The sequence below is a fragment of the Ruegeria arenilitoris genome, from assembly GCF_013030265.1.
Taxonomy (GTDB): domain Bacteria; phylum Pseudomonadota; class Alphaproteobacteria; order Rhodobacterales; family Rhodobacteraceae; genus Ruegeria; species Ruegeria arenilitoris_E.
This window is the reverse complement of record NZ_WPZQ01000015.1, coordinates 1-56159: the sequence shown is the minus strand read 5'-3', so window position 1 is coordinate 56159 and position 56159 is coordinate 1. Positions and strand designations below refer to the sequence as shown.

The window sequence follows — 56159 nt, the reverse complement described above, 5'->3', positions numbered from 1 at the left end:
ATCGGTCTTGAGCCCGTGAACTACTCTCAGCGCTTTACCTTTGGGCAGAGCTGGCTGAGCTCAGGCATGAACGTCATCGTTGTGGTTCTAGGGCTCTTCGCTCTCAGCCAGGCGTTCCTGTTGTTGCTTGAACGTGACCACGCACCCGATGCCGCCAAGGTTGAGGGCAATCTGTTTGGCGGTGTGAAAGAGCTGTTGGGGCACAAACGTGTGGCCTCTGTCTCGGCTAGCTTTGGGGTGCTGATGGGCATGATCCCCGGCGTGGGCGAATTCACCGCTCAGTTCCTGTCCTATACCTACGCGCAGAAAACCTCGAAAAAACCCGAACTGTTTGGAAAAGGCTCTCCGGAAGGTCTGGTGGCTTCGGAAACAGCAAACAACGCCGTGCCTGCCGCTGCGATGATCCCGCTGCTGGCGCTTGGTATTCCCGGCGAGGCGCTGACGGCGATGATGTTGTCGGTGTTCTATGTGCACAACGTTCTACCGGGTCCGCAGCTATTCGAGCAGCAGATGGACTTTGTTGTCGCGATCTATATCGCACTTCTGGTGCTGAACGTATTGGTGCTGGGCTTCTTGATGGTGTCGACCAACAAGCTGCTCAAGGTGGTGCAGATCCCGACACGGTTCCTGGGCGTGTTGATTCTGACGCTTAGCTTTGTCGGCGTGTACTCCCTGCGTAACTCGTTCACCGACTGTGTGATTGCCTCGGCGTTTGGGGTTCTGGGCCTGATCCTCAAGCGTCTGAACCTGCCGATTGTGCCGATCATTCTGGGTATGGTTCTGGGTGGCATCATGGAGACCAAGCTGCGTACCGCGATGCCACGGCTGAAAACGCCACTCGACATGATCGACCGACCGATCTCATTCATCATCTTCAGCATTATCGTGGCGGTTCTGATTATCCACGTCCGGGTGCTGGTTATCGAACACCGAAAAAGGAACCAGTCTGATGGCGATGACGCAGACCGACTTGAACGCACTACGCGCTGAGGTCATCCCCCCCAAAGGCCATTTCATCGACGGCCAGATGACCGATGCCGCAAACGGCGCTCGCCTTGATGTCATCTCGCCCATTGACGGGCAGGTGATCACGACGCTGGCCGCCGGTGGTGCAGAAGATGTCAATCGTGCAGTCACTGCCGCCCGCCGCGCTTTCGACAGGCGCGTCTGGGCCGGCCAGCCACCTGCTGCCCGGAAAAAGGTGCTGCTGCGTCTGGCCGAACTGATCGAACGCGAAGCGTTGGCGCTTGCTGTACAGGGTGTGCGTGACAATGGCACCGAGATCGGCATGGCCTTCAAGGCGGAAAGCGGCTCGGCTGCAGGAACCTTCCGCTATTATGCCGAGGCGATCGATAAGGTTTATGGCGAGGTCGCACCAACGGCAGAGAATGTTCTGGGCCTAGTCCATCACGAACCGGTGGGCGTTGTGGGCGCGATCCTGCCGTGGAACTTTCCGCTGATGATCGGCGCGTGGAAGATCGCGCCAGCGCTGGCTACCGGTAATTCTATTGTTGTGAAACCCGCCGAAAGCGCCTCGCTCTCTATTCTGAGACTGGCAGAACTGGCCATTGAGGCTGGCGTCCCCGAGGGTGTGTTCAACGTCGTAACTGGCAAAGGTTCGGTGGTTGGCGAAGCCATTGGCCTGTCGATGGAAGTGGATGTTTTGGTCTTTACCGGATCGGGTGGCGTGGGTCGCCGTCTGTTGGAGTATTCGGCCCGCTCGAACCTTAAGCGGTGCTATCTGGAACTGGGCGGAAAATCCCCAAACATCGTGTTTGCCGACGTCAAAGATTTGGATCACGCTGCTAAAGTGTCGGCGAACGGTATATTCCGCAACTCGGGGCAGGTGTGTGTAGCCGGGTCACGGCTGGTGGTTGAGCGTTCGATCCATGATCAATTTGTCGATGCGCTGATCCGTCATGCGCGTAAGCTGACAGTTGGTGATCCTCTGGATCTGTCATCGGATGTGGGCGCAGTACACTCCAAGGTGCAGCTGGAGCAGGATCTTGGATTCGTTGATAAAGCACTGGCCGAGGGCGCTGATCTGGCGCTTGGCGGTAAACGCATTCTCGAAGAGACCGGCGGGTTTTATATGGAGCCGACGGTGATGACGAATGTCGGCCGAAACGACACCCTGAACCAGCAAGAAGTATTCGGCCCCGTGCTGGCGGTGACCCCGTTTGATACCGAGGAACAGGCCGCCGATCTGGCGAACTCCACTGTCTACGGGTTGGCGTCGGGGCTCTGGACCTCGGACCTGAGCCGGGCGCATCGCATGATCCGGTCCATTCGCGCTGGTGTTGTGCATGTGAACACCTATGGCGGCTCGGATGGCACGGTACCTCTGGGTGGTGTGGGGCAGTCCGGCAATGGTCACGACAAGAGCCTTCACGCATTGCATAAATACGTCGATCTGAAATCGGCGTGGATACAGCTCTGACAAAGATCGGGCAGGGAGGAACACATGAGCGACAAGACAATCCTGATTGTCGGTACATATGACACCAAGGATGATGAGCTGAACTATCTTGCAGATTGCATCCGGGGGCAGGGCGGGCAGGTTTTGTCCATGGATGTGAGCGTGTTGGGTGATCCGTCTGCGCCCACCGACTATTCCAAACATGATGTCGCCGAAGAAGGTGGATCATCGATTGCCGAAGCAATTGCTTCGGGTGACGAAAACACTGCAATGCAGATCATGGCGCGCGGATGCGCTGCATTGGTTGCGCGTCTGTATGATGAGGGTCGGTTTCACGGGATCATCATACTGGGTGGCTCCATGGGTACCGACCTTGCGCTTGATGCTACTGCAGCGCTGCCGTTGGGAGTGCCGAAATTCATTGTCTCCACCGTCTCGTTCTCCCCGTTGATGCCACCCGCACGTCTGGTGGCTGACGTGCAAATGATCCTGTGGGCCGGGGGGCTCTACGGGTTGAACTCGGTGTGTAAATCTTCGCTGTCTCAAGCGGCTGGTGCGGTGTTGGGTGCGGCGCGAGCTGTAGAAAGACCGCAAAGTAACAAACCGCTTATCGGCATGACATCGCTGGGCAAATCTGCCCTGAAATACATGGTGCCACTGAAGCCTGCTCTTGAGGCGCGGGGTTTTGAAGTAGCGGTGTTTCATGCCACAGGCATGGGCGGTCGCGCGTTTGAGAGCCTAGCGGCCCAGGGTGCATTCGCCTGTGTGATGGATTTCTGTACGCAAGAACTGGGCAATCATATACACAGATCCCGTATTTCAGCCGGGGCGGATCGTTTGACGAATGCGGGACTGGCAGGCACCCCGCAGATCGTGGCACCCGGCTGTTATGATCTGGTTGATATCGTCGGCTGGGACGATCTGCCCGAGAAATGGGTCAATCACCCACGTCATGATCACAACCGGTTGATCCGATCGATCGTTCTGAACAACGAAGAACGCCGTGCCGTGGCGCAGGCACATTCCGTGCAGATGGCGAAATCACAGGCTCCAACGACTCTGATAATGCCTTTGGGTGGATGCGGTGAGTGGGACCGCCCCGGTGAAGATCTGAACGACCCCGAAGGTCTGGAGGTGTTCATGCAAGAGCTTCGGAAGACCTGTCCGGAAAATGTCTCAAGGGTCGAGCTGGATTGTCACATCAATGATGCGGCATTTGCTGAACAGGCACTGGCAATTTTTGATCAATGGATTGCTGATGGGGTCGTGCGCACTTCCCCGTGAGCAGGTTTGCCCTATCGGACGCGCGCGGTCAGCGATTAATATCGTTGAAAGGGCAGACATCATTTTCGAATGGTACGTGCCGACGGCGAAATGACCGCTCTTCATTGACTATGGGTTCGCTGATGCGGTCCATACGAAAATGGCGGAAGTCGTTTCGGGCAGGATCCCATGCCACGAGATACCACAGAGGCGGCAGGATCAGCATCGCCTGCGGTTCCACCTCGCGCTGTGAAATCACGCCTTTGGCGTCACAATAGCTAAATCGCAAATGACGCCGTTGCAGGAACGTCGTCTCAAATGCGGGCAACAATGCGGGGTCGATCGAACCCAGATCCCCGATGTCCTGTTTGGGAGATAGCTGTCCGACATGCAGGCAATCCAGAATACTGCGCAGATCCTTGACTTTATCAGCAGGCAGGGCCTTTTCGATCTTTGCTAGCCCGGCATCGGCGAGGTCGGAAAAGGGCAGGGTGCGCGCCGCTCGCATTGCCGCGACGCTGATGAGAAGTGCGAAGACTTCGGTGACTGACAGACGTGCCGTGGTCTGAACGGATTGCGGGTCAAGCTGCAGGCCACCGCCCCGGCCGCATTCGGAATGAATGACAAATCCCTGATCCCGGAGAGAACTGATATCGCGCAGAACCGTGCGTCTGGATGCGCCGACCGCGTTGGTCAGCTCGTCTACAGTCGACGTTCCCTGACGCCGCAGGGTGCGAACAATCTCTTCTTGGCGTGACCGAATATCCATTTTCAGCAATCCAGATATATGGTGACAGATTGTGACACCGTTTCTTTCTATATGCGAGGTCATCGATTACTCAGCAAGGAGAAACAGCATGACACATCAGGATCGGATTACAGCTAAAACATCTGAGCACACGCCGGTCATCGTCAATCCATCGCATCTCCATGATCCGACGCCCAACGGCTACAGCACCGCGGTGATCACCCCGATTTCCGGTCGTTTGGCTTTTATCTCGGGGCAGGGCGGGCAGGACGAAACCGGTGCGCTGTCTCCGGATTTCGATGTTCAGGTCGCGCAGGCCTATACCAACCTGAGGGCGGTGATTGAAGCGCTCGGTTCGGACGTCACACGGGTGGTTAAGCTTACGGTGTATGTGGTTGACCATGACATGTCGAAGTTGGCGACGCTGACCAAGCATGTCGTGGGGATGTTTGAAGACACACTTCCCGCACAGACGCTGGTCCCGGTGCCGAAACTCGCAATTGATCCCATGCTGTTCGAGGTCGAGGCCGTTGTCGCCTTGGACTGATTGCACGATGGTGGCCTGGGGGGTGTCCTTGGTGACGCCCCATAGTTTGCACAAATTGAAAGACGCCCTAGATATCATGCAATGTATTGTAATCACTAAGATGTAGAGGCCAATCGGGTGCGGGCGGGTCGATCAGGCAAGAAATTGCGCAATCATCAAATCACAATGCCTATAGCAGCCCTTTTACCAACCAGCTGTCTCCGATATGAGGGAACAAGCGCCTGCGGAGCATCGCCGGCCTTCAAATTTCGCGTAAGCAATTGGGAGCCAGTAATGTTGTTTCGTCGCTTCGCTTTTGCGGCACTGCTCGCCACTGCGACCCCGGCCGTTGCCTTGGCGCAGTCCGCAGATCAGCCTTCGCCTGATCTTTCGGTCGAGCTAAACACGGTTGAGGATATCGACAGGGGTTGCCTGTTGACGTTTTTGGTATCGAATAAAACCGAAGTGACGATCGAAGACGTCATATTTGAGATTGTGGTGTTCGATGCCTTGGGAAGTGTCCAGAAATTGGTGACCTATAATATGGGTGAACTACCGGTTGACCGGCATCGTGTACGTCAGTTTGTTCAACCAGATACGACTTGCGACAACGTGGGTCGTTTGCTGATCAACGATACCGGTACCTGTCTTGTGGATGGCGCAGAAAGCGAAATTTGCAGTGATGCGCTGTCGCTGAGCAGCCGGGTAGATGTGGAGCTCTTCAGATGAACCCACTTGTTTCACTTCGGGAGATCCTTGCGCTGGGCGGGCCGGTCGTTGCAATTCTGATCGTTATGTCAGTGCTGACACTTGCAGTCGCTATCTACAAGCTCTGGCAGTTTGCGGCCTGTGGTGTCGGTCGGCACCGCGTGCTTTCCGATGCACTGGCAGCCTGGGATGCGGGTGACCGAGGCGCGGCGCGTGCACGCCTTGAACAAAGCAGCAGCTATCTTGCTCCCATCGTGGGGGCAGCGATGGATGCGTATGATAAGCCCGGCATTGATGATCGGTTGGATGCCGAGGCAGGACTGGCGCTTGCGGGGCTAGAACGCGGTTTTCGTCTGCTCGACACCATTGCGCAGCTTGCACCACTGCTTGGTTTGTTCGGCACGGTTATCGGGATGATCAATGCATTCCAGAGCCTTCAGTCAGCGGGCTCTTCGGTTGATCCATCCCTGTTGGCAGGCGGTATCTGGGTTGCTCTGGTTACCACTGCTGTGGGGCTTGCGGTTGCCATGCCGACCTCGATGGTTCTGTCGTGGTTCGAAAGCCGAACGGCGCGCGAAAGGGTGTTCGCGGATAAAGCACTGCGCACCATTCTGGTGCCAGGCCAGTCACTTAACAAAGCGGCGGGCGCTGAAGGCCACTCAGCCGCGCCTGAGCATGCGTAACAAAGCGCCCTTTGTCCGGCGTCCGATGTCGATGACACCTCTCATCGACGTAATCTTTTTGCTTTTGCTCTTCTTCATGCTGTCGTCGACGTTTTCAAAGTTCGGCGAAATCGAGCTGGGAAGCGCAACATCCGGGGCGGCGTCATCTGACACGCCTGCTGAGCGTGCCTTTGTGCAACTGGGCGCGGATCGACTGATGCTGAACGGCACCCCAATAACGCTGGAGGAGTTAGAGGCGCAGGTCGAGACTGGTCAGGTTATTGTCAGCCTCGACGAGGGGACATCGGCACAGCGATTGGTGGATCTTTTGGTTCGGTTGCGTGGGCGCGACGGGCTGACGGTCACGGTGCTGGAGTGAGCAGATGATCCGCTATCTTCGTCCACGCCGTAAACGCGATTCAACAATCCCTCTGATCAACGTCGTATTTCTGATGCTGATCTTCTTTCTGATCGCGGGTACGGTTGCGCCACCCCTCGATCCCGATCTGGATCTTGTCGATACCTCGGAGCTTGCGGGTCGTGAGCCGCCGGACGCTTTGGTTCTGCATCAGGACGGGACCTTGAGCTTTCGGGGCGTGCCGACTGATCCCGATACATACATGATTGGTCACGGTACGGGCCCGGTGCGGATCGTTCCCGACCGGAACGCGTCCGGCCCACTTTTGGTTGAAATCACAAGCGCGCTCCGCCGACTGGGTGCTTCTTCGGTGTTTCTTGTGACCCGGCAGGCTCTGGAATGATCCGGAAGTCCGCCTTTGTTGCGATTTTAGCCATCGTGCTGTCGCTGGTTGTGCATCTTTTTGCTCTTAGTACCACTTCGTCGGGTCTGGCCGAGAGGTCTTCTCAACAGCCCAAGCCGAACACAGTCGAATTGAACAATACCTTTGAAGATCTTGCCGAAACGCCTGCCGAGCCAGTCGAGCCCGAACCCGCCGAGGTGCCGGAGCCAGAGCCGCCTGTTGAAACTCCGCCAGAACCTGAACCGGCTGAAATTCCTACAAGTGAAGCGTTGGTCGCATCACCGGATCCGCAACGCGTTTATGCCCCTGATACAGGGTCCGCTCCGATTGTTCAGCCCGAAGCGCCCGAGCCTCAGCCGTCAGAGCCAGCAGATCAACCGGATGCCGAGGAACAGGCCAGCGACAGTGCGACTGAGACCCCCCCGGCCGAAACTGGCGAGGTAGTTGAAATACCCGAAGGTGACCCAGACGCAATTCCGCCTGCCACGGCCCCTGAGCCAGAGGCGCTTGCAGCTTTGCCTGCTACCGAAGCCCCTCCGGTCCCCATTGTTCCGCTCGAAAATGAGGCAGTTGATCCCGAAATTCCTGACGCATCAACTGAACCTGAGACAGAAGCATCGGAGCAGGCGGTGGTCTCTTCTATCCGTCCACGTCTTCCGGAACGCCCGCCGTCAACAGAACCACAGGGTGCATTCTCAGGTTCAAAAAAGTTTGATGATCTGCGCTTTCCTCAAGCGGTGATTGAATCGCCGCTGCGTGCCTATCAGCGAGAGGGTCTTGATGCCTTCAAGAAAAGAACGGGCCGAACTGCGTCGGGGGGGCGCGGGCCCGGTAACTCGGACGTCACGAACTATGCTGGCGAGGTGCTTGTCCATTTGAACCGGACCCCGGTTGTTTATGTGTCGGCCCGGGGGTTTGCTCAGGTGTTCTTCGAAATCAATCCTGACGGTACCTTGGCCTGGGTTGATGTTGTCGACAGTTCGGGTTCAGCGGAGATTGATCGTGCTGCGAAGGATCAGGTTCGCAGAGCATCTCCCTTCCCACCGCCGCCGGGCGGTGTGAGTCGTAAACTGTCGTTCTTCTACCAAAAGTGACTGGAGCCAGTTGTCACTAGTCTCGGTCCGACCGGAATGAAAAGTGCCCAGGAGTTAATGACTTCACGTCATTGGCGACTTGGTTCCAGCAAGGCAATAAAAAGCTGAAAATTGCTCTCTTGGCAGAAAGATATTCCAATTGTTTGCCGAAATGTACGTAGGCATTGGCCTGGATCAACAAATTATCATACGGGCAAGATAACTTGTGCCGGACAGATTCTAAAACTCAGTCGGGTAACGACCAAAAATGAGATATCACAACAAACCCTATGACCAGCTCAAGGTCGGCGACAGCGCCGAGCTAAGACGGATTTGCACAGAGGATGATTTCTTCGTGTTTGCGTCAAACTCGGGCAATCACAATCCACTCCATCTGGCCAATGAAGATGGTGATGGGGACACTGTGAACGAAGCCATCGCGCCGGCGATGTTCGTTGGGGCGCTGATCTCGGCTGTGCTTGGTAACATCCTTCCCGGTGCAGGCACCTTGTACAAATCGCAGAGTTTCGAGTTCGTGGATCGTGCCCATGCAGGTGATGAATTACTGGCGCGGGTAACCGTTGCCCAGAAATGCGATAACCGCGAGGTCGTAATGGATACGGAAGTCATCCGTCCCGACGATGGCGCTGTAATCGTAACGGGTACTGCAGTTGTGATAGCACCGGAGAAAGAGCTTTCGTTCAGTGACATCGAAGTACCCGGTCTGGTGGTGCAGCGACACCGGCACTTTGATGCACTTTTGGATCAGTCTCGCCCCCTGCCACCCATTCCAACCGCAGTGGTTGCTCCAGAGGAGCCGAATTCTCTGGGTGGCGCCTTGCTGGCTGCGAAAGAGACGATAATTGATCCGATACTTGTCGGTGATCCCGACAAGATCCAAGCGGCGGCATGTGAGATTGATCTGCCATTGGGAAATGCCGAGATCGTGCCGGTGCGGGATCACTTTGATGCCGCGGGCGTAGCTGTCGATCTGGTTGTCGAGGGGCGTGCCCAGGCCCTGATGAAGGGACATCTGCACACCGATGATCTGTTGCGCGCCGCTTTGCGCAAGGAGCACGGTCTTCGTGCTGGCAGGCGGTTCACTCATGTTTTCGTCATGGACGTGCCGGGACAGCCGCATCCTTTGCTGGTGACGGATGCCGCGATCAATATCGAACCTGATCTTGAGACAAAGATCGACATTACCCAGAACGCCATCGACCTGGCCATCTCAATCGGTATCGAGTCTCCGAAGGCCGGAATACTGTCGGCGGTTGAAACGGTGAACCCCGCCATCAGATCGTCGATAGATGCAGCGCTGTTATCCAAGATGGCCGAGCGGGGTCAGATCCGAGGCGGGCTTGTGGATGGACCTTTGGCAATGGACAACGCAGTCAGTCTGGCCGCAGCCCGAACCAAGGGAATTGTATCCGAAGTGGCTGGCCGGGCGGATATTCTGGTGGTGCCTAACCTTGATGCCGGGAACATGCTGGCCAAGCAATTGACTTACATCGCGCATGCCGAAGGGGCAGGCGTTGTGCTGGGGGCTAAGGTGCCGATCATCCTGAACAGCAGGGCTGATGACGACAAGGCGCGGTTGGCCTCATGCGCGGTCGCGGCGTTGCACGCTGCCCGAATGGCGGAGCGGATCTGATGACCCATGTTGTGACCCTGAATTCGGGTTCGTCCTCTCTGAAATTTGGTTTGTTCTCGATGCAGGGGGACGAGCCCGAGGCGATATGTACAGGCGAAGTTGATCGCATTGGCAGCCCGGCTGCACATATTCAGGCGACGGACTTGGATGGTCGGGACCTGATTGATGAAACGTCCGAGACGATTGTCGATCATCACAGCGCGCTCGACCACGTTCTGGATCTGGTGGTTCGGCAGTTTCCGGGCGTTACCATTTCAGCCGTTGGACATCGCATCGTGCATGGCGGACCTGACAATGACGGCCCGGTTCTGTTGACGCGGGACAGTCTGAAGGACCTTGAACGTTTCTCGCCCTTTGCGCCGCTGCACCAGCCGTTCAACATCGCCGGAGCCCGCGCAGCGATGGAGCGGTTTCCGGACGCGGTTCAGATTGCGTGCTTTGATACTGCGTTTCACCGCAATCATCCGTGGGTCAATGACACATTCGCATTGCCAACCGAGTATTATGACATGGGTGTGCGGCGGTACGGGTTTCACGGGCTCAGCTATGACTACATTTCAAACCATATGGCCAAAACTGCGCCTCTGTTGCACAGCGGTCGGGTGATCGTTGCCCATCTTGGGAACGGGGCATCGATGTGTGGCATGATCAGCGGTCGTTCTGTCGGCTCGAGCATGGGGTTTTCGGCTCTGGATGGTTTGCCGATGGGAACCCGATGCGGGCAGTTGGATCCGGGCGTTGTCCTGTATCTCATGGAGCAAAAGGGCATGTCTGCCGCCCAGATAACCCAACTGCTGTACCGCGAGTCCGGTTTGCTTGGGATGTCGGGTCTGTCAAATGACATGCGTACGCTCGAGGAAGCGGATACTCCGGCAACACGCAAAGCGATCAGCTATTTCAATTTCCGGGCACGCCGTGAACTGGGGGCGCTTGCCGCGGTTCTGGGCGGGTTGGATGCGGTTGTGTTCACCGGGGGCATCGGTGAGAATTCGTCTCTGGTACGAGAGCGGATCTGTGCGGATATGGGATGGTTGGGGATTGAATTAGACCCCGATGCGAACGCCGACAGCGCACGGGTTATCTCAACCCAGCTCTCTCGGGTCCAGGTCATGGTTGTTCCGACGAACGAGGAACTGGTTATTGCGCGCGCTGCCGCGCAAATCTGTCGGTCGCCATCGAACTGCAGTGTTTCTGAACTGGAATTCAGCAGTCACATCTGAGCTAAAAAACCGGATTGGAAGACGATGCTGGCAGATAAGGACCTCGGGCCTTTCTGTCAGAAAAAATGCCCGCCTACGGGAATCCCCCAATTTCGCGCATCGGCGCTGCAGGCTATCTTGATCTTAACAGGGTCATTCCTGACCAACCACTTTCCCCGATGAGGGGCTGGCATCTTACCCCCTCAGCCGGCCCCTCAAAAACCTTCTGACATAAGAAAACTGGCCGTTGCCCAAAACAATTTTCGGATTGGGTTAATCCGTTCCTGCCAAGTATTGGCCAACAAGTGCAGGCAATTTGGCGCTGTCATCGTAACTGATAGTATGCGGAATTTCAGCTACTGGTGACTTGCGATACCCTTCTGTGAACAGCAGAAACGGTACCTCGGCGCGTTTGGCTGTTTCGGCATCCACTTCGCTGTCACCAACAAATAATCTGGGCCCTGAGCAGCCCAACGCATCAAAAGTTTCGTTTAAATGCTTGGGGTTAGGTTTGCGCAAGGACAGTGTGTCACCGCCAAAAACAACATCAAAGTGATGGGCGAGATTCAGTGCTTTTAACACATAGCATGCCGGTTTTTCAGGTTTGTTGGTGCAGACGCCAAGGCGGTGTCCCTGCCTGCGTAACTCTGCCAATGCTTCCATGACGCCGGGATAGGGTACGGTCTGATCACTGGATGCTTTGTTGTAGTGATCCAAGGTCAACTTCGTCAGCTCACCGTGGCGGTTCATGTCGATTTCGCAATGGCGAATTGTTCGTTCAACCAGCTTGGGCAGGCCATTTCCAACGAATCGCCCGATAATGGTTTGAGGCAATGGCGCGTGCCCAACATCGCCCAACATGCGATTCACGGCTCCGGCGAGATCAGCAAGGCTGTCTACCAACGTACCATCAAGGTCGAATACGATTGCTGCTGACATCTATTTGCACGCCTCTGTCGCCTGTTTAACAAGGCGTAACTCATTCAAACTACAGGCGCAAATTACAAGTTTCTGCGCAAGCAAAATCCAGGCCTTGACATACCTTACTATTTTAATCAGATTAAGAGGTGAAACAACAGCCAACCCAATCCAGGGTCAGCCAGATCAGTGAATGCGAACAGATAAGGCGTTTCGCCTGAACAGCCCTGGAGATGTCCCGATGAACGCGCAGAACCCGAACCCCAGCCAATCCTATGCGGTTTCTATGCTTCCTTCCCACAAGGCCGAGGATCTGACTAAAGGTGGCAACCTGGCCCATATCGAGTTGGGCGACCAGCTTTACACTCTGCGCATCACCCGTGCTGGTAAACTGATCCTGACAAAATGAGCGCTCCAAACTCACGCGGCGGAGCTGCCGTCGGGCGGCTATCCGACCTGAGCCCATTGGAGGCAGGTGCAGTCATGTATCTGCGACTGTGGAGCGAAGGGGTCGACGGGCGGGCAGATGCGGCCAGCGATTTCGATATCGCGCTGGGCGCGGATCAGGGACGTGCAGCAATGCTGACACTTGATCGTTTGTGCTCGCTGTGCGCCCATCACGGACGCCGCCCGCTGGTACGTCATGGGCTTGGTTGTGCGTGTCTGGGTGCTGACGAGAACTGCTTTGCCCAGATGATCGCAGCCGCCTCGGAAGGTGCGCGCGAGGATGCCATGATGATGGCCTCGCTTATCGTACGCCCGGATTTCGCTCCGGCATTGGCATCGCTTTCCGAAGAACTTGGGCTTGCATTGCGTCGAATGACAACCGCGATACCGCTGCCAACAACCGGGCACAAAACCCCCTCGACCGTATTGCACTGACAGGAAGATCGCAAAACCCCGGCCCACAAGAGCCGGGGTTTCGTTTTAGCAGCATCCACATCCTGCGTGATGGTGATCATGATCGCAGGCCGGGGTGGGTTCGAACGCCCCAACCTCGCTCAGAACATCGCGCATGGCCCAAAGGATCATGTCAACGTCTTCGGCTTCGATGGTCAATGGTGGCCTGATTTTCAGGATGTTGTCCTTTGGTCCCTCGCTGCCGATGAGAATGCGATGATCGCGCATCCGGTTCTTGACGTATTTACAGATCTCTGTGCCTTCAGAACCATCGGGATTGATGAGTTCAACACCCAGAAACAGCCCCATGCCCCGCACATCGCCAACACAGCCGTACTCGGTTTCGATTTGGCGTAGACCGGCCATCAGGCGTGCACCCATCGCGCTTGCGTTGTCCTGCAGGCCCTCGTCATCAACAATATCCAGAACCTCTTTGCCGATACGGCAGGACAGGGTTGAACCGCCAAAGGTCGAAAAGAACTCGATCCCGTTGTTGAAACTGTCGGCAATTGCCTTGGTCGTGACCAGAACGCCCAGCGGGTGACCGTTTCCAATGGGTTTCCCCATGACGACGATATCCGGCAGTGCCCCCTGATGTTCGAAACCGAAGTAATATTCACCCAACCGGCCCAGGCCAGTCTGAACCTCATCGGCGATACAGACACCTCCGGCAGCGCGGATTTTCTCATAGACTGCTGGCAGATACCCTTTGGATGGAATAATCTGACCACCCACCGATGGGAAGGTTTCAGCAATGAAGCCAGCAACACCCTGACCCCGGTCGCGAAGCGCTTCAATCGCCGGATCCACCAGATCAGCGAATTTTGACGCACGTTCCGGATCGTCGCGTTTGAACGATCCGCGATAGTCGTCTGCAACCTCCACCAGTTCGACCCAATCGGCCTGGCCAATTCCGCCCGGCTTGTTGAACTTGTAGGCCGAGATCGCCACCGCAGCATTGGTGTTGCCGTGATAGCCATGATCAGGCGTTACGATCCCTTTCGCGCCGGTATGAGCACGGGCCAGACGCAGAGCCAGTTCGTTTGCTTCTGTACCCGAGTTCACGAAAAAGCAGACGTCGAAATGATCGGGCAGCTTTGACAATACCTTGTCGGCAAACGCGGTTTGCGCCGGGTGCAGGTATCGGGTGTTCGAGTTCATCCGCTTCAGCTGATCTGCAGCAACCGCCTGAATTCGGGGATGAGCGTGACCCACATGTGGGACGTTATTGTAGGCGTCCAGATAGGGTCGGCCCCATTCATCAAACAGATGATGTTTCCAACCACGCACCAGCATGACCGGATCGTCATAGGTCAACGACAGATTTCCACCGAAATGGTCGTGCCGTCCCTGCAGGATCGCCTGCTTGTCCGTCGGGTGATAGAAAACCTTGTCATCTGGCAGGTTCAGCAGCGCTGCCGGGTTCGGGCAAACCGCGTGCCACAGATACATCTCATCCGGATCGCCAACGCCGGGCCAGTCAGCTTCCATTCCAACAGTCGTGAGCGCCAGCTGGAAATGTACATGCGGAGCCCAGCCGCCATTCTGGCTGGCATTCCCAAGCCGGGCAAAGGCCGCACCTTGTGCCACAGGGTCGCCGGGTTTCAGACGGTCGCAGACTTCTGGGTCCAGATGGCCGTAGAGCGTATAGAACGGATCACCTTCGGGCGTTTCGTGATGCAGGATCACGACACCGCCATAGTCGAGGTGACTGTCCCGGTTCTCGACAACTTCAACCCGGCCACTCATCGGCGCGTGTAGCACAGTGCCTGCCGGCGCGAACACGTCCACCGCCAGATGTACCGTTCGGCGATCGGATGCTTTCCATGGTCCCTTGCGGAATCCGGGCTCGGCATAGATCAGACGCGGCTCGCTGTAATAGCCCAGCCACAGACCATCGCCAAACTCTTCACCCACGCGCGCAGCCTCTTGCAGCGGCATGTGGAACGGGTTCTGTGGCCACGTTGAGTTTTCAACTGACAGTGAGCCCATTGGAGTGTCGCTCAGGTCCTGTCCGAACATCTGGGCAAACTGGCCACGGTGTTCGGAGAGATAGGCGTGGATGCGTTCAGCACCATCCGTCACCGGCAACCCACAAGCAGCCCGCAGGCGCGCGGGCATCAGGCCGCCATTTATCGATGTGTTCTCCAGAAAGCGCCAAGCCGGAGCCTGACTGATGGTTACATAAGGATCTTCGGGGTTTTCGATCGCCATCAGTGTCGAGTTCACGACGGAAACGGCCAGTCGCATGCGCAGAAGGGGCCAGATCAGGTCAACTTCTTCCGGTCGCAACCTGTTGGCTGCGTGATAACCACGTACCAGTGCAGTCAAAGCGTGCTCGGGCTTTGGATGATCCAGAACGATATAGGCCCCGGCGATGGCCAGATCGCAGATGCGTGGCGCTGCGCACATGTCGCCTAGGTCGATCAGGCCAGAGATGCTCTGCCGTTGTCCCAATTCGCCCTCGACAAGGATATTGTAGTCGTTGGCATCATTGTGGATGGCTTGTTTCGGCAGCTCGTTCAGCTTGCCGGATATCGCAGCAAACCCGTCGGCGATTTCCTGCAGCAAAGATCGTCTGTCGGGATCTGCAATCGCATCCAGCTTGTCATTGATCCAGCCTGCCTGAACGAGATCCCATTTGAAATCCGAGCGATGCAGGCCGTCATGCGAGAACCGTTCCAACGCGCGGTCAGTGGCGCCAAGAGCACGCCCCAGTTTCAGGATCAACTCTTCCCGTTTGGGGGCCGCTTTTGCGTAGCATTCCCCTGGCAGGCGTTCGAGCAACCAGACCAGTCTGGTTTGGCCCGCCTCATCTTCGATGCCGGGCAGCAGATTTCCCTTCAGATCAGGAAACACCTTGGGAAATGGTAATCCAGGCGCTTCTGCTGCGATATGTTCAAGGGCTTTCACCTGCAGATCGACGAACTCAGCTTCGCAATCTGCCCGCATGACCTTTAGCACATAGTCCTGACCATTGGTTGCCTGAACCAGAAAGTTGAGGTCATATTCGCCATCCAGCCGCGTCAGCTTGGCTTCGTGACCCCAATGCCTGCGCAGGGCGCCTGCCCAGAATTCTGTCAAATCGCTCATCAGCCTGAGTGTCCTTTAGTCCAGCGCCCGCAGCCGTTTGATCAGCGAGGATGTGTCCCAACGCCCGCCGCCCAGTTTCTGCACGTCTTTGTAAAACTGATCGACCAACGCCGTGACCGGTAGCGAAGCGCCGTTTTCATTGGCTTCATCGAGGCAGATACCAAGATCCTTGCGCATCCAGTCCACTGCAAAGCCATAGTCGAAATGGTCGTCCAGCATGGTCTCGTGACGGTTTACCATCTGCCAGCTGCCAGCAGCGCCCTGACTGATGACTTCGACAACTGCGCGGCCATCCAGCCCTGCTTTTTCAGCGAAATGAATAGCCTCACTGAGACCTTGAACGACACCAGCGATGGCAATCTGATTGCACATTTTGGTCATCTGGCCCGCTCCGCTGTCGCCAATACGGCGGCAGACTTTCGAATAGACCTGCATCACTGGCTCGGCTTTGTCATAAGCCGCCTGATCGCCACCACACATGATCGAAAGCACTCCGTTTTCAGCCCCGGCCTGACCACCTGAGATTGGCGCGTCGACAAAATCGATGCCCTGCGCGGCGGCCGCATCGTATAACTCGCGTGTAACTTTTGCGGAAACTGTGGTGTGATCGACGAAAATTGCGCCCTTTGACATGCCCCCAAAGGCACCGGTTTCACCAGTGCAGATCATTCGCAGATCGTCGTCATTTCCAACACAGGCCATAACGAATTCTGCACCCTGTACCGCTTGTTCCGGTGTCATAGCCATCGCACCGCCATGTTGTTCAACCCAGGCTTCGGCCTTGGCTGCAGTGCGATTATAAACAGTGACTTCGTGGCCCGCTGCCTGCAGGTGACCGGCCATGGGATAACCCATGACGCCCAGGCCAAGGAACGCGACTTTTGCCATTTGGTGATCCTCTCCGCTGTCCGGCCTCTCCCTCTGCCTTGCAGCAGGCCGGATTGTTCAGCAGAGACAAAGCAAAGCTGGGGCCAAAGGGCAACCCCGGGTCACGTTTTACGACCAAGATCCTTCTGAATTGGGTAATTCGGGCGATCATCGCCTGCACTGGCGTCAATCAGGTGGCTGAACTGTGCCACCGCCAAGTTTCCCTAAGGTCTCACTGCCCGCGAATGTTTCGCTCCATCAAATGCTGGTACAGGCGCGGGGAGAGGCGATTGAGCCACCATGCAAGCTGTGCGACCCGTCCGACAGGTATGGATGGCTGCGATTTGTCCAGACCTCGCAAAATGGTGGCTGCTGCATTTGCGGGACTCATTTCATCCATCCCGTCCGCTGCTGATCCTGGACGTGCCGTTCCATCAGCTTGCCTGTCGGCGTTGCCCGGATTGGTCGAAACAAAGGAAGGCGCCGCGAGATGGACCTGAACGCCATGCGGTTTCTCTTCTGATCGCAACGACTTAAAGAACCCTTCCAACGCGTGTTTGGACGCAGCATAAGCAGTACGATGATACAGGGGTGCAAATCCCGCCACCGAAGAGATCGCCAAATGCGTACCTTTGGATGCGCGAATTTCTGAAAGAAACGCACGCGCCATGGCGACGGCCGCGAAATAGTTGATCTCGAACACTTTGCGGTGACTTGCATCATCAGACTGATCGAACCCGCAGATTTGCGTGATGCCCGCGTTGTATATAACCAGATCGATCGTTTCGCTCGTGGCGATGGTTTCTTCGACAGCGTTGGCCAGTTGATCCTGTTTGGTCAGGTCGCACGCGATCGGCAGTTGTGAAGGCGTTGCCGATAAGCCTGACACATCCAAGTCAAGCAACACAACGCGCCATCCGCGCGCTTGCAGCGCCGCCGACAAGGCCTGACCCAATCCGCCAGCTCCACCAGATATCACTGCTGTTTTCATAGGCCTGCCTGCTGCTTCCAGAGATCAAAAACTTCGGCGCTGGTCTTTTCGGGCGTATAGCCGAATTCGGATTTCAAAGCGGTATTGTCCAGGACAGGGCGGTATTGCAGAAACCTGACCTGTTCGGGGCCATAGCGCGACAACCCAAGCGGACGTGCGATCGAGAGGGCCGCTTTCAGCGACCAGGGCGGCAGGCGCAGAACGGATTTGTTCATAGCTTTCGCCAGATCGCTGACACCAAGCGCTCCGTCTCCGGCCACGTTATAGATGCCGGCGGGTCCGACGGTTGCCGCGCGTTTGAGAATGCGGGCCAAATCGCGGGTCCAGATGAAGACAAACGGGCTTTCACTACCTGACACCGCCAGCAGCCGGGGTTTGTGAAACAATGCCGTGATCTGGTTTTCCGTACCTTCGCCCAATACGGTCCCGACACGCAGAACAACCTGTTCGAGTTCTGGGGCCAGCTTTCGTGCCTCGGCCAGCAGCTCCTCGACTTGTCGCTTGTGATCTGAATAGGGAAACTCAGGGTTTCCGCGCAGAGGATCCTGCTCGCGCAACGGAACTCGGTTGTCGGCATGATAGCCATACGCGGCACCAGACGAGGTGATCACCAGTCGTCGTACACCATTGGCAATGGCGGCGTTTACAACCTTGCGCGTTCCCTCGACATCGACCGCATATGCAGTTTCGCGCCCCATTTTCGGCGGAGGGGTGACGATCGATGCCAGATGCACGATGACGTCTGGCTTGACCTTCGAGATGACCCGTGCGGGTTCACCCGTTGTGACGTCCATCCGCAGATAGGTGACTTCATCCGGCATGAAGTCCGGGCGATGCAGGTCGGTGGCAAAAACCTGGTGGTCTTTCAGCTCGGACAGAAGTGCGTGTCCGACCATGCCCGCAGCGCCGGTGATAAGGATACGTGTCATTGCGCAGCCTCGCTTCTGGCCATCACGGATGCCAACGCCAAGCCCGAGATTGCATGCCAGATTCCCCAGAAGGCTGCGACCACGGCCATTCCCCCCAGCCCGTGGAAAAAGGCAAATATCAATACAAGCCCGAGGCCTGAATTCTGAATGCCCGTCTCAATGGTCACGGCGCGGCGATCGTAAGGGGACAGCCGGGTCAGAGTGGCAACGACCCAACCGCCCCCCAGAGCCAATGCATTGTGAAGGATCACAAGCCCGGCGACAGCTCCGGCGTAGCTCAGGAAGAACCCCCAGTTGGCCGCCAGAGCGAGTACGATGAATGCCACGAAGATGCCCATTGAAAGATACTGCAGCGGTACCCGCAGTCGCGCGGTCAGGTCCGGGCGGCGCTGGTTCAGAGTGACGCCCAGAACCAGTGGCAGGATCAGCATCAGCCCAACGATGATCGCGATTTGGACCGGATCGATTTCGGTTTGTTGCAGGATTTCCCGTGTTGGTGGATACAGCCCACCCCAAAGGGCGATGTTGAACGGTGTCATGACAATCGCGCCGACGGTCGCGAAAGCGGTCATTGAAACGGACAAGGCCGCATTCCCACCAGCCCTATGCGTGATGAAGTTCGAAATATTGCCGCCAGGGCACGCCGCAACAAGGATCAGCCCCAGTGCAATCGACGGGCGCGGTGCAACAAGCCAGACCAGAGCAAAGGTCAAAGCGGGCAACACGACAAACTGAGAAACCAACCCGACAACAACAGGTTTTGGTGCTCGACGCAGGCGGTCAAAATCCCGAGGCGTGAGATCAATGGCAATCGAGAACATCACAATCGCCAAAATCGCGTTCAACAGCGTCAACGATGCGGGGCTGAAGTTCAGCGTAATCTCGTCGATACCGGTCATGTTGCGGCTTTCCTCAACCGTTCGATCCAGCCGGTAACCGCTTTGCGATAGGTCGCCTTGTCGACGTAATAGGCCATGCGGGCGAGCTTGAGGTAGTTCATGCCTCCGGTGGCGCGCTCATAGTTTTCTTGTTTTTTGACTTTCAGCTCAGAAGCGACGGGGCAGCCGTTCCGAATGCCTTTTATGTAGCGCGCCACCATCTCGGCCTGCTCGTGCCGTCCCTGCCAGCCCAATCCGGTCGCTTCGATCATGCCCAGAACGAACAGGTCATCGCGCTCCGGGTGCATCGAGTTGAGATAGAGATGAGGTGCATCGCCCTGCCAGTTCAGCAGTTTCGGGTCGATGAAGGGGTAATGCAGCTTGTATCCCGTAGCGGCGAGGATCATGTCGTAATCTTCGCTGCTGCCGTCTTTGAAATGGACCGTTTTGCCGTCGATCTTATCGATGTCGGGCTGAATGCGCAGATCACCATGGCCTGCGTGATAAAGCACCAGAGAATTCACCACTGGGTGACTTTCGTAGAGCTTATAGTCCGGTTTGGGAAAACCGTATTTCTGTGGGTCGCCGACGAACCAGCCAAGGATCAAGCTATCGACTTTGCGTTTTAGCCACATGGGCAGGCGGATCATGCCCCCCATCGTATCAGCAGGCTTGCCGAAGACATATTTGGGAACAAAGTAATAGCCGCGTCGCATCGACAGATCGCAAAGCTCTGCGTGGTGAATGGCGTCCACCGCAATGTCGCAGCCCGAATTTCCTGCGCCGACAACCAGCACCCGTTTGCCATCGAACTGGCTGGGGTAGCGGTACTCTGACGCGTGGATCAGCTCGCCATCAAAGGTGCCGGGAAATTCCGGCATGTTGGGCTCGGACAGGGTGCCGTTGGCGATCAGAACTCCGGCAAATTCAGCTTCATGCTCACCTTCCTGATCGCGCCAGCTGACATGCCAGCCATCTCCGGGTGCATCCAGAGGAGAGACTTTGGTGACCTCGGTGTTGAACTTGTAGTGGTCGCGCAGTCCATAGTTGTCTGCAAAGGCGCGAAAATAGTCGCGCATCGCACGATGAGATGGGTATTCAGCGACCGCGTCTTCCATTGGAAAGTCGGCGAATTCGGTCATCCGCTTGGATGAGATCAGATGCGCCGTTTCGTACATGGTCGATTTGGGGCCATCGATGTCCCACAAACCACCCACATCCGAATGCAGCTCGAACCCCTGAAAGGGGATGCCCTGTTCTTTCAGAACCTTAGCCGCAGCCAGCCCCATCGGGCCCGCCCCGATCAAGGCGAATGCCTCACGTGATTGTGTCATGAACCCTCCCCTGTTCTTGAGGTTTAAATTGAACGATCGTATAAAATAAGGCAAGATGAAAATTATGACTCTGAAAAACACCGAAAAACCAAGGAAAAGAGCGCCATCGCAGCGGTCACTGCAGACCAGGGCAAAGATTCTGGATGCGGCTGAAACCCTATTTGCGGAACGGGGATTCGAGGGGGCATCAATCCGCGATATTGCGGCAAAGGCGGGGGTGCAGGTCGGACTGGTGCAACATCACGGCGGCACTAAAGAGGAGCTGTTTTATAAAACCGTTGCGCGTCGCGCAGACGAACTGGCCGGTCTTAGGATTGCGGCACTGACTGAAGCGAAAGCCAAAGGGGCGCTGACCGTGCGCCAAATTCTGGATTGTTTTATCAGACCCTATGTAACGCTGGCCGAGGCAGGTGGACCCGGATGGATGTCTTATGGGCGTCTGGTGGCCCATGTTTCGGTCGATCCACGCTGGCGCGAAATTGCAGCCGAGTGTTTTGATCCGACAGCGCAAAGGTTCATCGCGGAGATTTCAGACTTGTATCCCGGCGTCGATCCGGCCTTGCTGGCAAGCGGGCAGATTTACTCTGTATCGGCTGTGCTGGCTCATCTGAACAGTGCTTGGCGAGTGGAAGCTTTGTCCAAAGGTGGAGAATTGAGTGGCATCGATCAGCTTGTTGAATTTTGTACTGCCGGTATTGAGGCGATGGCTGCTTCTGCCAAGAACGACTGAGCCGAGGGCCGTTTATTGACGCTTTAGCTGATCCAGCAGCAATGTGTTGTAGAGAGAGGGCGGCGATGTTCGTACGGCTTCTGGCGAAGCGAAAAAGCCAAACATCATAATGGCAATTGAAAACGCGCAGCCAACCAGTGCTATGGCGGCAACATTCAATGCTGATTGTAACATGACAAACAAACCTTTATCTAAAATTACTTTCGGTATTGCGGGTTTTCGGGACTGATCATGCCCGCTTGGCCAGCTCTTGCTTAAGGCGCTCATTTTCGTTTTGTAGCTGGGCAAGTTGTTGCCCCAGCGTGTTGAGATGCGGGCGCAGCTCAGCTTCGGTAAACCGGGGCGTAATATGGCGCGGACAATTCCAGTCGAGCGCTTCGACCCGGATGAGAACGGCGCGTTCTGCCGGAGCATCCGCGTCCTCCGGGTACAAGCTGGCTGCCGCAGTTTCACCTTCGGTGAACTTAACCCGCCCCAAAATCTTCAGGCGACGTTGGTTAGCATAGTCCATCAGGATCATTGCGATCCGATCGTTGCCGTCCAGATTTCCCCGGGAAATATACTGTTTGTTGCCAGAAAAATCGGCATATCCGATAGTGGTCGGACCCAGCACCTTCAGAAATCCGATCGGTCCGCCGCGATACTGTACATATGGCCACCCGGTCTCGGAAACGGTGGATTGATAGAACCCATCCCGCGCCTGGATGAATGCCTTTTCGGCGTCACCGATCTGATGACCCTGCTGTGGGCCGCCTTCAATGAACTTTGAATAGGACGCGGCTGAACCCATACGCTCCTGATGGGCGCGGACGGCGGGGGTGAAGGTCAGTTCGGAAAAAGCGCGGGGCATGTTGTGTCCTTTCAAAGACCCAGTTCAGACAAGCCGGGGTGGTCATCGGGGCGTGGCCCGAGCGGCCAGTGATACAGCCGTTCGCCTTCGGTAATCGGGAGATCGTTCAATGAGGCATGGCGATGCGCCATTCTGCCATCTTCGGCAAACTCCCAGTTTTCGTTGCCATAAGATCGGAACCACTGACCGCTGTCGTCACGCCATTCATAAGCATAGCGCACGGCAATGCGGTTTCCTGAAAAGGCCCACAGTTCTTTGATCAGCCGATATTCCAGCTCCTTGTGCCATTTGCGGGTCAGGAAGGCATGGATGTCGGCGTGACCTGCCAGAAATTCTGCACGATTCCGCCATCGGCTGTCATCAGTATAGGCAGGCGTAACGACATCCGGATCACGGCTGTTCCAGGCATTCTCAGCCATTCGTACTTTCTGAATAGCTGTTTCAAGCGTGAATGGAGGCAGGGGTGGTCGTTTCATCTTGGATCTTTCAGGTCAGTGAGGCGGCCAGAAGGGTGAGGGTTAAAAGCAGTGGAAGATACTGAGATGAAAATGGGTTGGGGTAACGGCGCATGGGTATAATCCTGGGTGTACAGATCAGTAAACTTAAGCAAGTAAATGTACCGATCGGTTAACTTTTTCAAGTATGCTTTGGAAATTTCTTTGAAACTCTAGTTTCGCCTGTGATTTTTTTGTTAAAATTCAGTGGCTTAAACGGAGTCATTGCAACGCGTCGCTCGCGGCAATATGTACTGATCAGTACACCAAGGAGCCGAATCATGCGCCCCAACAAACGAGATGAGCTGGTGCGAAAGGCGCTGCTGGTCTTTTATCGCGATGGATTTCACGCAACCGGCATGGACAAGCTTGTTGCGGAAACCGGGGTTTCAAAAACCTCGATGTACAAACACTTCCGCACCAAAGAGGAGCTTATTCTGGCAGCCCTGAGGTTGCGGGACGAAAACTTCCGCAACTGGTTTCTGCGCCGGATTGAAGAGCTTGCCGATACGCCCGCTGAACAACTGATTGCCAGTTTCGATGCGCTGAAAGAGTGGTTTGAGGAAGACAGTTTCCGGGGCTGCATGTTCATCAAGGCAGGCGCAGAGTATCAGGACAAAGATCACCCAATTAATGTACAGGCCGCCGAACACAAGCGGGTTTTGTTAGAGTATTTCACAGAGCTCGCCCGCAAGGCGGGCGCACGAAATCCCGAAAAGCTGGGTTGCCAGTTGCTGCTCCTGAAAGAGGGGGCAATCGTGACGGCGGTGCTGCTGAAAAGCTGCGATCCAGCACAGGATGCCAAAGAAGCCGCGCAGGTTCTGCTGGATAACGCACTGGCGTGACGGATCAAACCTAGCTGAAATCTGCAATTTACTGATTTTGTGGAAGACCTGAGCCGGTTTGTCCGTCCATTCAATGAGTTTAAAGAACGTTACGTTGCGAAGAAGCTGGACGCCACGTCACACGGATTGGCTGGAATCGCGGTGAAAGGTAGCCTTCCGGTAACTTTAGATCGGAGACGAGATATGTCGCTTTTTTCCAGCACCGCCGCATGGGTTACTGACGAACACCGGATGTTTGCCGAGATGGCAGGCCGGTTCATGGATGATGAACTGGTTCCCAACATTGAAAACTGGGTCGACAATGGCGTTGTGGATCGGGATTTCTGGCACAAAGCAGGTGCAGCCGGTCTGATGGCTGGTGCCATTGACGAAGAATACGGCGGCGTTGGCGGTGGCATGGGCTTTGACTCGGTCACGATCTATGAGCAGACCTCTCGCGGGGATGCCGGTTGGGGATATGGCATCCAATCGATTGTGACCCATTACATCACCGCCTATGGCAGCGAGGACCAAAAGCAGAAATGGCTGCCTAAACTGGCATCCGGCGAAATGGTCGGTGCGATTGCTATGACCGAGCCCGGCACAGGGTCGGACCTGCAGGCTGTTCGGACGACGGCTGAAAAAGATGGTAACTCATATCGCATCAACGGCTCCAAGATTTTCATCACCAATGGACAGACTGCTGATCTGGTGATCGTTGTCGCCAAGACTGACAAAACTCAGGGTGCCAAAGGCGTTTCGCTGATTGCAGTCGAAACTGACGGTGCCGAAGGGTTCCGCCGAGGGCGAAACCTCAAGAAGCTTGGCATGAAGGCAAATGACACGGCCGAGCTGTTCTTTGAGGACGTCAAAGTTCCGATGACCAATCTTATCGGCCCGGAAGAGGGACAGGGCTTTTATCAGCTGATGAAGCAGTTGCCCTGGGAGCGCCTGACAATCGGTATCATGGCGCTGGGCGCGATCGATTTTGCCATCGCCGAAACCGTGAAGTACGTGCAGGAGCGCAAGGCTTTCGGTCAACGCGTCATGGATTTCCAGAACACGCGGTTCAAACTGGCCGAGTGCAAGACCAAAGCCGAAGTTTTGCGCAGCTTTGTCAACGATTGCATCGCCAAGCTTGAGGCGGGAGAGTTGGACGCGGCAACCGCGTCGATGGTCAAGTACTGGGGTTCGGAAGTTCAGAACGAGGTCATGCATGAATGCCTGCAGCTCTTTGGTGGCTACGGCTTCATGATGGAATATCCCATCGCGCGTCTTTACGCGGATGCCCGGGTGCAGATGATCTATGGCGGAACAAACGAAGTGATGAAGGAGCTCATCGCACGCTCGATGGACATCTGAGGCAAAGTCCCTCGTATCATGCGCCGCACGCGTTCTTTCGGCCAAGCTTCTGGGGTGAAGCTTGGCCGATACTATTCAGACTGACGAAGCTGTCCTTTCAACCATTTCAGAAATGACTTCAGTGGTTCTGACTCTGCCTGCCGTTGCGGCCAGACAAGATAATAGTCTCCAAGGCTCACCGGGGGACCATCCCATGCAAGCACCAACCGTCCGTTGTTCAGGTCTTCGGTCACAAGGTAGCTGGGCAGTAGTGCGACGCCCAATCCATGAATGGTTGCCTGGATCATGGTCGAGAACTGATCAAACAACATGCCGCGTACGCCTTCAGCGGGCTGGCCCTGTGCCATGAACCATCTCTCCCACGCGTCCGGGCGCGTATCGAGATGCAGCAGTGGCGCATCATGCAGCCAGTTTATGTCGCTGGTGTTATCCGGCAATAGATCGGGGGCACAGACCGGTAGCACCTCTTCCCGCATGATGGGCAGATAGTTGACACCGGCCCAATCCTGCTGGCCAAAGTGGATTGCGGCATCGAAGGGCTCAGTCTCAAAATCAAATGGTTTGAGGCGTGTATTCAGGTTTACCGTCACCTCCGGGTGCCGACGGGCGAAGTCCTGCAATCGTGGTGCCAGCCAGTGCATGCCGAACGCGGGCAAGATCGACAGATGCAGAGACCCGCCGGTTGGATTTGCCTTCAACTTCAGTGATGCCTGCGCCAATTGCTGTAGCGCCGATCTTGCGATTTCCACATACTCTTTTGCAGCTGGGGTTAGGTTCAGGCGCATCTGTGTCCGCTGGATCAGTTCAACCCCCAACTGCTCTTCCATAGTCTTGAGCTGACGGCTGATTGCGCTTTGCGTTAGGGACAATTCTTCGGCTGCTGCTGAAGCACTGCCAAGTCTGTCCACAGCTTCAAGCGCCAGCAGAGACGAGATTGAGGGCAGAAACCGACGGGGCGCAATCATATGACTTATCCTCATACCTTTTGGATGGAATATCACTGGCAATTCGGCTTTTCCAGCGAGATACACACCATACCTGATCGTTACGCGGAGCTTGCGCCATGACCATTCAGAACAGTGTTGATGAATTCCAGCGGGCCGGGCGGCTTGAAGGGATCGAGCTTTCCGAGATCGTGCAGATATCCGAGCACGCCGCAAGATTGCGAGCGCAAGGTGTGGATGTCATTGCGCTCAGTACGGGTGAGCCTGATTTTCCTACACCGCCCCATGTGGTTGACGCGGCGCATCGCGCGGCGCTCGAAGGGCAGACCAGATATCCAGCTACCGCCGGAACACCTACTCTGCGAGCGGCCATCGCGGGTCAGGTCGGCGTAGAACCGGCAAATGTGATCGTGTCGACCGGAGCCAAACAGGTTCTGTCAGCCGCGTTCATGGCGACGCTCAATCCCGGGGATGAGGTGATAACCACGGCCCCGTTCTGGACCAGCTACGCGGATATGGTGAAATTGGCTGGCGGGGTGCCCGTTGTATTGGATTGCCCTGTTTCACAGGACTTCAAGCTGACGCCTGAACAGCTGGAAAATGCGATCACACCGCAGACCCGATGGCTGCTTCTGAATACACCATCAAACCCAACCGGCGCAGTATATTCTGAGGCTGAATTGCAGGCGCTGGGCAAGGTTCTGGAAAATCACCCTCAGGTCTGGGTGATCTCGGACGAAATATACCAGCACCTTACCTATGTGCCCTTCACGCCCTTTGTTAAGGCCGTTCCCGCCCTGACAAATCGAACGCTGATCGTGAATGGTGTGTCTAAGGCTTATTCGATGACCGGCTGGCGCATTGGCTGGGGGATTGGTCCTGCGCCCTTGATCAAGGCGATGGTGGCTGTACAGGGCCAAATCACATCAGGTGCCTGTTCCATCGCACAGGCTGCTGCGCTCGAGGCGATTACCGGTCCGCAGGAGCTACTGGCTGAACGACGAAGCGAAATGCAAACGCGCCGGGATCTGGTTGTCGATGGGCTAAACCAAGCCGGGCTTAGCTGCGCGACGCCGGACGGAGCCTTTTACGTTTTCCCTAAGACCCCCGTGCAAATGCCGGTCGATCATGAGTTTTGCCGGTATCTGCTGGATGAGGCAGGTGTTGCTCTGGTCCCCGGTCGTGCCTTTGGGATGCCGGGACATTTGCGCCTGTCCTTCGCCTATGCAACGGATAGCCTGACCGAAGGGCTTGCCCGCATCACACGCGCCGTTGCTGCGCTCTGAAACAATAATATTTAAAAAAGGCCGAGCCATGGACCGCGCCCAGATCGTTCACGAAAACTTCCTGACCCGCGTTGCAAAGCGTGACCTTCCTGAAGGTGCCCCGCCAACACCGGGCCTGAGTGATGCAGAAGCCGTTTCGCTCTATCGCTCACAGGTTCTCAGCCGTGCTTTGGATCGCACCAGCCGGGCCATGCAGAAGGCAGGGCAGGGTTTCTATACGATCGGCTCGTCGGGGCATGAGGGGATGGCGGCAGTTGCGCATGCGCTGCGCCCGACTGATATCGCGTTCCTGCACTATCGCGATGCGGCGTTTCAGATCGCGCGCGCAGAGCAAGTGCCCGGTCAGCAGATCGCTTGGGATATGTTGCTGAGTTTTGCCTGTTCAAAAGAGGATCCGACCTCGGGCGGGCGGCACAAGGTGCTGGGTTCCAAGGCGCTGACGATCCCGCCCCAGACCTCGACAATCGCCAGCCATCTGCCGAAAGCCGTCGGTGCGGCCTACAGCCTCGGCGCTGCGCGCCGGCATGATCCTGAACACCGGGAACTTCCCTCAGATGGGATTGCCATGTGTTCTTTCGGTGATGCTTCGGCCAATCACTCTACAGCACAAGGGGCAATCAATACCGCAGGCTGGACCAGCGTGCAGTCCACGCCATTGCCGCTTCTGTTCGTGTGCGAGGACAACGGAATCGGCATTTCGGTGAAAACGCCGAAAGGCTGGATTCAGGCCTCGATGGAGCACCGGCCGGGCATCCGGTATTTTCAGGCCAATGGTCTCGACATTTACGAAACTCATGCGGTCGCCAAAGAGGCCGCCGAATATGTCCGAACCCGCCGCAAGCCAGCCTTCCTACATCTGAAAACCGTGCGCCTTTATGGTCATGCCGGGGCGGATGTACCAACCACCTATCTGAGCAAGTCCGAGGTTGAAGCGGATGAAGCCAATGATCCACTACTGCATTCGGTGCGCCTACTGGATCAGGCCGGTGCATTGTCGCCGGATCAGGCCCTCAAAATCTACGAAGACACCTGCGCGCGCACGGATCGCATAGCTGCTGAGGCAGCATCCCGCCCGCATCTGGCAGATGCACAGGAGGTGATGGCCAGCCTGATCCCACCCAAACGCAATTGCAAACCCACCAACGGTCCCAGCGCTGAGGCACGCGCCAGTACATTTGGCGGCGATATGCGCGCAATGGATGAGCCGCAGCCGATGAGCCGTCTGATCAACTGGGCGCTGACCGACCTGATGCTGGAGCATGGTGAGGTCGTCTGTATGGGCGAGGACGTGGGCCGCAAGGGCGGTGTTTATGGTGTCACGCAGAAACTGCAGCAGCGCTTTGGCCCCGACCGTGTGATCGATACTTTGCTGGACGAACAGTCCATTCTAGGACTGGCCATCGGCATGGGGCATAACGGGTTTGTTCCGATCCCCGAGATTCAGTTCCTTGCCTATCTGCACAACGCCGAGGATCAGATCCGGGGCGAGGCAGCCACATTACCGTTTTTCTCGAATGGTCAATTCACCAACCCGATGGTGCTGCGCATTGCCGGACTTGGCTATCAGAAAGGGTTCGGGGGTCACTTCCACAATGATAACTCGCTGGCAGTACTACGCGACATCCCTGGCGTGATCATTGCATGCCCATCCAATGGTGCGGATGCCGCCCAGATGTTACGCGAATGCGTGCGGTTGGCGCGGGAAGAGCAGCGGGTCGTTGTCTTTCTCGAACCAATTGCACTTTATCCGATGCGGGATCTGCACGAACCGCAGGATGCGGGATGGATGACAACCTATCCCTCTCCGGATCAGCGGATCGCGCTGGGCGAGGTTGGAGTGCACGGAGAGGGTGCTGATCTGGCCATCGTGACATATGGCAACGGGCACTATCTGTCGAAGCAGGCTTTGCCAGAGCTTGAGGCGGCTGGTCTGAGCACCCGGATCATCGACTTGCGCTGGTTGGCGCCATTGCCAGCGGATGCGCTGCGGGCAGCCACCAAAGGATGTAAGCATTTGCTGATCGTCGATGAATGTCGGCGCACTGGTAGCCAGTCAGAGGCACTGATGGCCCTGTTCTGCGAAGAAGGTGGTGACACTCCGACCGCGCGTGTTGTGGCCGAAGATTGCTTTATCGCGACCGGACCAGCCTATGCTGCACCACTGCCGTCGAAGGATGGCATTGTTGCCGCTGCATTGTCTTTGACCGGAGCAAAGAAATGACCCGAACAGCCGTCGTAATCTGCCCCGGGCGGGGGACCTACAACAAACCCGAACTGGGCTACCTGCATCGCCACCATCCTGCGCGCATGGATATGTTCCATCGATATGACGATATCCGAGCTGGAGAATCTCAGGAAACGGTCACCGCTCTGGACAGCGCCACGCGCTATACTGTCGGAAAGTACTCTCGCGGTGACGTGGCCTCGCCCCTGATCTATGCGGCATCCCTTGCCGATGCGCACGCGCTTGCGGATGATATCGATGTGGTCGCGGTCACCGGGAACTCGATGGGTTGGTACATCGCGCTTGCCGCCGCCGGGGCGTTGAGCCCCGAGAATGGGTTTCGCGTGGTCAACACCATGGGCACACTGATGCAGGAGCATCTAATCGGTGGGCAATTGGTTTATCCATTCGTGGATGAAGACTGGCAGATCGATCCTGCGCGCAAAGCAGAACTTCTGTCGCACGTGGCACGTGTCAACGCGTTGGAGGGGCACGATCTTGCGCTATCCATCGATTTGGGCGGAATGCTGGTACTGGCCGGGAATGAGGAAGGTCTGAAGGCGTTTGAGGCATCTCAACCCGTTGTGCAGGAACGTTTCCCGATGCGTCTGGCCAACCATGCGGCATTCCATACAGGGCTGCAGAAGCCTGTTGCTGAGGAAGGGCGCGCCCGGCTGAGTGTGGATTTGTTTGGACAACCTGAACGCCCGCTTATTGACGGGCGCGGCAAGGTTTGGTGGCCAAGGGCGACGGATACAAAAACCCTTTGGGACTACACGTTGGGACATCAGGTTACGGAGACCTATGACTTCACGCGCGCCATTCAGACTGCCGCACGGGAGTTCGCACCCGACCTGTTTATCGTGACTGGACCTGGCGCGACGCTGGGCGGTGCGGTTGCACAGTCTTTGGTTTTTGCGAACTGGCAAGGCATGTCTGACAAGGCATCCTTTCAGGCGCGGCAAGCAGATCATCCGATGTTGATCGCGATGGGCCGGGATGATCAGAGATCGCTTGCAACAGGCTGACACCGCGCTAATGATCCGCGAAAACTGAACTGAGGTCTGATATGAGCGACCCCGACCATACCCTCTGGCAAAACACCAGCAGCGAGCATGTCGACGCAGACCCGCTGTCCGAAGATATTACGGTTGATCTGGCTATCATCGGCGGGGGCTATACGGGATGTTCCGCAGCGCTCCATGCGGCACAGACTGGCGCTTCGGTTTGTTTGCTTGAGGCGCATCAGATCGGTCATGGCGGATCGGGGCGCAACGTTGGGTTGGTGAATGCAGGCCTTTGGCTGCCGCCCGATGAAATTCGCGCGCATCTTGGCCAGATCGCCGGAGATCGGCTGATCGAACTGCTGGGTAAAGCACCATCTGACGTTTTTCGATTGATCGAGGAACATGGGATCGATTGTGAACCTGTAAGGAATGGAACGCTACATTGTGCGCATTCGGCTGCGGGCTTCCGGGATCTGCAGACCCGCCATAGGCAACTTTCGGCATCAGGCGCGCCGGTCGAATTGCTGTCTGCAGAAACAGCGGGTCAAAGAACCGGCAGCGCATCGTTTCACGGGGCATTGTTGGATCCGCGGGCTGGCACCATCCAGCCGCTGGCTTATGTACGCGGCCTCGCTCGGGCGGCAATCGCTGCGGGGGCTCAAGTATTTGAACAAAGCCCTGTCCGGTCGATGCATCAGGTGGACGGCGTCTGGAGCCTGAGCACACAAGGCGGAACCATCCGCGCAAAGTCCGTGATACAAGCAACCAATGCGTATCACGCAGGCCTGCAAGAATCCGCGCCCGATTACGTGCCGGTGTATTATTTCCAGTATGCCACCGCGCCACTATCGGACAATCTGCGTGCCAGCATTCTGCCATCTGGCGAAGGGTGCTGGGATACCGGGCTGATCATGACCTCGTTCCGCATGGACCAAAGCGGGCGTCTGATTATCGGGGGGATGGGTGATCTGAAGCGACCCGGTCGGATGGCGCATGTTGGCTGGCTGCGACGCAAGTTGGCCGAGCTTTATCCTCAGCTATCGGATCAGCCATTCGTTGAGGGCTGGCATGGGCGCATCGCAATGACCTCGGATCATATACCCAAGATCACACGGATCGGACCCAATGCCCTGTCTGCGCACGGATTTTCTGGTCGTGGAATCGGGCCAGGCACCGTGTTCGGACGTCAGATGGCGGCAAGCCTTTTGAACGATGATCTGACCGAACTACCAGTGTCTGAAGTCTCCGAATATCACGAGAAGTGGACAGGACTTCGCCGCGCCTATTTTGAAACAGGCGCGGCGCTGACGCATCTCATCAAGGCACGGTTCTGAAGCTTCAGACCGACCGGGTAATACCGCCGTCCACGCGGATGTTCTGCCCGGTGATGTATGCGCCCCCCTCGGAAGCAAGCAAAGCAACGACCGAAGCGATTTCGTCATAGCTTTTGCCATACCGGCCCATCGGAATACGTGAGCGGAATTCTTCCTTTTCCGGCAAACTATCGATGAAGCCGGGCAGGACGTTGTTCATGCGGATGTTTTCGGCTGCATGTTTGTCGGAATAGAGCTTGGTGAAGGCTGCAAGCCCCGCACGAAAAACGCCCGATGTCGGGAAAACCGGATCAGGCTCGAACGCGGCAAAGGTCGAGATGTTGATGATGGAACCGCCACCCTGGGCTTGCATGATCGGGGTGACAAGCCGAGTCGGCCGAACGGCATTCATGAAGTAGACATCCATCCCTGTATGCCAGTCCTCATCGGTCAGCTCCAGAATTGGTGCGCGCGGTCCGTGGCCGGCGGAGTTGACCAGAACGTCGACACGCCCCCAATGCGACATGGCCGCATCGACCAGTTTCTTGAGGTCATCATTGGATTGGTTGGATCCTGTAACGCCGACGCCACCAAGCTCATGCGCTAAGGCCTCACCTTTGCCCGACGAAGACAGGATGCCAACTTTAAATCCATCTGCAGCCAGCCTACGAGCGGAATCCGCACCCATGCCACTGCCGCCTGCGGTGATCAGAGCAACTTTTTCAGTCATTGTTCTCTCCATTAAAGGTCTGCAGTCAAAATGTGCATTCCGGGTGGGTTTGACCAATCAGTTCTCCTGCCTCTATGCTGTAGAAAATCTACTGCTTAGTGTCATGACCGCTCTTCCCCCACTCAACGCCATACGTGCCTTTGAAGCATCCGCCAGACATCTCAACTTTCGCCTCGCCGCAGAAGAGCTTGGGGTTACTCAAGGTGCGGTCGCCCAACAGGTGCGCGGGCTGGAGGCAAGACTGGGGCAACAGCTATTTGATCGCTTGCCACGCGGATTGCGGCTGACTGAGGCGGGCCGACGCTTCCATTCCCCGTTGCGCAGAGCCTTTCGCCTGATCGAAGAGGCTGTCGAAGATCTGTCGGGTAACAGAAAGATTGCGATATCTGTGACGCCAAGCTTTGCCTCGAAATGGCTGGTACCACGAATATCGGATTTCACGGCAAAACACCCGGACATCTCGGTTCAGGTGGACGCGCGGGAACGTATTGCTGACTTCCAAAGTGACGGAATCGATATTGCCGTTCGCCAAAGTAGGGCACCATTCGCTGCTGATCTTGTAGCCACACCGTTGTTCACCTCTGCGTTTGTCGTGGTTTGTAATCCCGAACTTGCACAGAGCGTATCGCAGCCGTCTGAGCTGATGGATCATCTGCTGCTCAGCGACTCGCATGGTCTGTGGCCATTGTTTCTTGAACGTGCAGGCGTAGTTGGCAGACCGCGAATGATGAGTTTCAGCCAAACCAGCCTTGCAATAGATGCGGCAATATCGGGTCAGGGGTTTGCGCTGGCGAATGAGCCGCTTGTGGCATCCGAGCTTGCATCGGGTGATTTGGTGCAGCCGTTGCCAGAAGTGCTGCTGGAGGATCTCGAGTTTTTTGTCGTTAATCCCAAAAAGCCACGGCAGCCGGAATTGGTGCGATTGATGCGCGAGTGGCTTGTTTCTCAGGCTTGAAGATCTGCCGTGATCGCCTCGATGCGATGGCGTAACCACCGATGTGCCGGGTCATTTGTCGAGCGCTGATGCCAGACCATGTAGATCGAAACAGGTTCACACGTGAAAGGTAGTGGCGCGCAATCCAGTGACGACAATGGGCCGTTCTTCATCAATGCCGTGTCGGTTGAAATCAGGTCGCTGCCTTTTACGAAGGATGGGATCGCGTTGAAATTTGGCAGTGTTACGGTGGCGGGGCGGATCTGACTTTGATCGACGCCACGCATCACGGCCCTCGCATTGCGCCCATCTGCAAAGCGCACTTCGACATGTTCACTTTCACAATAAGATCGCCAGTTGTCTGGCGGCGCGCGCCGGTCGCCATCGTAGAAAACCATGAGCGGACTTGTGATCAGGAGCTTCTGAAATATGTCCGGGCCGTCCGGTGGCAGAGGCGTCAACATCAGCTGGCATCGGTCACTACGCAGAATGTCAGCGGACGGTACACCTGACGGGATGAAGCCCAGTTTCAGCCCTACCCCACCGGCACGTGCCGTCCGCAAAAGTTCCGGAAATACCAGTTCACGTGGCATGTCGTTGGTGGCAATCTGGACGCTGATCTCCTCTGACAGCGGGTCGAAAGGGCGCCCTTCCGTCAAGGCACGCAATCCATCCAGTACGTGTTGAACCGGTTCTTTCAGCGACAGGGCGCGTTCGGTCGGGGTCAGCCCCTGACCCGAGCGGACAAACAAAGGGTCGCCCAGAACCAGCCTGAGCTTCGCCAGCGTATGGCTGATTGCCGATTGCGTGACGCCCAGTCGGTCTGCAGCTTTTGAGACCGAACTCTCTTCGAGGATCGTCAGAAAGGTGCGCAGGACTTTGCCATCGAGGTCAGTAAAATCAGTTTTGTTCATATCATATATGACTAGTCATGAGTGGTTTTGTTGTCCACCGGGCTATAGGTGACTGTCATCCAAAGGAGGCGCGCGATGGGGATCCGCTTTTTCTCAGACAAAAACCGTCCGGTTCATATGGGTTCATATCCGCTGGAGCGACTGGCGCGTCAGGCCGATATGCCGGATCTTGGCTCGGTGCCATCTATGCCGGACCTTAGCTTTCATCGCCCCGAGCAACCCGAAAGCATCGTAAACGCGATGGGTGAGTTTCAGGCCATGATGGATGCAATCCGGGATGGATTCGTAAATACGGTGATGTCCGAGGTCCCCGCAGATCCGCTTGAGCGGGCAAACCATCTGAAGGCCTTTGGGTATTTCAATGATGCCTCGATGATTGGATGTGGGCCCCTGCCAACCGAGGCGTTACTAGATGCGCCGCGCCGGAACCCGGATATCGATCGGCTGGCCCATGCGCTGAGGACGCGTCAAACCAAAACGCTGGCTTCTGGCATCGATGTGATCATGGCCGATCTGAAAGAAAGCATGGAGGCGACGCCGGGTTCGATCGACACACATCGTCATGCCATCGTATTTCTGTATGAACACAACCGAGATCCCGATCCATCTGAGCCTGGCGCGGATTGGATACTGGATGCTCAGGATCATCGGGCGTGTCTGCTAGCGACTGAAAACGCCGTCGTCATTGCCAATTACATTCGCCTGCTTGGCTTTGATGCACGGGCACATACCGCCATGTCGTCAGAAGTTGACCTGGGCAAACTTGCCGTGGCTGCCGGGCTGGTATCGTCAGAGGTTGATGGGCTGGTCGCACCTTGGTTAGGGTGGCGCTTTGGTTTGGCGGCAGTCACGACCGAGATGGATATTGCCCACGACCTGCCGCTGGCCCCGATGGCGCAGCAGCCCTGGTTTCGAACGCAAGGCCCGGCCTGGTGGTTGGGGGCAGGCTTTGCCAAGAATGCCCTGAATCGCGATCCCTACGCCAAACGGCGATACATGGATGGCGCGCATCCGTTTGAGAACCTCAAACGTGTCGACGATCCGACCACTTACATCGACGAAGCAAATGTCGCGCGGGTACCCAAGCGCGCCGACATGTTCGCACGCGCCCAGTTCGGCGATATGGGTAAGACACTGCAGGACAGCGCCAAGGGCGGGTATTATGTGCGCAAGGCCGCACCCAGTTTCGCGCAGCGTCGGGCATTGGGGGCGTTTGTCCTGCTGCAGGATGGCGAAAGTGCTGAGGTCAGCAAACCCAAAGACTCCGAACGCAGTGCCGCGAACCTCAAGGCAGCGAGCTATTTTCTGGGTGTTGATGCTGTTGGCCTCAGCCGTTGCCCGGAATGGAGCTGGTATTCCCACGACGCGACGGGGGAAGAGATTGTACCACCTCATGATCAGGCGATCAGCATGATCATTGATCAGGGCTATGAAACCATGGAAGGCGCGTCGGGTGACGACTGGATCAGCGTTGCGCAATCCATGCGGGCCTATCTGCGGTTCTCGCTGCTGGGCGGCGTGATTGCCCAGCAGATCCGCAATCTCGGCTACAAGGCCAAGGCGCATACGGTGATGGATGGTGAAGTGCTGCAGCCGCCACTATTGCTGCTCAGCGGATTGGGAGAGGTCTCGCGCATTGGTGAGGTGATCCTGAACCCCTATTTGGGCCCACGCCTCAAATCCGGCGTCGTGACAACCGACATGCCGATGGAACATGACAAACCGATTGATTTCGGCCTGCAGAGCTTTTGTGAAAGCTGCAATAAATGCGCACGCGAATGCCCTTCGGGTGCGATCACCGCTGGACCGAAACTGATGTTCAACGGCTACGAAATCTGGAAATCCGACAGCCAGAAATGTGCCACCTACAGGATCACCACGCCGGGGGGCGCGATGTGTGGGCGCTGCATGAAAACCTGCCCATGGAACCTCGAAGGTATTTTCAAGGAGCGCCCGTTCCGTTGGGCGGCGATGAACATTCCGTCTGCGGCTCCGGTTCTGGCGAAGCTGGACGATGCCGTTGGCAACGGTGGGCTGAATGATACCAAGAAATGGTGGTGGGATTTGGAGTTGCAGTCGGACGGTGCCTATCGACCGACAGAGCAGCCACTGAACCGGCGCGATCTGCAAAGGGATCTGGATCTGAAATATGAAGATCAGACACTGGCGGTATACCCGGCATATCTCGCCCCACATCCTTGGCCCTATCCATTTGCGATGGATCGCGAAGCCGGAATTGCCGCTTATGAGGCGATGGTCACAGCGGAGGAATACAAATCCCGCGTGGCGGCAGGCGATATGTCAGTTGTTCATCGATACCAGATTGCTGGCGATGCACCGGTAATGCGGGTGGAACTGACCAAAGTCGATAAGATGACCGCTGATGTGACCAAGTATGAGTTCTCGGCGATGAACAGTGCCCCGCTTCCGGAATGGACGGCAGGGGCGCATCTGGACGTGCTGGTGGCTCCGGAATTTCTGCGACAGTATTCAATGTCGGGTGATCCGTCTGATCGCAGCATATACCAGATTGGCGTGTTGCGAGAGGATAAAGGCCGCGGTGGTTCAGCGTTGCTGCACCGTATCTTCAACGAGGGGCGCAAGGTCTTCATTTCGAAACCCATCAACCATTTTGATCTGGATGAATCTGCTGCAAAGACGTTCCTGATGGGGGGCGGTATCGGCATTACTCCGATGATTGCTTTTGCGCATCGCCTGTATGCGCTGGGCAAAGATTTTGAGCTGCACTATTCGGCCAGCACGCGACAGGGTGCAGGTTATCTGGATGACCTTGCCTCTATGCCGTGGGCCGATCGCGTACACTATCATTTCTCGGATGAAGGTACCCGTGCGGATCTGGATGTTGTTCTGTCGGGGTATCAGCCGGGATGGCATGTCTACACCTGTGGACCCGATCGCTATATGGATGGAGTCATCCTGGCCGCTGAAAAGCAGGGTTTCCCGGACGAAGCGCGACATCTCGAGTATTTCTCAGTTCCGGAGCAGCCGGAATATGAGAATCATCCGTTTACGCTCAGACTCAATCAATCGGGTCGCGAGCTTCCAGTGCCAGCCAATAAGGACGCAGCACAGGTGCTGAATGAGGCGGGCATACATGTGGATGTCAAATGTGCAGACGGAATTTGCGGTGTCTGTAAATGCGGCGTGATTTCCGGGGAGATTGAGCATCGCGACTTTGTCCTTTCCAATAAACAGCGCGAAGGTGCGATGATCCTGTGTCAGAGTCGCGCTGCCGAAGCCGGGGGTGTGGTAGAGATCGATCTTTGAGCTTGGTCAGGAAACGACATATCGGCTGTGAAAATTTGGTCGCTCCTGCCATGGACGCGGCAGGGTTGCTGCACTAACGTCCACCTCGAACCCCAGTGAACCCTGATCAACAGGCGCGAGGTAAATTCATGGATTATCACAGCCCCGCCAGTTTCGCCGAGGCATCGGCTCTGGCTGCGAACGCTACGGGCGTAACAAGATTTCTGGCAGGCGGCACCGATGTTCTGGTGCAGCTGCGATCAGAACTTGTGACGCCTGATACGCTTATCGACATCAAGAAAATCAATGGTGTATCGGATATCACCCGCATTGCAGACGGCAGCTGGACACTGGGTGTCGCAGCTACCGGAGCAGAGATGAGCGAACATGCCGAGCTGGTCAGCGATTGGCCCGGTGTAGTCGAGGCGATGGATCTGATCGGTTCGACACAGGTTCAGGGGCGGGCAACTTTGACCGGTAATCTATGCAATGCCTCACCGGCTGCTGATTCCGTACCGGCGATGGTGGCGGCCGGGGTGACCGTTACGGTGACCGGCCCCGACGGCACACGCGAGGTCGCTGTCGAAGATATTCCCACCGCCCCGGGTCGTACCTCGCTGGCCAAAGGCGAGTTGATATCTGCTCTGAACATTCCGGCGCGCGGCGCAAATGGTGGCGATGCGTATCTGCGCTTCATTCCGCGCACCGAGATGGACATCGCTGTCGTCGGCGTTGGGGTGAACCTGCGTCTGGATGGGGATACAATCGCTGAAGCCCGAGTATCGCTGGGTGCGGTTGCGCCGACTGTCTTGCTGGTTGACGAATGCGCCAAGGCGATCATCGGCACCACGCTTGATGACGCAGCGCTTGAAACTTTGGCTGCGGCTGCTTCAGCAGCCTGCAACCCGATCAACGACAAGCGCGGTACTGTTGAATTCCGCACCGAAGTTGCAGGTGTGCTTACCAAGCGCGCCGCAAAGACTGCCTATGCCCGTGCGAAGGGAGAGCAAGCATGAGCAAGTTCCACGTATCCACGACCGTGAACGGAGATACGGTCGAGTATCTGTGCGATCCACGCGAAACCCTGCTGGATTGTCTGCGCGACAAGCTGAACCTGACCGGCGCCAAGGAAGGCTGCGGAACCGGGGATTGCGGGGCCTGTTCGGTCACGGTTGATGGCCGTCTGGTGTGTTCCTGCCTGATGCTGGGGGTTGAGGCCGAGGGCAAGCAGATCGAAACGGTCGAAGGCATCTCTGATGGTGATGTTCTGCACCCGCTGCAGAAGAACTTTATCGAACATGCAGCTCTTCAGTGTGGCGTTTGCACCCCTGGTGTTCTGGTCGCGGCCAAGTCGCTGTTGGAAAAGAACCCTAACCCGACCGAGGAAGAAGCGCGTTACTGGCTGGCAGGCAACCTTTGCCGCTGCACCGGGTACGACAAGATTATCCGCGCCGTGATGGATACGGCTGCTGAACTGCGGGAGGCTTCGTAATGGCACTCGATGATCGCAAATCAGATTTCAAATTTGTAGGAACGCGCCCCGACCGTCCTGATGGCCTGGACAAAGTGACCGGCCGTGCCAAGTTCGGAGCGGACGCTTATGCGCCCGGCATGTTGCACGGTGCCATTCTGCGCTCACCTCATGCACATGCACGCATCATCAGTATCGATACTTCGCGGGCCGAAGCGCACAAGGATGTGAAGGCCGTCGTCACCCGTGTGGATTTTTCCGACAAGGTTGAGTTCAAGCCCGGTCTTGAAGGAGAGTTCTGGAACGTCCTGGAAAACGTCATGGCGGGCGAAAAGGCGCTGTATGACGGTCATGCTGTGGCAGCAATTGCAGCGACATCGGCGTTGGCCGCGCGGGACGCGCTCAAGCTGATCGAAGTGGAATACGAAGTCCTGCCTCATGTGACGGATGTGGACAAGGCAATGGAGCCCGACGCGCCGGTCATCCGCGAAGGCGCGGCCGATTACTCGGTTCCCGAAGGGATGCATCCAAATGTCGTACGTTACCATGAAAGTGGGCATGGCGATGTCGAGGCGGGATTTGCTGAGGCCGATCTGGTTATTGAAGACAGTTTTGTCACCGAGGCAACGCACCAAGGTTACATTGAGCCTCATGCCTGCCTTGCGACGCTGGGCAATGACGGCAAAGGTGAGCTGTGGTGTACAACGCAGGGACATTGGATTGCACAGAAAACCTGTGCTGCTCTGCTGGGAATTGAGACCTCGCAGCTTCGCGTGACGGCATCCGAGATTGGTGGCGGATTTGGCGGAAAGACCACTGTCTTTATCGAGCCCGTTGCGCTGGCCCTGTCCCGCAAAGCCAATCGCCCGGTTAAGATCGTCATGAACCGCTCCGAGGTATTCCGCGCGACCGGACCGACCGCATCGGCTTCGATGGACGTCAAAATCGGCATGAAGAAGGATGGCACGATAACTGCTGCGCAAGGCGTATTCCGCCTGCAAGGTGGGGCCTTCCCGGGTGCACCCGGCGATATGACCGCTATGTGCGCCTTTGCGCCCTACAACCTGACCAATGTGCGGCAGGTTGGTTATGATGTGATGTCCAACCGTCCCAAACAGGCCGCGTATCGTGCGCCTGGTGCGCCGATGGGCGCGTTTGCAGTGGAATCGGTTCTGGATGAGCTGTGCAACAAGCTGGGGCTCGATCCGGTGGATGTGCGTCTGAAAAACGCGGCACATGAAGGAACCAAAGCCAGCTATGGCCCACGGTATGAACGTATCGGGCTTGTTGAAACGCTGGAGGCCGCCAAGGCGCATCCGCATTACTCAGCCCCGCTGAAACCGGGGCAGGGGCGCGGCATTTCCTGCGGCTTCTGGTTCAACCATGGTGGTGAGACATCTGTCTCGCTGGCACTATCTGAGGATGGTTCTGCACAGTTGATGGTCGGAACGCCCGATATTGGTGGTTCGCGCGCCTCAATGGCACTGATGGCAGCCGAGGTGCTGGGCATCCCTTATGAGAACATCCGTGTGACCGTCGCGGACACTGCAACGCTGGGCTATAATGACGTATCCCATGGCAGCCGCGTGACCTATGCCAGTGGCTTGGCGACAATCAAGGCCGCACGTAGTGCTGTCGAAAAGCTCTGCGAACGGGCGGCCGCCAAATGGGGTATCCCCGCCGACGCGGTGAAATGGGAAAACGGCCATGCCGTGCCTTCTGGCCCGAATGCAGGTGACTTCGATCCCATGCCGCTGGCTGATATCACCGCAGACATGGGTTCAACGGGTGGGCCGATCTCGGGACATTTTGAGGCTACCCCGGAAGGCGCAGGCGTCTCTTTCGGTACGCATATTGTCGATGCCGAGGTTGATCCGGAAACCGGCAAAACCAGCGTAACCCGCTACACCGTCATTCAGGATGCGGGTAAGGCGATCCACCCGGACTACGTCGAGGGGCAATATCAGGGTGGTGCCGCACAGGGCATCGGCTGGGCGCTCAACGAAGAGTATGTCTATGGGGATAATGGTCGTTTGCAGAACTCGATCTTCCTCGACTACCGCATCCCTGTCGCCAGCGACCTGCCAATGATCGACACGGTGATTGTAGAGGTGCCCAACCCGGGCCATCCATTCGGCGTGCGAGGTGTGGGTGAAACCGGCATCGTGCCGCCGCTGGCAGCGATCGCTAACGCTGTGTCCAAGGCTGCAGGTGTCCGCATGCGGCAGTTGCCAATGTCCCCACCACGTATCCTTGCTGCGCTGAAGGAAGATGGTTGAGGTTCACCTTTGGTCTGGCCTCCGGTCTTTGACCGGGGGCAAGCAGGTGGTGGAGGTCGAGGCCGCCACCACAGGAGAATTGCTGCGTGCTTTGGTGCGGGTTTATCCACAGTTGCAGGCCCCGATCGACGCGGGTGTTTCCGTAGCCATCGACGGGCGCATCATCGCCAGCGGCTTGTCAGAGGCGATCCCGGAAGGGGCTGAGATTTATTTGATGCAAAGGCTTCGGGGCGGATAGATTGGTAGTATTTTGTTAAGTCGGGGGAGAGCTGTGTACAGCAGTTTGGAATGCCAACACGCTCTCACCCCTGATCCCGCCGAAGTACCCCCTCGTTAAAAAAAACACCAACAAACAGCTCGGCAGGGTTGATCTCATATGTATTGCAATATTGGCATAAGTATTGCGAGAACTTGTCATATATTTGTGACTTTCTAAATTTCTCGCCGTAAATCGCATGCCCCAATGACGCTCGCGGATGTATAGGACAGGCTCCTGGCCGCGAACTGTCCACATAAAGAAGCCTCACAAAGCCTGTCACTTAACCGACAAGTTCATGATCGAGCGTCTCTTACAAAACGCTCAGCACAGTGCTGAACGGGACGGCGTGTCACCCGGCGATTGCTAATTGTCTTAGCTCCACTTCTCTGGGCGCCACCAATAGGCGCTGGGTTTAGAGAGAAGGTGAGGACTACGTCAAACAACGGCCATTCGAGAGCTATTGATCGTCGCCGCTTTGGGTTTCGGAACAAAGATATTCGCCGCACCCACTCGCGACGCAGCCTGTTCGGGTGGGAGCTAAGATCTGTGCGACATCCTGAGATCGATGAACGCTGCAAAGGGGAGCTGGCGGTATACCTAAACCGGTCAGGATTCTTGAGAATCGCCGATTGAGTTGGACAAAGCCAGTATAGTGAGCATTGAAAAGCCGTGTTCCTTTGCCAAGGCATAGCGGGAAAGTGTAATATGATCAGTAGTACACTGCCAAACATCCTGTGGCGCGATATCTACTACCGGATTGATTTTCAATGAAAGTCGATGGTGGGTGATGAGAGACTCGAACTCCCGACATCTTCGGTGTAAACGAAGCGCTCTACCAACTGAGCTAATCACCCGTGAGGGGGGATTTAGCCAAGCCTGAGGGCGGGCGCAAGAGGGTCAGGCATAAATTCTTGCACAAGTTTTGCAGAAAATAACCGATTGCGGGTTTGTGCCAGTGAATGTGTCCGCAATTCGCCCCCGAACCGTCGGGATGTGCTGTCTTTTCCGCCGCATACGCCTTTGCAGTTCCGCAAATGACCTTGCTTGTGCCCGGCTGCCTCCGATATTCCCTGAGAGAGTTACTTTCCGAACGGGAGAGCACAGGATGCAGCCCGGCGCATGCCGCCATCTGTTCGCAATGCTGTCGATTTGCGCTTTGGCCTTGGTCCCGATTCGGGCAGCAGCCGAAGAAACGCTGGTATTTGCAGCGGCCAGTCTGAAAACCGCGCTTGATGAGATTGCCACGGATTTCGAAGAACAATCGGGGCAAGACGTCACGATCTCTTACGCGGCATCATCGGTTCTGGCACGCCAGATACAGCTTGGTGCCCCTGCAGATGTGTTCATCTCGGCCAATGTCGAATGGATGGATTACCTTGAGGATCACGACAGGATCGAAGCTGATTCCCGGATCGATCTGCTGGGCAATGGTTTGGTGTTGATTGGCGGTTCGGGTCAGTCGGAAACTGGCGAACTCAGCGCGGATTATGACCTGCAATCAGAGTTGAAGGGTGGATATCTGGCGATGGCCCTTGTCGATGCCGTGCCGGCAGGGATCTATGGAAAGACAGCTTTACAGAATCTGGGCCTTTGGGATGGTGTTCAAGGCAAAGTCGCGCAGGCAGACAATGTTCGTGCAGCTCTTGCGTTGGTTGCCACCGGGGCGTCACCTCTGGGCATAGTTTACCGTTCTGATGCGCAGGCAGAGGAACAGGTCCGCGTTGTTGGGACGATCCCCTCCGGGTCCCATGCGCCGATCATTTATCCGGCGGCCATGACGAAATCCGCCGCACAGGGTGCACGGGACTTTCTGAGCTATCTGCAGTCCGAAGAAGCGCAGGCCATCTTTCTGGAGCAGGGGTTTTCTCTGCCGGGTGCGCAATAATGGGATGGCTCGGCCCCGCAGAGCTGGAAGCGCTGAGGCTTTCGCTGCGCGTATCCTTCTGGGCGACGCTCGCAACGCTCCCGTTGGGAATATTTGTGGCCTATGCCCTTGCTCGATGGCGGTTCCCGGGGCGGCAACTATTGAACGGTCTTGTGCACCTGCCGTTGATCCTTCCGCCTGTAGTGACAGGCTATCTGTTGCTTTTGACATTTGGTGTGCAGGGACCGTTAGGGAAACTTCTGGCGGAAATCGGCATCGTTGTTGCCTTTCGTTGGACCGGAGCTGCGCTTGCAGCAGGGATCATGGCATTTCCGCTGATGGTGAGGGCGATCCGGCTGTCGATCGAAGCGGTCGACCCCAAGCTTGAACAGGCTGGTGCTACCCTTGGGGCCTCGCAACCGTTTGTCTTTGCCACCGTGACCTTACCCATGATTCTGCCGGGGATCATTGCTGGTGCGATCCTCGCTTTCGCCAAGGCGATGGGTGAGTTTGGGGCGACCATCACATTCGTGTCGAACATTCCGGGTCAAACGCAGACATTACCTTCGGCTGTCTATGCCTTCTTGCAGGTGCCGGGAGGGGAGGAGGCGGCGACCCGCTTGGTCATCATTTCCATCATCATAGCGATGGGTGCCTTGCTGCTGTCTGAGTATGTTGGTCGGCGTGCAGCTGCGCGGGTGGCCGGATCATGAGCTTATCCGTCCGTTTGAAACACAGCCTGCCGGGGATCGAACTGGATCTGAGTTTTGATGCACCGCCTGGCGTAACGGTTCTATTCGGACGATCCGGTTCGGGAAAGACGACGATCGTTGACGCGGTCGCCGGATTGCTGCGACCACAGGCAGGTCGGGTTGCCGTAGATGACTGGGTTCTTTTCGACACCGACAAAGGATTGTGGCTGCCACCGCATCGGCGGCGTCTGGGATATATCTTTCAGGAAGGTAGGCTGTTTCCGCATTTGACGGTTCGCCAAAATCTGGCATTCGGGCGCTGGTTCGCGCCCAGAAATGCGCAACGCGAAAACCCGGACAAAGTTATCGAAATGCTGGGGATTGGTCATCTGCTGGACCGCCGCCCCGCTAAACTGTCGGGCGGTGAGAAACAAAGGGTAGCGATTGGTCGTGCCTTACTGGCCAGCCCCCGCCTAATTTTGGCAGATGAGCCTTTGGCAGCGCTGGATGATGCCCGAAAGGCGGAAATCCTCCCTTATTTCGAGCGATTGAGGGACGAAGTGTCAGTTCCGATCCTTTACGTCACGCATTCGGCCGCAGAAGTTGCACGGTTGGCTACTTCGGTAGTGGCGCTACAGGATGGAAAGGCTCTGCGTCATGGTCCGGCGTCCGAGGTGTTGGCAGACCCCTCTGTTGCCCCCGCCGGTGTTCGAGCAGTTGGTGCGGTGTTGCGGGTTAAGGTTGCAGAACATCATGCGGACGGGCTGACCGAGCTTGAGGCAGGGGGTAGCCGTTTGTTCCTGCCAAAGATTCCGCATCGTGTTGGGGAACAGTTGCGTATCCGCATTCCGGCCCAAGAGGTCATTCTGTCAGATCGAAAACCGGAAGGTCTGTCGGCGCTGAATGTGTTGGAAGGAACAGTCGATACGATCCGGGCAGGCGAAGGGCCGGGGGCAATCGTGTCGGTTCAAACGCCGGCTGGTGCCATACTGGCGCGCGTGACACGCCGTTCGGTCTCGGCGCTCGGACTTGCGCCCGGTCATCCCTGTTATGCGGTTATCAAGACGGTCGCGCTGGCCCCGCAGGATGTTGGCGGGCGCGTTGCTGCGAACGGGCAGGCCTGATCTCAGGCCAGTGCCCGCGCTTCGTGTTCACGCAGAATGACCCGCGCTGCGCGCCCAAAGCTCATTCCGTCAGAAGCTGGCCGGTCAGGAAAGATTTCGGCCAGTTCCTGCAACCCATCCGACGATAGTGTGTGCAGCGCTTCTTCGCCCAGAAACAAACTCTCGGCCGGGGCGCTTTCGGCCATCAGGATTTCGTGACGATCCAGCAGGATATGCATGTATTCAACTGGCTTATCCGATGTATCGACGGAAATCCCGGGCCATGAGCACAGGTGCTTGGCAGCAACCAAAGCTTCGGAGGCGCCAAACAACAGCTCAACTTTGGGGCCACGGACAAGGACACGGTGCTGCTGCGACACGAGCAAATCACGCTTTGGCAAGCCGGGGCCAAGACTTCCTGCAGCAATTCGAACCGGTCGCATCGCCGGGTTTGCGCGCAAGTGTTCAGCACTCATCTGACGGCCTTCGATCCATCGGATCGGTTGCAATCCGTGATCTTCGGTGACGACAAGATCGCCTACGCGCAAGTTTTCGATGAGGCACGGGCCATCCCGCGCATTTATCAGCGTGCCTGCGGTGAAGCAGACGCCTTCAATGGTGATTGTGATTTGCTGCGTTTGGATGTCCTCAACCGGGAAGCCAAACACGCTGACAACCGCAGTTACCTGCACGGTGAACGTGTCGGTAACGATCTCTCCATTGTCCAGATCATCAAAGAAAGTAGGATCAACGGTGTAGGTCCATTCCCCAGTCGCAGGATCAATGGTCGCTGTGCCGAATGCAGGCGGCGTTTGAATTTCCCAGTCCTGAGAAATGATCGGGAACCCGCTGGTTATGCCCAGATCACCGTCCGCAACATTCGGTGGGTCACCGGTTACCGAACCTGTTGTGTCGCCGATGATTGAGACCATTCTAGGATCCTTCCTCTTTCAGCGCCTGTGCAAACTCCTTTTTCTTATACAGCCGCATATGTACTTCGCCTGCGTCGTCCCGGGTCCATTCAACGATCCTGTTCCGGGTCAGATCGCTATCCATTCTGTTGGTCCGGACGCGTGGATGGGGGATTTCACGTTTGAGAATATCCACCATCTGGCTGGTCTGTCCAAACGGGGCAACAAGATCGACAATCCAGAATGAAGATCCGCTTGTGAAATCCGTGTCTGTCAGCGCTTTTTCCTGAACCGCATATTTGTATTCGGCATCGGGGCTGAGGCCGGCAAAGGTAACGAACCCGCGGGGAAAACCGTTCTGGCGAAAGATATGATACTGGCCCAATCGAAGGGGCGTTTCAAAGGCATAAAGAACCTGAGCGAGGCTGCGTTTTTGATGCGTTTTGGTCAGTCCGGCAAGATAAAACAAAGCACCGAAATCCGCGTATTTCTCGGGCGAAATATCGAACCAGTCCTTTGGAAACGTCTTGCTCAACATGCACCTCAACAAACAAACATATCGCGATGTTAGCGCGCAAATTGTTGAAATGATAGCTTTTTGGCTGAGCGCGATTTGGGTCAATGACCCTTGTACGTGGCCTGTCCGGCTTTACTCAACCGGCGCGCCATCTATTATCGATCTCAAACAAGAATTCTTGGGATTGGATTTATTATGAACCGCTTGGTGAAGATAAGCACTTTGATCTCGCTGATTTTGGTACCGGGATTTGCGTCCGCCATAGGGTTTGGCGTCGGCATAAGGCCCGCCTACCAGACAACGGTTACTCCGATGGATGGCGGTGTTTACGAAGTGGCAACCAGCGGTAGCACCGCGCCCGTCACCTATTGGTGCGGGATCGGCGATTTTGCCATCCGCACCCTCAGAACGTCTGCCACGCAGCGCATCTATATCTACAGGGCATATGAGCCTGGCGTGCGGACGGTCCAGTTCTCCCTGACACCGCCGGCCGGGGCTGACACAAGTCCAGGCTATTCTGTCACCGTCAAACGGGTAGGGGCGAACATGACGGCTGCGTCTGCGCAGGGGTATTGCTACGACAACTTCATGGATCTGGGTTTCTGAGCCCGAGGTTCAGACCCATTTGGCCAGAGGTGGCAGGCTCATCAGAACCGCGTCCGGATCGTGTCCGGTTTCCAGCCCGAATTTGGTGCCCCGGTCATAGACAAGGTTGTATTCGGCATAGAGGCCACGGTGCACCAGTTGCGTGTTCTTGTCGTCTTCGCCGAAGCCCTGAACTCGGCGCTTTTCGACGAGGGGCAGGAAGGCCGGCAGAAACGCACGCCCGATATCCTGCGTCAGCGCAAAGTCGGCCTGCCAGTCCCCGGTGCAATAATCGTCCATGAAAATGCCGCCAACTCCACGCGCACGCTTGCGGTGTGGGATATAAAAGTACTCGTCCGCCCATTCCTTCAGACGCGGGTAGTGGCCGGGGCCATGCGGATCCAGATGCGCCTTTTGCATCGCATGAAAATGCGCTGTGTCGTCATCATATTCGATGCACGGGTTCAGATCGGAGCCGCCGCCAAACCACCAGGCATGGGGGGTCCAGAACATACGCGTGTTCATATGGACCGCCGGGACATGCGGATTCTGCATATGCGCGACCAGACTGATCCCCGAGGCCCAGAACCTTGGGTCATCCTTCATGCCCGGAATGCCCTTGCGCGCAGCCATTGCTTGCTGGGCGCGCTCACCCAGTGTTCCATAAACGGTCGAGACGTTGACACCGACCTTCTCGAATACACGTCCACCGCGCATCACCGACATTAGTCCGCCGCCTGCGTCCGAACCGTCATCGGATTGGCGTCTGGTTTCCTTGACTTCGAACCGGCCGGGCTTTGCATCCGAGAACGGTCCAGCCTCGTGGCTGTCTTCAAGCGCTTCAAAGGCGGTGACGATGTCATCGCGCAGCTCACGGAACCAGGCTGCAGCAGTGGCTTTTTCAGTTTCAAACATGGGTCTTAATGTGCAGGGGCAGCGACCGGGTCCAGCAGGGTGCGGCCGCCGTCGATTGTCAGGATTTGTCCGGTCATGAAACCCGCCGCGTCCGAGGCCAGGAATTGTGCGGTTTCAACCAGTTCATTGGGCGCAGCGATACGCGCCAACGGTGTGTGCTTTTCGATATCGTCCCGGAAATCCCGGTTCTCTTTCAGGGTAGATTGCAATGATGCGCTCATTACCGAACCCAGCGCGATTGAGTTCACGCGAATCCGGTTCGGGGCCAGGGCAACAGCCAAAGACCTGGTCATCTGATCCAGAGCCGCCGTTGAAACCGAATAGGCCATCAGGTCCGGATGAGTGCGACGCGCGGCAATTGAGGACAGATTGATGATGGAACCGGCTGGGTTTTCATCATCGTCACCAGCTTGCTTGATCATACGCTTCGAAACCAGCTGGCTCAGCCGCAAGGCCGGCATGAGGTTCTGGTTCAGCAGGGTGCGAACCGAGTCGTCCTCCATGTCCAGCGGATCAGAGGGTATGACCTGCCGGGCACCGTTGATCAGAATGTCGACCTGATCGAAGGCGTCCAATGTCGCTGAAAGCAGGTTCGCGATTGTCAGCTTTTCACGAAGATCGCCTGCAAAATAGCGGATATTGCTGTCATCGGCCTGTTCACCCAGCTCCTCGAGCAGGCGCTTTTCATCCATGTCGGCGAACATGACGTTAGCCCCGGCATCCGCAAAGTGACGCCCGATGGCCAGGCCGATCCCATTTGCTCCGCCGGTAACGATTGCTGTTTTGCCAGCTATGGAAAAGGACATTCGAATCCTCCTGAGTTGTGGCGCAGGTTAGCGGGCCTTATCGCCGAGGGCGAGAGGCATGAAAAACCTTGAACCGATTGTCTCCGGCTACCTCATCGACCTGCGCAAACATGTCGCTCAGGGTTGCTTCGTAGGGCAGATGGCGGTTGGCCACCATCCATAGGTGACCCGAACGGACCAGATTGCGCGCTGCCGCGCTGATGAACCCCTGTCCAAGTGCCGGGTCAGCACTGCGGGAAGTGTGGAACGGTGGGTTCATGATGACGGTATCTATCGGTTCCGGAGCGTTCCATGTGACGGCATCTGCCCAATAAAACTGGGCACGAGAATCTGTCACGTTGGCGCGCGCGCAATCCAGGGCGGTATGGTCTGCCTCGACCAGATGCAATGCACGGATGCTGTCGTCCTTCAGCAAACCTGCTGACAAATAGCCCCATCCGGCGCCCAGATCGGCTACCCGTGAACCCAGCTTTATGGGTAAAGCTTTCAGTAGCAGAGCCGAGGCCGGATCGATCCCATCCGCAGAAAACACACCGGGTGCGGTCTGAAACCCATCCGCCTGCTGCGTTTCTGCCGCGGCCCAATCGGAGAACGCCGCTGGGTCGGATTGAAACCAGAAGATTTTGCCGTGGGCCTTGGCAATGGGCCCTTCAACCGGAACCCGCTTGCGAATGTCTTTCAGCAAGCTGTCTACGCCATCGGTTTTTGCACCGTCCACGACGACAGTCCCACTGGCGCGGTGACACGCCTGGTGTACCAGAGCACGGGCAAGCGCCTTGGCGCGAGGCAGAAAGACAATCGCATCCTGACAGGGGTCATCCGCTGCAGGCGTGGCTGCAAAACCCTGCGCCTCGAAATGATCGTGAAAGGGCTTGAAGGGTTGAACCACCTGCGTCTCGCGCGGCAATTCAGACAGATCGTGATCTGATGTGGGCGCCAAGACTGACACGGGCTGTGACAACGTCAGACCGCTTTCCAATGCAAGGCTGAGGCGAGGGGACATAGGTAATTCCTGCAAAAGGTCTGGCGCGGGCTATCGTCCGCTCTGCCGCCTTACTCTTCCCGTTCCATTGTGCACTGAAGCGGATGTTGATGCCGACGCGCAAAATCCATCACCTGACCGACCTTGGTCTCGGCGATTTCGTGACTGAACACGCCCACGACGGCCACACCTTTTTTGTGCACCGTCAGCATGATTTCAAACGCCTGCGCATGCGTCATCGAGAAGAAACGCTCGAGAACGTGCACGACGAATTCCATCGGCGTGTAATCGTCATTCAGCAGCAGAACTTTGTACAACGGAGGACGCTTGGTCTTGGGCTTCGTCTGAACAAGGATTGACGTATCGCCATCCTCGTCCGACTTGTCAGACATCATCCACTGGGTTTCGAGCATTTCTAGTGAGTTTCCGATTCAAGCTTCGGTTTATCTGTTGGCTTATATAACGTCACCGTATCCAGAGGAAAGAGGGACTGGACGTAATCGGAATGGAAGACAAGCTGACAACCATAGGCTTCGATGCAGACGACACTCTTTGGCATAATGAGCGGTTTTTTCAGCTGACGCAGGCGTATTTCGCGGATCTGCTTGCCGATCATGCCGAGCGTGATCACCTGATGGATCGATTGCTTGCGGCGGAAAAGCGCAACATCCGGCACTATGGGTACGGAATCAAAGGCTTCACATTGTCGATGATCGAAACTGCGATCGAGGTGACTGAGGACAAGGTGCCTGCAGCCGTTATTCGTCAGTTGGTTGAGGCCGGGCAAGAGATGCTGGCCCATCCGATTGAACTGCTGCCCCATGCTCGGGAGGCGATCGAATCTGTCGCGCACTCTTATCGTGTGTTGCTGATAACCAAGGGAGATTTGATCGATCAGGAACGCAAGCTTGCGCAATCGGGTCTGGGTGAATTGTTTGATGAGGTCGAGATCGTCTCGGAAAAGACATCAGACACCTATCGTACGATCTTTGAGCGCCACGGTGACGGTCCGGGGGCGTCGATGATGGTGGGTAACTCGGTGCGCTCGGATGTGGTCGCACCGATTCAGGCTGGGTGTTGGGGTGTCTACGTCCCGCACGGAATGGTATGGGAGATCGAGCACGCAGATGTTCCGGTTGATAATCCCAGATTTCGCGAACTGCGGAATCTGGGTGGCCTGGCATCGCTTGTTCGGGAGATTCCCTGATCTGTTGCGCAATGGTCTCAGTTTTGAAAAATTCGAAATCCCACTGCGCCTTGTTTTCGGCAATATCGCCTGTTTGGTAGGTCGCGCATGCTCAATCGCCAGATATAGTGCTACCTGAAACGATAACATTGGTGTGGAAATTTCACCTTTCGGTTTATTTCGGCCACCCTCTGTGTTAGCCTGAACCACAATAAAACAAGATTAGCTGACCGGGAAAACCCGGCGGCGCGAGGCAGACAGAGGCAAAGATCGTGCAGATTCGGCGGACAGTTCCGGCCCGAATGGGCTTTATCCTTATAGCTATGCTATGGCTGCTAGTCTTGGCGCCATTGCAGGCCATCTCAGCACCTTATGCGGCGATGGTAATCGATGCGCGTACCGGAGAGGTATTGCATTCCCGCAATGCTGACACGCGGCTGCATCCGGCATCGCTGACAAAAATGATGACGCTCTACATCGCATTTGAGGCGGTGCGAAATGGCGAGATTACCCTGGACACACCGGTTCGTATTACCAAAAAGGCCTCATCCGAGCCGCCGTCGAAACTGGGCTTGCGTACAGGGCAGACCATTGCATTTCGTTATCTGATCCGCGCGGCGGCCGTGAAATCGGCCAATGATGCGGCAACCGCAATCGGAATCGCGATCAGCGGATCCGAGGCCGCCTTTGCACGTCGCATGACCCGCACGGCCAAGGCGATGGGGATGAGCCGCACCACGTTCAAGAACGCGCATGGTCTGACTGAATCGGGCCATCTTTCGACGGCACGCGACATGACTACACTGGGCCGTCACCTGCTTTATGACTACCCGCAGTACTACAACCTGTTCTCGCGGCAATCGACTCATGCGGGTATCAAAACAGTTCCGAACACGAACCGCCGTCTGTTGGCAGCCTATAAAGGGGCGGACGGGATCAAGACTGGCTACACCCGTGCAGCCGGGTTCAATCTGGTTGCGTCGGCCAAGCGCAAGGATGAACGCATCATCGCTACCGTCTTTGGTGGCAAATCGGGTGCTTCGCGCAACGCCAAAGTAGCTGAGTTGCTGGACCTGGGTTTCCGCCGCGCACCCTCGCGCGCACCGATCCGCAAACCGTCGCGCCCTGCTTATGCCGGCAACACCGGCCTCGGTGACGCGACCAAGATTGTGCGCCTGGTTGGCGCGCCCAAGAAAAGCTTGCGGCCAGTTTTGCGGCCCGGTGCCGGTGCGGGCCTTCAGGTTGCCAGCGCTGTGGCGGAAACTGCCGCCAAGAATGGCGCGCGTATTCAGGATGGCATTGCAGCAGCCATTGCGGCAGCTGATATAGCACCAACAGCCCCGCCTGTTGAAAACGCCGATACGCGCCCCGCGCTACGGCCCGACAATCTGGTGCTTGCATCAACCCAACCCGCCGAGCAGCCGGAACCCGAACAAGAGGTCGTAACACGCCTGTCTACGTCAGGCGGGCATCTCTGGGGCGTCAACGTAGGTCGCTACACAACCCGCTACGAAGCGGAAAAGATCTTGCTGAAAACCGCGCTGTCAGAAATGACCACTCTGGAAGGGACTCTGCGCAAGGTGAACCGAAGCTCTCGTGGTTTCGAGGCGACTTTTCAGGGTATGACCCGCGAACAGGCAGATCTGGCCTGCCGCCGCCTTCAAGCACGCAACGTTACCTGTTTCATGATCGGGCCATCATAAGGCCCGGCATTCTCTCCTGGATGGTGATTGGCTGCGAAAGGAATTTCGCAGCCCTTTTTTTGCCGCAAGGCTACCGCGTGAATTTGGTAACCTCTACACCACCTGCAATCAGGTTTTCACGAACGGATTTTGCGATCTGAACTGCGGTTGGTCCGTCACCATGCAGACAGATCGTGTCGATCGAGGATTCCAGCCGCTTACCGCTTTCGGTGATAATCGCACCTTCACGGACCATGTTCAGAATGCGTGGACCGGCAATCTCGGCATCATGAATCACCGCACCCGGAAGGCTGCGATCGACCAGGGTGCCGTCGTCATTATAGGCGCGGTCGGCAAAAATCTCGCCCACCCATTTGCACCCCAGTTCGCGCACAGCCTCTTCCTGTTTGGTGACCGCTAGGACCATGATGATGATGTCCGGATCCACATCCAGCGCGCCCTGATAGCAGGCGCGCGCCATATCCACATCAACCGAGCACATGTTTGCCAGTGCTCCGTGCAGTTTCAGATGGCGTACTCTTGTACCGACGGCCGTTGCCATGCCCATGGCAGCGCCCAGCTGATACCGCACCAGGTTCCGCAAGCTGTCATGCGGCACTTTCATGTTGCGGCGTCCAAAACCCTGAAGGTCCGGAAAACCGGGATGCGCGCCAATGCCGACCCCGTTTTCGGCTGCAGTGGTCATCGTCTTTGCCATCACATCCGGGTCGCCCGCGTGGAAGCCGCAGGCGATGTTGGCGGAGGTGATGATTTTCAGCAGGCTTTCATCGTCCCCCATTTTCCAGGGGCCAAAGCTTTCACCCATATCGGCATTCAGATCGACGCGAGGCATCGGTAAGTCTCCTTAGTCGGTGGCAGAGATCACTCCGCCGATCAATTGGTAGGACAGCAGGTCCGGGATGTCATGTGGATCGCGCACCAATGCCTCGACCCGATTTGGCAGGCGCGCAAGCTCTGCCCGACAGGCGGACTGAAGCGCCACGGCTTCTTCCAAGGTTACAAACTCAAACCGCAAGGTGCCACCTGCCGGTGTTTGCGCGGCACGGGGCAGGTCACAGGGCAGTACCGTGGCGATGCGGGGATAACCGCCGGTGGTCTGACATTCCGGAAGCAGGATGAACGGATTCCCCGTTCCCGTCATTTGAATGTCTCCGGGCGTGATCACTTCGGACAGAATGTTCAGCTGGCCTTTTGCGGCAAAGCCTTCGCCTTCGCTTTCCAGCTGCATGCCCATCCGATTAGCACGAGCGCCGCGTTTAAACTCGGTGCTGGTAAAGCGATCCAGGGTGGTGTCGTCGAACAGGCCGGTCTGAAAACTTTGGACGACCCGCAGCAAGCCGCCTGAAAACCGCTCGTCAGGGCGCAGTTTCATGCCCGTTTCTCCGGTATCGGTTCCTTTGGGAATAGTGTCACCTACCTGTACGGGGCGACCGATCTTAGCAGTCAGATGGGTCGAGCGGGACCCCAGAAAAACCTTGGTATTAATCCCACCTCCAAGATGCAGATAGCCATAGTTACCTTGCAGCGTCGCCCCGATCACCAGTCGCTGTCCCTGTTCCAACAGGTGTGAGGCATTCCAGGCAATTGGACTGCCATCGATGCTTGCCTGCATCGGTGCACCGGTAAGGGCGACGCGGGTGTTTTGCGTCGCTTCGAACTCACCACCCATTCCCGCCATTTCCAGAGCTGCATGGCTCGGGCTCTGTCCCAGCAGCGCTGCCCCTTCGTGCAGGGCTGGAATGTCCGCTGCACCGGAACGGGACAATCCCTGATCCAGATACCCTGATCGACCCTGATCCTGCACAGTGCAAGCAGGGCCTATGCGATGAACGACCAGACTCATTCCGCAATCTCCTTACAGGTTGCGCCACCGGTGCCATCAGCGTTGTTGGCCTTAATGTGTTCCAGCTGTTCCTTTGAAATGGGTTCAAACTGCATTTCATCCCCCGGGTTCAGGGCAAAGCTCTGATCGCTATCCGGCTGGAAGCAGCGAAATGCCGTCTGGCCAACATGACGCCATCCTGTCGGGGTGGGGCCGGAGAACAAAACGAATTGAGAAATTGCCAGAACCAATGCGCCCTCAGGTACCATCGGTGTCAGTTCCTGCAATCGGGGAATGTTGAACTCGGGACCCAGCGGTCCAAGATAAGGTTGACCTGGTGCAAAGCCGATCGTCAGTACACGTACCCGAGACTGCCCAAGCCGCTGGATCGCCTCGGCGGGTGACAGGCCAGCCGCTGCGGCGGCCTCTTCAAGCTGAGGGGCGAGGTCGGTGCCATAAACAGTCGGCACCCGCCACAGCTTACGCCCCGATGGAAGGGGAGCGCTGTACCAATCCTGCTGAGCCAGTAATCCGTGAACGCGGCTCTCTACATCACTATGAGGCAAAAGCTGGGGGTCGAACCTTATATAGGTCGATGCAAGCGAAGCTGAGGTTTCGATCACACCTTTCCATTGCTGTCGTTCAACCTCCGCTCGAAACGCAAGTGCCGCTCGGTTCGAAGGTTCTGTCATCGTATCGGCGTAGGTCACCAGAATGCCGTCAAAGCCAACAGTCCGTACCAGTGGAAAGGGATCAGCAGGTGTCATCGTTGTTCTGCAGCTGGTTCAGTTTCGATTGTTCGGGAACCTGAACGCATCATTGTCGCGTGTGCAAGACATTGCCGCAGCAAGATACAAATTTATGAGCCAATGAGTACGTGCAGATCTATTTAGTAAACTCGACGGAGTATCCGAGTGCTGATTGCCATTTTCAGCGCTTTGGAATCGCAAGACTCACTACGACTCGCCCAATCTGACTCGCGGCTTCTTGTGGGGAGTTTGCGCCGATCCTCTATATCTTGTGCTGATCCCTTTCCACCCAATCTGATCAGGCTTAACTGTTGTGGGGTTAATCGTACTTTTGATGGTTATCGACTATCGTGAGCTGCATGTAACTTATTGTTTTATTTATATTTAAAAGAAAAAGGCAAAAAAATCGCGCAGAACGTAATTTTCCACTTGCGGCTTTTGTTGGTTATCCTTAGAACCCCCTTCACCGGCGCTGCTGAGGCGGTGCTGACGGGTCGGAGAGACGGCCTGACG

Annotated in this window: 55 protein-coding genes and 1 tRNA gene (1 of these 56 running past the window's edge); 32 read left to right on the top strand and 24 right to left on the bottom strand. The window is 56.6% G+C overall.

The window, feature by feature from the left end:
* The 3 genes in view from GOX61_RS21620 to GOX61_RS21610 are tightly spaced (at most 24 nt apart) and all read left to right on the top strand, a layout consistent with a single transcriptional unit that may run on beyond the window.
* Positions 1-990, top strand: the 3' portion of a protein-coding gene (locus tag GOX61_RS21620) for a tripartite tricarboxylate transporter permease (RefSeq protein ID WP_170337075.1). It extends 534 nt beyond the left edge of the window; the window shows 990 of its 1524 coding nt (coding positions 535-1524); its start codon lies beyond the left edge, outside the window; the stop codon is at positions 988-990.
* The gene (locus GOX61_RS21615; RefSeq protein ID WP_170337096.1) at positions 956-2440 is read left to right on the top strand and encodes an aldehyde dehydrogenase; all 1485 of its coding nucleotides are present in this window, start codon (positions 956-958) and stop codon (positions 2438-2440) included. Before GOX61_RS21620 ends, GOX61_RS21615 begins: the two co-directional genes overlap by 35 nt.
* 24 nt (positions 2441-2464) lie before the next feature.
* On the top strand, positions 2465-3703 hold the full coding sequence (locus tag GOX61_RS21610) for a Tm-1-like ATP-binding domain-containing protein (RefSeq protein WP_170337073.1): 1239 nt from the start codon (positions 2465-2467) through the stop codon (positions 3701-3703).
* Positions 3704-3731: 28 nt separating this feature from the next.
* Here GOX61_RS21610 and GOX61_RS21605 read toward each other — a convergent pair whose 3' ends face one another.
* Entirely contained in the window at positions 3732-4451 is a 720-nt protein-coding gene (locus GOX61_RS21605) for a helix-turn-helix transcriptional regulator (protein WP_170337071.1), read from the bottom strand.
* 88 nt (positions 4452-4539) lie between these two features.
* On the opposite strand from GOX61_RS21605, the gene GOX61_RS21600 reads away from it, so the two are divergent.
* The 8 genes from GOX61_RS21600 (at position 4540) to GOX61_RS21565 (ending at position 11034) form a co-directional block, all read left to right on the top strand.
* Positions 4540-4977: a RidA family protein gene (locus GOX61_RS21600; RefSeq protein WP_170337069.1), complete on the top strand. Its 438-nt coding sequence runs from the start codon at positions 4540-4542 to the stop codon at positions 4975-4977.
* Between the two features lie 273 nt (positions 4978-5250).
* Entirely contained in the window at positions 5251-5685 is a 435-nt protein-coding gene (locus GOX61_RS21595) for a hypothetical protein (protein ID WP_170337067.1), read from the top strand.
* Positions 5682-6347, top strand: coding sequence for a MotA/TolQ/ExbB proton channel family protein (locus GOX61_RS21590; protein ID WP_155142919.1), 666 nt, complete (start codon positions 5682-5684; stop codon positions 6345-6347). Before GOX61_RS21595 ends, GOX61_RS21590 begins: the two co-directional genes overlap by 4 nt.
* The gene (locus tag GOX61_RS21585; RefSeq protein ID WP_209015958.1) at positions 6340-6705 is read left to right on the top strand and encodes an ExbD/TolR family protein; all 366 of its coding nucleotides are present in this window, start codon (positions 6340-6342) and stop codon (positions 6703-6705) included. The genes GOX61_RS21590 and GOX61_RS21585 overlap by 8 nt, the downstream gene beginning before the upstream one ends.
* Positions 6706-6709: 4 nt before the next feature.
* On the top strand, positions 6710-7087 hold the full coding sequence (locus GOX61_RS21580) for an ExbD/TolR family protein (protein WP_170337065.1): 378 nt from the start codon (positions 6710-6712) through the stop codon (positions 7085-7087).
* Positions 7084-8181 carry an energy transducer TonB family protein gene (locus GOX61_RS21575; RefSeq protein ID WP_170337064.1) on the top strand — a complete coding sequence of 366 codons (1098 nt, stop codon included), beginning with the start codon at positions 7084-7086 and terminating at the stop codon, positions 8179-8181. The genes GOX61_RS21580 and GOX61_RS21575 overlap by 4 nt, the downstream gene beginning before the upstream one ends.
* 247 nt (positions 8182-8428) lie before the next feature.
* Positions 8429-9814, top strand: coding sequence for a bifunctional enoyl-CoA hydratase/phosphate acetyltransferase (locus GOX61_RS21570; RefSeq protein ID WP_170337062.1), 1386 nt, complete (start codon positions 8429-8431; stop codon positions 9812-9814).
* Positions 9814-11034: an acetate/propionate family kinase gene (locus GOX61_RS21565; protein WP_170337060.1), complete on the top strand. Its 1221-nt coding sequence runs from the start codon at positions 9814-9816 to the stop codon at positions 11032-11034. Before GOX61_RS21570 ends, GOX61_RS21565 begins: the two co-directional genes overlap by 1 nt.
* Before the next feature lie 252 nt (positions 11035-11286).
* Here the strand turns inward: GOX61_RS21565 and gph are convergent, their stop codons facing one another.
* Complete coding sequence (gene gph, locus GOX61_RS21560) at positions 11287-11952, bottom strand: phosphoglycolate phosphatase (protein WP_170337058.1); 666 nt, start codon at positions 11950-11952, stop codon at positions 11287-11289.
* A 220-nt stretch (positions 11953-12172) separates the two neighbouring features.
* On the opposite strand from gph, the gene hemP reads away from it, so the two are divergent.
* Positions 12173-12340: a hemin uptake protein HemP gene (gene hemP, locus GOX61_RS21555; protein ID WP_155143008.1), complete on the top strand. Its 168-nt coding sequence runs from the start codon at positions 12173-12175 to the stop codon at positions 12338-12340.
* A complete protein-coding gene (locus tag GOX61_RS21550) occupies positions 12337-12813 on the top strand; it encodes a hypothetical protein (RefSeq protein ID WP_170337056.1) in 477 nt (158 codons plus the stop codon). The genes hemP and GOX61_RS21550 overlap by 4 nt, the downstream gene beginning before the upstream one ends.
* Before the next feature lie 45 nt (positions 12814-12858).
* Here GOX61_RS21550 and GOX61_RS21545 read toward each other — a convergent pair whose 3' ends face one another.
* The 6 genes from GOX61_RS21545 to GOX61_RS21520 all read right to left on the bottom strand — a co-directional run bounded on the left by GOX61_RS21545 (position 12859) and on the right by GOX61_RS21520 (position 20923).
* Positions 12859-15924, bottom strand: coding sequence for an aminotransferase class III-fold pyridoxal phosphate-dependent enzyme (locus GOX61_RS21545; protein ID WP_170337054.1), 3066 nt, complete (start codon positions 15922-15924; stop codon positions 12859-12861).
* Positions 15925-15939: 15 nt separating this feature from the next.
* Entirely contained in the window at positions 15940-16866 is a 927-nt protein-coding gene (locus GOX61_RS21540) for an NAD(P)-dependent oxidoreductase (RefSeq protein ID WP_367646996.1), read from the bottom strand.
* A gap of 157 nt (positions 16867-17023) precedes the next feature.
* Positions 17024-17782: an SDR family NAD(P)-dependent oxidoreductase gene (locus GOX61_RS21535; RefSeq protein WP_170337049.1), complete on the bottom strand. Its 759-nt coding sequence runs from the start codon at positions 17780-17782 to the stop codon at positions 17024-17026.
* Positions 17779-18711, bottom strand: coding sequence for an SDR family oxidoreductase (locus tag GOX61_RS21530; protein WP_170337048.1), 933 nt, complete (start codon positions 18709-18711; stop codon positions 17779-17781). The genes GOX61_RS21535 and GOX61_RS21530 overlap by 4 nt, the downstream gene beginning before the upstream one ends.
* On the bottom strand, positions 18708-19610 hold the full coding sequence (locus tag GOX61_RS21525; RefSeq protein WP_170337047.1) for a bile acid:sodium symporter family protein: 903 nt from the start codon (positions 19608-19610) through the stop codon (positions 18708-18710). Before GOX61_RS21525 ends, GOX61_RS21530 begins: the two co-directional genes overlap by 4 nt.
* The gene (locus GOX61_RS21520; protein WP_170337045.1) at positions 19607-20923 is read right to left on the bottom strand and encodes a flavin-containing monooxygenase; all 1317 of its coding nucleotides are present in this window, start codon (positions 20921-20923) and stop codon (positions 19607-19609) included. The genes GOX61_RS21525 and GOX61_RS21520 overlap by 4 nt, the downstream gene beginning before the upstream one ends.
* Before the next feature lie 64 nt (positions 20924-20987).
* Here GOX61_RS21520 and GOX61_RS21515 point away from each other — a divergent pair, with 64 nt between their 5' ends.
* Positions 20988-21653 (top strand): TetR/AcrR family transcriptional regulator, encoded by a 666-nt coding sequence (locus GOX61_RS21515; protein WP_170337044.1) that lies wholly within the window; start codon positions 20988-20990, stop codon positions 21651-21653.
* Between the two features lie 12 nt (positions 21654-21665).
* On the opposite strand, the gene GOX61_RS21510 is transcribed toward GOX61_RS21515, so the two are convergent.
* The 3 genes from GOX61_RS21510 to GOX61_RS21500 are packed head-to-tail and all read right to left on the bottom strand — an operon-like array spanning position 21666 to position 22979.
* Positions 21666-21920, bottom strand: a complete 255-nt coding sequence (locus tag GOX61_RS21510) for a hypothetical protein (RefSeq protein WP_170337043.1) — start codon at positions 21918-21920, stop codon at positions 21666-21668.
* Positions 21883-22503: a pyridoxamine 5'-phosphate oxidase family protein gene (locus GOX61_RS21505; RefSeq protein WP_170337041.1), complete on the bottom strand. Its 621-nt coding sequence runs from the start codon at positions 22501-22503 to the stop codon at positions 21883-21885. The genes GOX61_RS21510 and GOX61_RS21505 overlap by 38 nt, the downstream gene beginning before the upstream one ends.
* 11 nt (positions 22504-22514) lie before the next feature.
* Complete coding sequence (locus tag GOX61_RS21500) at positions 22515-22979, bottom strand: DUF1348 family protein (RefSeq protein WP_170337039.1); 465 nt, start codon at positions 22977-22979, stop codon at positions 22515-22517.
* Positions 22980-23278: 299 nt separating this feature from the next.
* Here GOX61_RS21500 and GOX61_RS21495 point away from each other — a divergent pair, with 299 nt between their 5' ends.
* Positions 23279-23842, top strand: coding sequence for a TetR/AcrR family transcriptional regulator (locus GOX61_RS21495; protein ID WP_170337037.1), 564 nt, complete (start codon positions 23279-23281; stop codon positions 23840-23842).
* 183 nt (positions 23843-24025) lie between these two features.
* Positions 24026-25183, top strand: coding sequence for an acyl-CoA dehydrogenase family protein (locus GOX61_RS21490; RefSeq protein WP_170337036.1), 1158 nt, complete (start codon positions 24026-24028; stop codon positions 25181-25183).
* A gap of 71 nt (positions 25184-25254) precedes the next feature.
* Here the strand turns inward: GOX61_RS21490 and GOX61_RS21485 are convergent, their stop codons facing one another.
* Entirely contained in the window at positions 25255-26148 is an 894-nt protein-coding gene (locus tag GOX61_RS21485) for a LysR substrate-binding domain-containing protein (RefSeq protein ID WP_170337033.1), read from the bottom strand.
* 98 nt (positions 26149-26246) lie between these two features.
* Between GOX61_RS21485 and GOX61_RS21480 the strand changes: the two genes are divergently transcribed.
* From GOX61_RS21480 to GOX61_RS21465, 4 genes are read left to right on the top strand one after another with little or no spacing between them, the layout of a single operon-like run.
* Complete coding sequence (locus GOX61_RS21480; RefSeq protein WP_155142954.1) at positions 26247-27413, top strand: pyridoxal phosphate-dependent aminotransferase; 1167 nt, start codon at positions 26247-26249, stop codon at positions 27411-27413.
* 28 nt (positions 27414-27441) lie between these two features.
* On the top strand, positions 27442-29634 hold the full coding sequence (locus GOX61_RS21475; RefSeq protein ID WP_170337031.1) for a dehydrogenase E1 component subunit alpha/beta: 2193 nt from the start codon (positions 27442-27444) through the stop codon (positions 29632-29634).
* Complete coding sequence (locus GOX61_RS21470) at positions 29631-30665, top strand: ACP S-malonyltransferase (RefSeq protein ID WP_170337030.1); 1035 nt, start codon at positions 29631-29633, stop codon at positions 30663-30665. Before GOX61_RS21475 ends, GOX61_RS21470 begins: the two co-directional genes overlap by 4 nt.
* Before the next feature lie 41 nt (positions 30666-30706).
* On the top strand, positions 30707-31978 hold the full coding sequence (locus tag GOX61_RS21465; protein ID WP_170337028.1) for an NAD(P)/FAD-dependent oxidoreductase: 1272 nt from the start codon (positions 30707-30709) through the stop codon (positions 31976-31978).
* A 4-nt stretch (positions 31979-31982) separates the two neighbouring features.
* Here GOX61_RS21465 and GOX61_RS21460 read toward each other — a convergent pair whose 3' ends face one another.
* Complete coding sequence (locus GOX61_RS21460) at positions 31983-32687, bottom strand: SDR family oxidoreductase (protein WP_155142961.1); 705 nt, start codon at positions 32685-32687, stop codon at positions 31983-31985.
* A 103-nt stretch (positions 32688-32790) separates the two neighbouring features.
* On the opposite strand from GOX61_RS21460, the gene GOX61_RS21455 reads away from it, so the two are divergent.
* A complete protein-coding gene (locus GOX61_RS21455; RefSeq protein WP_170337026.1) occupies positions 32791-33642 on the top strand; it encodes a LysR substrate-binding domain-containing protein in 852 nt (283 codons plus the stop codon).
* On the opposite strand, the gene GOX61_RS21450 is transcribed toward GOX61_RS21455, so the two are convergent.
* Positions 33633-34535, bottom strand: a complete 903-nt coding sequence (locus GOX61_RS21450) for a LysR family transcriptional regulator (protein ID WP_170337024.1) — start codon at positions 34533-34535, stop codon at positions 33633-33635. The genes GOX61_RS21455 and GOX61_RS21450 overlap by 10 nt on opposite strands.
* Positions 34536-34610: 75 nt before the next feature.
* On the opposite strand from GOX61_RS21450, the gene GOX61_RS21445 reads away from it, so the two are divergent.
* The 5 genes from GOX61_RS21445 (at position 34611) to GOX61_RS21425 (ending at position 41790) form a co-directional block, all read left to right on the top strand.
* Positions 34611-37823 (top strand): reductive dehalogenase, encoded by a 3213-nt coding sequence (locus GOX61_RS21445; RefSeq protein WP_170337022.1) that lies wholly within the window; start codon positions 34611-34613, stop codon positions 37821-37823.
* 128 nt (positions 37824-37951) lie between these two features.
* The gene (locus GOX61_RS21440; RefSeq protein ID WP_170337020.1) at positions 37952-38818 is read left to right on the top strand and encodes an FAD binding domain-containing protein; all 867 of its coding nucleotides are present in this window, start codon (positions 37952-37954) and stop codon (positions 38816-38818) included.
* On the top strand, positions 38815-39294 hold the full coding sequence (locus GOX61_RS21435; protein WP_155142991.1) for a (2Fe-2S)-binding protein: 480 nt from the start codon (positions 38815-38817) through the stop codon (positions 39292-39294). Before GOX61_RS21440 ends, GOX61_RS21435 begins: the two co-directional genes overlap by 4 nt.
* Positions 39294-41552: a xanthine dehydrogenase family protein molybdopterin-binding subunit gene (locus GOX61_RS21430; protein WP_170337018.1), complete on the top strand. Its 2259-nt coding sequence runs from the start codon at positions 39294-39296 to the stop codon at positions 41550-41552. The genes GOX61_RS21435 and GOX61_RS21430 overlap by 1 nt, the downstream gene beginning before the upstream one ends.
* On the top strand, positions 41545-41790 hold the full coding sequence (locus GOX61_RS21425) for a MoaD/ThiS family protein (protein WP_170336999.1): 246 nt from the start codon (positions 41545-41547) through the stop codon (positions 41788-41790). Before GOX61_RS21430 ends, GOX61_RS21425 begins: the two co-directional genes overlap by 8 nt.
* Before the next feature lie 799 nt (positions 41791-42589).
* Here the strand turns inward: GOX61_RS21425 and GOX61_RS21420 are convergent.
* Positions 42590-42665 (bottom strand) — tRNA-Val (locus GOX61_RS21420).
* 251 nt (positions 42666-42916) lie between these two features.
* Here GOX61_RS21420 and modA point away from each other — a divergent pair.
* The 3 genes from modA to modC are packed head-to-tail and all read left to right on the top strand — an operon-like array spanning position 42917 to position 45491.
* Complete coding sequence (modA, locus tag GOX61_RS21415) at positions 42917-43696, top strand: molybdate ABC transporter substrate-binding protein (protein WP_170336997.1); 780 nt, start codon at positions 42917-42919, stop codon at positions 43694-43696.
* Positions 43696-44388, top strand: coding sequence for a molybdate ABC transporter permease subunit (gene modB / locus GOX61_RS21410; protein ID WP_170336995.1), 693 nt, complete (start codon positions 43696-43698; stop codon positions 44386-44388). The genes modA and modB overlap by 1 nt, the downstream gene beginning before the upstream one ends.
* The gene (gene modC / locus GOX61_RS21405; protein WP_155142996.1) at positions 44385-45491 is read left to right on the top strand and encodes a molybdenum ABC transporter ATP-binding protein; all 1107 of its coding nucleotides are present in this window, start codon (positions 44385-44387) and stop codon (positions 45489-45491) included. The genes modB and modC overlap by 4 nt, the downstream gene beginning before the upstream one ends.
* A gap of 2 nt (positions 45492-45493) precedes the next feature.
* Here the strand turns inward: modC and GOX61_RS21400 are convergent, their stop codons facing one another.
* Together GOX61_RS21400 and GOX61_RS21395 are read right to left on the bottom strand one after the other, a co-directional pair.
* Complete coding sequence (locus GOX61_RS21400; protein WP_170336993.1) at positions 45494-46402, bottom strand: Hint domain-containing protein; 909 nt, start codon at positions 46400-46402, stop codon at positions 45494-45496.
* 1 nt (position 46403) lies between these two features.
* Positions 46404-46919: a toxin-activating lysine-acyltransferase gene (locus tag GOX61_RS21395; protein ID WP_254436940.1), complete on the bottom strand. Its 516-nt coding sequence runs from the start codon at positions 46917-46919 to the stop codon at positions 46404-46406.
* Between the two features lie 186 nt (positions 46920-47105).
* On the opposite strand from GOX61_RS21395, the gene GOX61_RS21390 reads away from it, so the two are divergent.
* Positions 47106-47504 (top strand): hypothetical protein, encoded by a 399-nt coding sequence (locus tag GOX61_RS21390; RefSeq protein ID WP_367646994.1) that lies wholly within the window; start codon positions 47106-47108, stop codon positions 47502-47504.
* A gap of 9 nt (positions 47505-47513) precedes the next feature.
* On the opposite strand, the gene hemF is transcribed toward GOX61_RS21390, so the two are convergent.
* From hemF to clpS, 4 genes are read right to left on the bottom strand one after another with little or no spacing between them, the layout of a single operon-like run.
* On the bottom strand, positions 47514-48398 hold the full coding sequence (gene hemF, locus GOX61_RS21385) for an oxygen-dependent coproporphyrinogen oxidase (protein ID WP_170336990.1): 885 nt from the start codon (positions 48396-48398) through the stop codon (positions 47514-47516).
* A gap of 5 nt (positions 48399-48403) precedes the next feature.
* Positions 48404-49204, bottom strand: coding sequence for an SDR family NAD(P)-dependent oxidoreductase (locus GOX61_RS21380; protein WP_170336988.1), 801 nt, complete (start codon positions 49202-49204; stop codon positions 48404-48406).
* Between the two features lie 37 nt (positions 49205-49241).
* Entirely contained in the window at positions 49242-50207 is a 966-nt protein-coding gene (locus GOX61_RS21375; protein WP_170336986.1) for a class I SAM-dependent methyltransferase, read from the bottom strand.
* A 50-nt stretch (positions 50208-50257) separates the two neighbouring features.
* The gene (gene clpS, locus GOX61_RS21370; RefSeq protein WP_155143000.1) at positions 50258-50599 is read right to left on the bottom strand and encodes an ATP-dependent Clp protease adapter ClpS; all 342 of its coding nucleotides are present in this window, start codon (positions 50597-50599) and stop codon (positions 50258-50260) included.
* Between the two features lie 92 nt (positions 50600-50691).
* Here clpS and GOX61_RS21365 point away from each other — a divergent pair, with 92 nt between their 5' ends.
* Together GOX61_RS21365 and GOX61_RS21360 are read left to right on the top strand one after the other, a co-directional pair.
* Positions 50692-51393, top strand: coding sequence for an HAD family hydrolase (locus tag GOX61_RS21365; protein ID WP_170336984.1), 702 nt, complete (start codon positions 50692-50694; stop codon positions 51391-51393).
* A 281-nt stretch (positions 51394-51674) separates the two neighbouring features.
* A complete protein-coding gene (locus GOX61_RS21360; protein WP_170336982.1) occupies positions 51675-53075 on the top strand; it encodes a D-alanyl-D-alanine carboxypeptidase family protein in 1401 nt (466 codons plus the stop codon).
* A 70-nt stretch (positions 53076-53145) separates the two neighbouring features.
* On the opposite strand, the gene GOX61_RS21355 is transcribed toward GOX61_RS21360, so the two are convergent.
* From GOX61_RS21355 to GOX61_RS21345, 3 genes are read right to left on the bottom strand one after another with little or no spacing between them, the layout of a single operon-like run.
* Complete coding sequence (locus GOX61_RS21355) at positions 53146-53907, bottom strand: LamB/YcsF family protein (protein WP_170336980.1); 762 nt, start codon at positions 53905-53907, stop codon at positions 53146-53148.
* A gap of 12 nt (positions 53908-53919) precedes the next feature.
* Positions 53920-54918: a biotin-dependent carboxyltransferase family protein gene (locus GOX61_RS21350; protein ID WP_170336979.1), complete on the bottom strand. Its 999-nt coding sequence runs from the start codon at positions 54916-54918 to the stop codon at positions 53920-53922.
* Positions 54915-55664 carry a 5-oxoprolinase subunit B family protein gene (locus GOX61_RS21345; protein WP_170336977.1) on the bottom strand — a complete coding sequence of 250 codons (750 nt, stop codon included), beginning with the start codon at positions 55662-55664 and terminating at the stop codon, positions 54915-54917. The genes GOX61_RS21350 and GOX61_RS21345 overlap by 4 nt, the downstream gene beginning before the upstream one ends.
* Between the last annotated feature and the right edge of the window lie 495 nt (positions 55665-56159).

Bases quoted from the DNA above. Each gene is read 5' to 3' on its own strand.
- GOX61_RS21480 (WP_155142954.1), top strand. From the start codon at position 26,247: ATGACCATTCAGAACAGTGTTGATGAATTCCAGCGGGCCGGGCGGCTT.
- GOX61_RS21525 (WP_170337047.1), bottom strand. From the start codon at position 19,610: ATGACCGGTATCGACGAGATTACGCTGAACTTCAGCCCCGCATCGTTG.
- GOX61_RS21450 (WP_170337024.1), bottom strand. From the start codon at position 34,535: ATGAACAAAACTGATTTTACTGACCTCGATGGCAAAGTCCTGCGCACC.
- GOX61_RS21500 (WP_170337039.1), bottom strand. From the start codon at position 22,979: ATGAAACGACCACCCCTGCCTCCATTCACGCTTGAAACAGCTATTCAG.
- GOX61_RS21530 (WP_170337048.1), bottom strand. From the start codon at position 18,711: ATGACACGTATCCTTATCACCGGCGCTGCGGGCATGGTCGGACACGCA.
- GOX61_RS21425 (WP_170336999.1), top strand. From the start codon at position 41,545: ATGGTTGAGGTTCACCTTTGGTCTGGCCTCCGGTCTTTGACCGGGGGC.
- hemP (WP_155143008.1), top strand. From the start codon at position 12,173: ATGAACGCGCAGAACCCGAACCCCAGCCAATCCTATGCGGTTTCTATG.
- GOX61_RS21570 (WP_170337062.1), top strand. From the start codon at position 8,429: ATGAGATATCACAACAAACCCTATGACCAGCTCAAGGTCGGCGACAGC.
- GOX61_RS21430 (WP_170337018.1), top strand. From the start codon at position 39,294: ATGGCACTCGATGATCGCAAATCAGATTTCAAATTTGTAGGAACGCGC.
- GOX61_RS21545 (WP_170337054.1), bottom strand. From the start codon at position 15,924: ATGAGCGATTTGACAGAATTCTGGGCAGGCGCCCTGCGCAGGCATTGG.
- GOX61_RS21615 (WP_170337096.1), top strand. From the start codon at position 956: ATGACGCAGACCGACTTGAACGCACTACGCGCTGAGGTCATCCCCCCC.
- GOX61_RS21565 (WP_170337060.1), top strand. From the start codon at position 9,814: ATGACCCATGTTGTGACCCTGAATTCGGGTTCGTCCTCTCTGAAATTT.
- GOX61_RS21605 (WP_170337071.1), bottom strand. From the start codon at position 4,451: ATGGATATTCGGTCACGCCAAGAAGAGATTGTTCGCACCCTGCGGCGT.
- GOX61_RS21360 (WP_170336982.1), top strand. From the start codon at position 51,675: ATGGGCTTTATCCTTATAGCTATGCTATGGCTGCTAGTCTTGGCGCCA.
- GOX61_RS21515 (WP_170337044.1), top strand. From the start codon at position 20,988: ATGACTCTGAAAAACACCGAAAAACCAAGGAAAAGAGCGCCATCGCAG.
- gph (WP_170337058.1), bottom strand. From the start codon at position 11,952: ATGTCAGCAGCAATCGTATTCGACCTTGATGGTACGTTGGTAGACAGC.
- GOX61_RS21550 (WP_170337056.1), top strand. From the start codon at position 12,337: ATGAGCGCTCCAAACTCACGCGGCGGAGCTGCCGTCGGGCGGCTATCC.
- GOX61_RS21350 (WP_170336979.1), bottom strand. From the start codon at position 54,918: ATGAGTCTGGTCGTTCATCGCATAGGCCCTGCTTGCACTGTGCAGGAT.
- clpS (WP_155143000.1), bottom strand. From the start codon at position 50,599: ATGCTCGAAACCCAGTGGATGATGTCTGACAAGTCGGACGAGGATGGC.
- GOX61_RS21595 (WP_170337067.1), top strand. From the start codon at position 5,251: ATGTTGTTTCGTCGCTTCGCTTTTGCGGCACTGCTCGCCACTGCGACC.
- GOX61_RS21395 (WP_254436940.1), bottom strand. From the start codon at position 46,919: ATGTTGAGCAAGACGTTTCCAAAGGACTGGTTCGATATTTCGCCCGAG.
- GOX61_RS21460 (WP_155142961.1), bottom strand. From the start codon at position 32,687: ATGACTGAAAAAGTTGCTCTGATCACCGCAGGCGGCAGTGGCATGGGT.
- GOX61_RS21355 (WP_170336980.1), bottom strand. From the start codon at position 53,907: ATGCCTCGCGTCGATCTGAATGCCGATATGGGTGAAAGCTTTGGCCCC.
- GOX61_RS21490 (WP_170337036.1), top strand. From the start codon at position 24,026: ATGTCGCTTTTTTCCAGCACCGCCGCATGGGTTACTGACGAACACCGG.
- GOX61_RS21520 (WP_170337045.1), bottom strand. From the start codon at position 20,923: ATGACACAATCACGTGAGGCATTCGCCTTGATCGGGGCGGGCCCGATG.
- GOX61_RS21510 (WP_170337043.1), bottom strand. From the start codon at position 21,920: ATGAGCGCCTTAAGCAAGAGCTGGCCAAGCGGGCATGATCAGTCCCGA.
- GOX61_RS21380 (WP_170336988.1), bottom strand. From the start codon at position 49,204: ATGTCCTTTTCCATAGCTGGCAAAACAGCAATCGTTACCGGCGGAGCA.
- GOX61_RS21600 (WP_170337069.1), top strand. From the start codon at position 4,540: ATGACACATCAGGATCGGATTACAGCTAAAACATCTGAGCACACGCCG.
- GOX61_RS21580 (WP_170337065.1), top strand. From the start codon at position 6,710: ATGATCCGCTATCTTCGTCCACGCCGTAAACGCGATTCAACAATCCCT.
- modC (WP_155142996.1), top strand. From the start codon at position 44,385: ATGAGCTTATCCGTCCGTTTGAAACACAGCCTGCCGGGGATCGAACTG.
- modA (WP_170336997.1), top strand. From the start codon at position 42,917: ATGCAGCCCGGCGCATGCCGCCATCTGTTCGCAATGCTGTCGATTTGC.
- GOX61_RS21475 (WP_170337031.1), top strand. From the start codon at position 27,442: ATGGACCGCGCCCAGATCGTTCACGAAAACTTCCTGACCCGCGTTGCA.
- GOX61_RS21375 (WP_170336986.1), bottom strand. From the start codon at position 50,207: ATGTCCCCTCGCCTCAGCCTTGCATTGGAAAGCGGTCTGACGTTGTCA.
- GOX61_RS21575 (WP_170337064.1), top strand. From the start codon at position 7,084: ATGATCCGGAAGTCCGCCTTTGTTGCGATTTTAGCCATCGTGCTGTCG.
- GOX61_RS21345 (WP_170336977.1), bottom strand. From the start codon at position 55,664: ATGACACCTGCTGATCCCTTTCCACTGGTACGGACTGTTGGCTTTGAC.
- GOX61_RS21610 (WP_170337073.1), top strand. From the start codon at position 2,465: ATGAGCGACAAGACAATCCTGATTGTCGGTACATATGACACCAAGGAT.
- GOX61_RS21485 (WP_170337033.1), bottom strand. From the start codon at position 26,148: ATGATTGCGCCCCGTCGGTTTCTGCCCTCAATCTCGTCTCTGCTGGCG.
- GOX61_RS21585 (WP_209015958.1), top strand. From the start codon at position 6,340: ATGCGTAACAAAGCGCCCTTTGTCCGGCGTCCGATGTCGATGACACCT.
- GOX61_RS21445 (WP_170337022.1), top strand. From the start codon at position 34,611: ATGGGGATCCGCTTTTTCTCAGACAAAAACCGTCCGGTTCATATGGGT.
- GOX61_RS21505 (WP_170337041.1), bottom strand. From the start codon at position 22,503: ATGCCCCGCGCTTTTTCCGAACTGACCTTCACCCCCGCCGTCCGCGCC.
- GOX61_RS21455 (WP_170337026.1), top strand. From the start codon at position 32,791: ATGACCGCTCTTCCCCCACTCAACGCCATACGTGCCTTTGAAGCATCC.
- GOX61_RS21465 (WP_170337028.1), top strand. From the start codon at position 30,707: ATGAGCGACCCCGACCATACCCTCTGGCAAAACACCAGCAGCGAGCAT.
- GOX61_RS21365 (WP_170336984.1), top strand. From the start codon at position 50,692: ATGGAAGACAAGCTGACAACCATAGGCTTCGATGCAGACGACACTCTT.
- GOX61_RS21535 (WP_170337049.1), bottom strand. From the start codon at position 17,782: ATGAAAACAGCAGTGATATCTGGTGGAGCTGGCGGATTGGGTCAGGCC.
- GOX61_RS21470 (WP_170337030.1), top strand. From the start codon at position 29,631: ATGACCCGAACAGCCGTCGTAATCTGCCCCGGGCGGGGGACCTACAAC.
- GOX61_RS21495 (WP_170337037.1), top strand. From the start codon at position 23,279: ATGCGCCCCAACAAACGAGATGAGCTGGTGCGAAAGGCGCTGCTGGTC.
- GOX61_RS21435 (WP_155142991.1), top strand. From the start codon at position 38,815: ATGAGCAAGTTCCACGTATCCACGACCGTGAACGGAGATACGGTCGAG.
- hemF (WP_170336990.1), bottom strand. From the start codon at position 48,398: ATGTTTGAAACTGAAAAAGCCACTGCTGCAGCCTGGTTCCGTGAGCTG.
- GOX61_RS21440 (WP_170337020.1), top strand. From the start codon at position 37,952: ATGGATTATCACAGCCCCGCCAGTTTCGCCGAGGCATCGGCTCTGGCT.
- GOX61_RS21400 (WP_170336993.1), bottom strand. From the start codon at position 46,402: ATGGTCTCAATCATCGGCGACACAACAGGTTCGGTAACCGGTGACCCA.
- modB (WP_170336995.1), top strand. From the start codon at position 43,696: ATGGGATGGCTCGGCCCCGCAGAGCTGGAAGCGCTGAGGCTTTCGCTG.
- GOX61_RS21590 (WP_155142919.1), top strand. From the start codon at position 5,682: ATGAACCCACTTGTTTCACTTCGGGAGATCCTTGCGCTGGGCGGGCCG.